At 72.0% G+C, this 52678-nt stretch carries 43 protein-coding genes and 4 tRNA genes; 26 read left to right on the top strand and 21 right to left on the bottom strand.

From position 1 onward, the window contains the following. Positions 1 to 213: 213 nt before the first annotated feature. From ACIRST_RS31025 to rpmH, 9 genes are all read right to left on the bottom strand, one after another. The gene (locus tag ACIRST_RS31025; RefSeq protein WP_350526580.1) at positions 214 to 831 is read right to left on the bottom strand and encodes a GNAT family N-acetyltransferase; all 618 of its coding nucleotides are present in this window, start codon (positions 829 to 831) and stop codon (positions 214 to 216) included. Positions 832 to 963: 132 nt separating this feature from the next. After that, a complete protein-coding gene (locus ACIRST_RS31020; RefSeq protein ID WP_350526579.1) occupies positions 964 to 2037 on the bottom strand; it encodes a ParB/RepB/Spo0J family partition protein in 1074 nt (357 codons plus the stop codon). Beyond that, positions 2034 to 3005 (bottom strand): ParA family protein, encoded by a 972-nt coding sequence (locus ACIRST_RS31015; protein WP_402806199.1) that lies wholly within the window; start codon positions 3003 to 3005, stop codon positions 2034 to 2036. The genes ACIRST_RS31020 and ACIRST_RS31015 overlap by 4 nt, the downstream gene beginning before the upstream one ends. A gap of 245 nt (positions 3006 to 3250) precedes the next feature. Then, positions 3251 to 4069, bottom strand: coding sequence for a 16S rRNA (guanine(527)-N(7))-methyltransferase RsmG (rsmG, locus tag ACIRST_RS31010; RefSeq protein WP_402806197.1), 819 nt, complete (start codon positions 4067 to 4069; stop codon positions 3251 to 3253). Positions 4070 to 4247: 178 nt separating this feature from the next. After that, positions 4248 to 4778 (bottom strand): protein jag, encoded by a 531-nt coding sequence (locus tag ACIRST_RS31005; RefSeq protein ID WP_396549860.1) that lies wholly within the window; start codon positions 4776 to 4778, stop codon positions 4248 to 4250. 82 nt (positions 4779 to 4860) lie between these two features. Beyond that, a complete protein-coding gene (yidC, locus tag ACIRST_RS31000; protein ID WP_350526576.1) occupies positions 4861 to 6018 on the bottom strand; it encodes a membrane protein insertase YidC in 1158 nt (385 codons plus the stop codon). Positions 6019 to 6021: 3 nt separating this feature from the next. Continuing rightward, positions 6022 to 6336 carry a membrane protein insertion efficiency factor YidD gene (yidD, locus tag ACIRST_RS30995; RefSeq protein ID WP_350526575.1) on the bottom strand — a complete coding sequence of 105 codons (315 nt, stop codon included), beginning with the start codon at positions 6334 to 6336 and terminating at the stop codon, positions 6022 to 6024. After that, a complete protein-coding gene (gene rnpA / locus ACIRST_RS30990; RefSeq protein WP_350526574.1) occupies positions 6333 to 6761 on the bottom strand; it encodes a ribonuclease P protein component in 429 nt (142 codons plus the stop codon). Before rnpA ends, yidD begins: the two co-directional genes overlap by 4 nt. An 18-nt stretch (positions 6762 to 6779) precedes the next feature. Beyond that, positions 6780 to 6917, bottom strand: a complete 138-nt coding sequence (rpmH, locus tag ACIRST_RS30985; RefSeq protein ID WP_030059672.1) for a 50S ribosomal protein L34 — start codon at positions 6915 to 6917, stop codon at positions 6780 to 6782. Between the two features lie 353 nt (positions 6918 to 7270). Here rpmH and dnaA point away from each other — a divergent pair, with 353 nt between their 5' ends. The 13 genes from dnaA to ACIRST_RS30920 all read left to right on the top strand — a co-directional run bounded on the left by dnaA (position 7271) and on the right by ACIRST_RS30920 (position 22684). Next, complete coding sequence (gene dnaA, locus ACIRST_RS30980; protein ID WP_402806192.1) at positions 7271 to 9127, top strand: chromosomal replication initiator protein DnaA; 1857 nt, start codon at positions 7271 to 7273, stop codon at positions 9125 to 9127. Between the two features lie 933 nt (positions 9128 to 10060). Continuing rightward, entirely contained in the window at positions 10061 to 11191 is a 1131-nt protein-coding gene (dnaN, locus tag ACIRST_RS30975; RefSeq protein WP_350526572.1) for a DNA polymerase III subunit beta, read from the top strand. 184 nt (positions 11192 to 11375) lie between these two features. Next, positions 11376 to 12251, top strand: coding sequence for a phosphogluconate dehydrogenase (NAD(+)-dependent, decarboxylating) (gnd, locus tag ACIRST_RS30970; protein ID WP_350526571.1), 876 nt, complete (start codon positions 11376 to 11378; stop codon positions 12249 to 12251). Positions 12252 to 12323: 72 nt separating this feature from the next. Then, positions 12324 to 13457: a DNA replication/repair protein RecF gene (gene recF / locus ACIRST_RS30965; protein WP_350526570.1), complete on the top strand. Its 1134-nt coding sequence runs from the start codon at positions 12324 to 12326 to the stop codon at positions 13455 to 13457. A gap of 140 nt (positions 13458 to 13597) precedes the next feature. Then, a complete protein-coding gene (locus tag ACIRST_RS30960; protein WP_402806187.1) occupies positions 13598 to 14176 on the top strand; it encodes a DUF721 domain-containing protein in 579 nt (192 codons plus the stop codon). Positions 14177 to 14455: 279 nt separating this feature from the next. Further along, positions 14456 to 16483 carry a DNA topoisomerase (ATP-hydrolyzing) subunit B gene (gyrB, locus tag ACIRST_RS30955; protein WP_350526569.1) on the top strand — a complete coding sequence of 676 codons (2028 nt, stop codon included), beginning with the start codon at positions 14456 to 14458 and terminating at the stop codon, positions 16481 to 16483. Positions 16484 to 16614: 131 nt separating this feature from the next. Then, entirely contained in the window at positions 16615 to 19161 is a 2547-nt protein-coding gene (gyrA, locus tag ACIRST_RS30950; RefSeq protein WP_402806251.1) for a DNA gyrase subunit A, read from the top strand. 152 nt (positions 19162 to 19313) lie between these two features. After that, a complete protein-coding gene (locus ACIRST_RS30945) occupies positions 19314 to 20024 on the top strand; it encodes a DUF3566 domain-containing protein (RefSeq protein WP_350526567.1) in 711 nt (236 codons plus the stop codon). A gap of 259 nt (positions 20025 to 20283) precedes the next feature. Beyond that, a complete protein-coding gene (locus tag ACIRST_RS30940; protein WP_402806183.1) occupies positions 20284 to 21678 on the top strand; it encodes a class I SAM-dependent methyltransferase in 1395 nt (464 codons plus the stop codon). 16 nt (positions 21679 to 21694) lie between these two features. Continuing rightward, positions 21695 to 21771: transfer RNA gene (locus ACIRST_RS30935), tRNA-Ile, on the top strand. An 85-nt stretch (positions 21772 to 21856) separates the two neighbouring features. Continuing rightward, positions 21857 to 21930, top strand: a tRNA-Ile gene (locus ACIRST_RS30930). Positions 21931 to 22314: 384 nt separating this feature from the next. After that, the gene (locus ACIRST_RS30925) at positions 22315 to 22443 is read left to right on the top strand and encodes a DLW-39 family protein (RefSeq protein ID WP_014137031.1); all 129 of its coding nucleotides are present in this window, start codon (positions 22315 to 22317) and stop codon (positions 22441 to 22443) included. 168 nt (positions 22444 to 22611) lie between these two features. Next, positions 22612 to 22684: transfer RNA gene (locus tag ACIRST_RS30920), tRNA-Ala, on the top strand. A 90-nt stretch (positions 22685 to 22774) separates the two neighbouring features. Here the strand turns inward: ACIRST_RS30920 and ACIRST_RS30915 are convergent. After that, on the bottom strand, positions 22775 to 23488 hold the full coding sequence (locus ACIRST_RS30915; RefSeq protein WP_402806180.1) for a DUF5324 family protein: 714 nt from the start codon (positions 23486 to 23488) through the stop codon (positions 22775 to 22777). 215 nt (positions 23489 to 23703) lie between these two features. Here ACIRST_RS30915 and ACIRST_RS30910 point away from each other — a divergent pair, with 215 nt between their 5' ends. Further along, a complete protein-coding gene (locus tag ACIRST_RS30910; RefSeq protein WP_402806177.1) occupies positions 23704 to 24597 on the top strand; it encodes a rhomboid family intramembrane serine protease in 894 nt (297 codons plus the stop codon). Positions 24598 to 24957: 360 nt separating this feature from the next. On the opposite strand, the gene crgA is transcribed toward ACIRST_RS30910, so the two are convergent. After that, entirely contained in the window at positions 24958 to 25206 is a 249-nt protein-coding gene (crgA, locus tag ACIRST_RS30905) for a cell division protein CrgA (protein WP_189913287.1), read from the bottom strand. A 170-nt stretch (positions 25207 to 25376) separates the two neighbouring features. On the opposite strand from crgA, the gene ACIRST_RS30900 reads away from it, so the two are divergent. From ACIRST_RS30900 to ACIRST_RS30880, 5 genes are all read left to right on the top strand, one after another. Continuing rightward, complete coding sequence (locus tag ACIRST_RS30900) at positions 25377 to 26141, top strand: DUF881 domain-containing protein (RefSeq protein WP_396549880.1); 765 nt, start codon at positions 25377 to 25379, stop codon at positions 26139 to 26141. Positions 26142 to 26210: 69 nt separating this feature from the next. Then, entirely contained in the window at positions 26211 to 26390 is a 180-nt protein-coding gene (locus ACIRST_RS30895; protein WP_350526482.1) for a hypothetical protein, read from the top strand. A 54-nt stretch (positions 26391 to 26444) separates the two neighbouring features. Beyond that, on the top strand, positions 26445 to 27107 hold the full coding sequence (locus tag ACIRST_RS30890) for an aminodeoxychorismate/anthranilate synthase component II (protein WP_402806172.1): 663 nt from the start codon (positions 26445 to 26447) through the stop codon (positions 27105 to 27107). Between the two features lie 5 nt (positions 27108 to 27112). Continuing rightward, positions 27113 to 28216, top strand: coding sequence for a class E sortase (locus tag ACIRST_RS30885; protein WP_402806170.1), 1104 nt, complete (start codon positions 27113 to 27115; stop codon positions 28214 to 28216). A gap of 37 nt (positions 28217 to 28253) precedes the next feature. Beyond that, the gene (locus ACIRST_RS30880) at positions 28254 to 29102 is read left to right on the top strand and encodes a class E sortase (protein WP_402806168.1); all 849 of its coding nucleotides are present in this window, start codon (positions 28254 to 28256) and stop codon (positions 29100 to 29102) included. Between the two features lie 31 nt (positions 29103 to 29133). Here ACIRST_RS30880 and ACIRST_RS30875 read toward each other — a convergent pair whose 3' ends face one another. From ACIRST_RS30875 to ACIRST_RS30845, 7 genes are all read right to left on the bottom strand, one after another. Further along, positions 29134 to 29667 (bottom strand): RICIN domain-containing protein, encoded by a 534-nt coding sequence (locus ACIRST_RS30875; RefSeq protein ID WP_402806166.1) that lies wholly within the window; start codon positions 29665 to 29667, stop codon positions 29134 to 29136. Positions 29668 to 29925: 258 nt separating this feature from the next. Continuing rightward, a complete protein-coding gene (pknB, locus tag ACIRST_RS30870) occupies positions 29926 to 32037 on the bottom strand; it encodes a Stk1 family PASTA domain-containing Ser/Thr kinase (protein ID WP_402806163.1) in 2112 nt (703 codons plus the stop codon). Between the two features lie 259 nt (positions 32038 to 32296). Next, entirely contained in the window at positions 32297 to 33754 is a 1458-nt protein-coding gene (locus tag ACIRST_RS30865) for a peptidoglycan D,D-transpeptidase FtsI family protein (protein ID WP_402806160.1), read from the bottom strand. Then, on the bottom strand, positions 33751 to 35127 hold the full coding sequence (locus ACIRST_RS30860; RefSeq protein ID WP_402806248.1) for an FtsW/RodA/SpoVE family cell cycle protein: 1377 nt from the start codon (positions 35125 to 35127) through the stop codon (positions 33751 to 33753). The genes ACIRST_RS30865 and ACIRST_RS30860 overlap by 4 nt, the downstream gene beginning before the upstream one ends. 160 nt (positions 35128 to 35287) lie before the next feature. Beyond that, positions 35288 to 36913 (bottom strand): PP2C family protein-serine/threonine phosphatase, encoded by a 1626-nt coding sequence (locus ACIRST_RS30855; RefSeq protein ID WP_396549892.1) that lies wholly within the window; start codon positions 36911 to 36913, stop codon positions 35288 to 35290. A 53-nt stretch (positions 36914 to 36966) separates the two neighbouring features. Next, a complete protein-coding gene (locus ACIRST_RS30850) occupies positions 36967 to 37536 on the bottom strand; it encodes an FHA domain-containing protein (protein WP_350526475.1) in 570 nt (189 codons plus the stop codon). 46 nt (positions 37537 to 37582) lie between these two features. Next, positions 37583 to 38449, bottom strand: a complete 867-nt coding sequence (locus ACIRST_RS30845; protein WP_396549896.1) for an FhaA domain-containing protein — start codon at positions 38447 to 38449, stop codon at positions 37583 to 37585. Positions 38450 to 38869: 420 nt separating this feature from the next. Between ACIRST_RS30845 and ACIRST_RS30840 the strand changes: the two genes are divergently transcribed. Then, positions 38870 to 38953 (top strand) — tRNA-Leu (locus tag ACIRST_RS30840). An 89-nt stretch (positions 38954 to 39042) separates the two neighbouring features. On the opposite strand, the gene ACIRST_RS30835 is transcribed toward ACIRST_RS30840, so the two are convergent. Next, positions 39043 to 40188, bottom strand: coding sequence for a sensor histidine kinase (locus ACIRST_RS30835; protein ID WP_402806155.1), 1146 nt, complete (start codon positions 40186 to 40188; stop codon positions 39043 to 39045). After that, positions 40185 to 40835, bottom strand: a complete 651-nt coding sequence (locus tag ACIRST_RS30830; RefSeq protein ID WP_350526486.1) for a response regulator transcription factor — start codon at positions 40833 to 40835, stop codon at positions 40185 to 40187. Before ACIRST_RS30830 ends, ACIRST_RS30835 begins: the two co-directional genes overlap by 4 nt. Positions 40836 to 41178: 343 nt before the next feature. Between ACIRST_RS30830 and ACIRST_RS30825 the strand changes: the two genes are divergently transcribed. Continuing rightward, on the top strand, positions 41179 to 43008 hold the full coding sequence (locus ACIRST_RS30825; RefSeq protein ID WP_402806152.1) for a phosphatidylglycerol lysyltransferase domain-containing protein: 1830 nt from the start codon (positions 41179 to 41181) through the stop codon (positions 43006 to 43008). Positions 43009 to 43285: 277 nt separating this feature from the next. After that, positions 43286 to 43978: a hypothetical protein gene (locus ACIRST_RS30820; RefSeq protein WP_350526472.1), complete on the top strand. Its 693-nt coding sequence runs from the start codon at positions 43286 to 43288 to the stop codon at positions 43976 to 43978. A 51-nt stretch (positions 43979 to 44029) separates the two neighbouring features. Here the strand turns inward: ACIRST_RS30820 and ACIRST_RS30815 are convergent, their stop codons facing one another. Then, entirely contained in the window at positions 44030 to 46834 is a 2805-nt protein-coding gene (locus ACIRST_RS30815; protein WP_402806149.1) for a SpoIIE family protein phosphatase, read from the bottom strand. Between the two features lie 276 nt (positions 46835 to 47110). Here ACIRST_RS30815 and ACIRST_RS30810 point away from each other — a divergent pair, with 276 nt between their 5' ends. From ACIRST_RS30810 to ACIRST_RS30795, 4 genes are all read left to right on the top strand, one after another. Further along, a complete protein-coding gene (locus ACIRST_RS30810; protein WP_402806147.1) occupies positions 47111 to 48340 on the top strand; it encodes a rhodanese-like domain-containing protein in 1230 nt (409 codons plus the stop codon). 120 nt (positions 48341 to 48460) lie between these two features. Then, positions 48461 to 49123, top strand: a complete 663-nt coding sequence (locus ACIRST_RS30805; protein ID WP_402806144.1) for a DUF5819 family protein — start codon at positions 48461 to 48463, stop codon at positions 49121 to 49123. Next, a complete protein-coding gene (locus ACIRST_RS30800) occupies positions 49120 to 50415 on the top strand; it encodes an HTTM domain-containing protein (RefSeq protein WP_402806141.1) in 1296 nt (431 codons plus the stop codon). Before ACIRST_RS30805 ends, ACIRST_RS30800 begins: the two co-directional genes overlap by 4 nt. Positions 50416 to 50424: 9 nt before the next feature. Beyond that, positions 50425 to 52539: an FUSC family protein gene (locus ACIRST_RS30795; protein WP_402806139.1), complete on the top strand. Its 2115-nt coding sequence runs from the start codon at positions 50425 to 50427 to the stop codon at positions 52537 to 52539. Positions 52540 to 52678 lie beyond the last annotated feature (139 nt).

Below are 52678 nucleotides of genomic sequence, written 5' to 3'. Positions count from 1 at the left end.
ACAACCCGGGGGCCCGGCGGGGGGGCGGGGGGGTGGGGTGGGGGGGGGGGGTGTTGGGGGTGGGGGGGGGGGGGGCCCCGGCGGGGGGGGGGGGCCCCCCCGCGGGGCCCCCCGCCGCCGTTTTCCGTCCCGTTTCCGGCCTGCTTCCGGCCTGCTTCCGGCCTGCTTCCGGCCTGCTTCCGGCCTGCTTCCGGCCGTCGCCTCCCGCGCGGCTCAGAAGGGTCGCAGTGCCGGCTCCTTGCGCCCGCCGCCGAGCAGCCGCTCCAGCGCCCCCTCCACGTCCCCCCGCCAGGAGAGCGTCGTCCGCGCCTCCAGCCGCAGCCGCGGGTAGCGGGCGTGCGGCCGGACGGTCTTGAAGCCGACCGCCAGCAGGTGATCGGCCGGCAGCACGCAGCTGGTCGGCGACCGTCCGGCCGAGCCGAAGGCCTCGATCGCCCGGACCCCCCGCCCGATCAGGTCCTTGGCCACCGTCTGCACCAGCACCCGGCCCAGCCCCTGGCGCTGGTAGCCCGGCAGCACCCGGCTGACCATCAGCTGAACGGCGTCCGGTGAGACCGGGCTGGTCGGGAAGGACTGCGAGCGGGGGACGTAGGCGGGCGGCGCGTAGAGCACGAACCCCGCGGGCCGGTCGTCCACGTAGACGATCCGACCGCAGGAGCCCCACTCCAGCAGCACCGTGGAGATCCACCCCTCCTTCTCCGACTCCGTCTTCCCGGACTCCACCGCCGCCTTGGCGCTGACCGGGTCCAGCTCCCAGAACACACAGGAGCGGCAGCCGTCCGGCAGGTCCCCGAGGTTGTCCAGCGTCAGCGGAGCGATCCGGCGTCCCATGCCCGCACCTCCTCCTCCACTTCACGGTCGAGCATTCCCCCACGAACACCGATGGGTGCATGTTTCACGTGAAACAGCGCTCACGTGAAGCATGCACCCATCGGGTCGGTGCACCCGGGCCCGGAGCCCGGCTCAGCCCTGCGACAGCCGCAGACCGTCCTCACCGGGGGCCATGCTGTCCAGGATCCGGTTGAGGTCCTCGACCGAACCGAACTCCAGCACCACCTTGCCCTTGCCCAGCTTGCCTCCGCGCTGCGAGACCTCGACCTTCACCCGGGTGTCGAAGCGGTCCGACAGCCGGCTCGCCAGGTCGCTGAAGGCCGGGGAGAGCAGCTTGCCCGCCTTGGGCGTCTGGCGCCTGGGCTTGTCCGCCTCCTCCTCGGCGCGCATCAGGACGACGATCTCCTCCACGTTGCGCACGGTGAGGCCCTCGGCGATGATCCGCGCGGCCAGCCGCTCCTGCTGCTCGGGGTCCGGCACCGCGAGCAGCGCGCGGGCGTGCCCCGCCATCAGCGTCCCGGCCACCAGCCGGACCTGGACGGACGGCGCGAGCTTCATCAGCCGCAGGGTGTTGGAGACGTGCGCGCGCGAGCGGCCGATCCGGTCGGCCAGCTCCTCGTGGGTGCAGGAGAAGTCCCGCAGCAGCTGGTCGTAGGCGGCGGCCTCCTCCAGCGGGTTCAGCTCGGCCCGGTGCAGGTTCTCCAGGAGGGCGTCCAGCAGCAGCTTGTCGTCCTCGGTGGCCCGGACGATCGCCGGGATCCGGTCCAGCCCGGCCTCCCGGGAGGCCCGCCAGCGGCGCTCGCCCATGATCAGCTCGAAGCTGTCGGCCCCGGCCTGGCGCACCACGATCGGCTGGAGCAGACCGACCTCCTTGATGGAGGTGACCAGCTCGGCCAGCTTGTCGGGATCGAAGACGTCACGCGGCTGGCGCGGGTTGGGGGTGATCGCGTCCAGCGGCAGCTCGGCGAAGTAGGCACCCGCCGGCTGCGCCTGCTCGGCCTGCTTCTCCGCGGCCGCCCGGGCCGCCACCGTGCCGCGGCCACCCGGCAGCGGCGGCGCCGTGGCCGGCGTCGGCGCGCCGTTCGCCACCACCGAGGCCGGTGCGGGCGTGGCAGTCGCAGGCTTCGCCGCCACCCCGCCGTCCACCGGCGCGGCGGGGCGGATCAGCGCCTCCAGCCCTCGACCCAGACCCCTGCGACCACTCACTGATGACCCTCCGTCGTGCCGTGCTGTGCCACCGGGGCGTCGTGCCCCTGCTGGCCGTCCCGCTGCTGACCCACCAGCGAGCCGCCCTGGCCCACCGCACGCAGCGCGAGCTCGCGGGCGGCCTCCAGGTAGGAGAGCGCCCCGGTCGAACCCGGGTCGTAGGTGAGCACCGTCTGCCCGTAGCTGGGCGCCTCCGAGATGCGTACCGAGCGCGGGATCGCCGTGCTCAACACCTCTTGCTGGAAGTGGGTCCGGACCTCCTCGGCGACCTGGGCGGCCAGCCGGGTCCGGGCGTCGTACATGGTGAGCAGGATGGTCGACACGTGCAGCGCGGGGTTGAGGTGCGCGCGCACCAGCTCGACGTTCCGCAGCAGCTGGCCGAGGCCCTCCAGCGCGTAGTACTCGCACTGGATCGGGATCAGCACCTCCTGGCCGGCGACCAGGGCGTTGACCGTCAGCAGGCCCAGCGAGGGGGGACAGTCGATCAGGATGTAGTCCAACGGCTGCTCGTAAGCCGCGATGGCGCGCTGGAGCCGGCTCTCCCGGGCCACCAGGGACACCAGCTCGATCTCGGCGCCGGCCAGGTCGATGGTGGCGGGGACGCAGAACAGCCCCTCGACGTCGTGCACCGGCTGCACCACGTCGGCCAGGGGCTTGCCCTCCACCAGGACGTCGTAGATGGACGGCACCTCGGCGTGGTGGTCGATGCCCAGTGCCGTGGAGGCGTTGCCCTGCGGGTCGAGGTCGACGACCAGGACGCGCAGGCCGTGCATGGCCAGCGAGGCGGCCATGTTCACGGTGGTGGTGGTCTTGCCCACCCCACCCTTCTGGTTCGCGACCACGATCACCCGGGTCGCGGCGGGCCGGGGAAGCCCCTCACCCGCTCGGCCGATCGCCTGAACCGCAGCCTGGGCAGCCCGCGCGATGGGCGTGTCATCGATCTGGTCGATGGTCTCCGAGTCCTGCATGGGGGTCAGTGTTTCACGTGAAACCGGAGCGGCAACAGTCGCCGCCCGGTCACGGCGGAGGATGCCCGAGAGCAAGGAGCGACGTTTCACGTGAAACACCATGCCCGGTTTGCCGGAAATCTGACGTTGCGACACTCCGGTGTCCCGGAGTCGTCCCGCTGGTCACCCGGACGACGACGGGCGGACGCGCCTCCCGTCCAGGAGGCCCGTCCGCCCGTCTCCGTACGTCTTCCGCGCCACCCGGCTCAGCGGGCGCGGCGCCGCCCGCCCCGGCCGCGCTCGCCGTTGCGGGCGCTCGCGGTGCGGCCCGCCCGGGCCGCCTTGGCCCGTCGGGTCGCGGCCTTCACGCCGCCGGGGCTCTCACCCGCCTTGACCTGGACCACCCGGGTGGAGGTCTCCAGGGTGCCGGCACCGACCTCGATCACGCTCCACTCGACCGCGCCCAGCTTGGCCAGCCCGGCGCGCGAGTCGGCCAGCTCCTGCTCGGCGCTGTCCCCCTTGAGCGCCAGCATCTGACCGTGCGGACGCAGCAGCGGCAGGCCCCAGCCGGCCAGCCGCTCCATCGGCGCCACCGCCCGGGCGGTCACCACGTCCACCGCGAGCTTGCCGACCATCTCCTCGGCGCGGCCGCGCAGCACCGTGACGTTCTCCAGCCCCAGCTCCCGGACGACCTCCTCCAGGAAGGTGGTCCGGCGCAGCAGCGGCTCCAGCAGCGTCACCGAGACGTCCGGACGGGCCAGCGCCACCGGGATGCCGGGCAGGCCGGCGCCGGAGCCGACGTCGCACAGGGTGGTGCCGCCGGGCAGCAGCTCGGCCAGCACCGCGCAGTTGAGGACGTGGCGGTCCCAGAGCCGCGGCACCTCACGCGGACCGATCAGCCCGCGCTGGACACCGGCGGTCGCCAGCAGCTCGGTGTACCGGACGGCGGCGTCGTAACGGTCGCCGAAGACCTCCCGGGCGACGGCCGGGGCCTCCGGCGGCGCCACCACCTCGGCGGCCCGCCCCTCGGGGGCCGGATCCACGTCCGCCCCCGGCCGGCCGGCAGCCGCGTTCTCCGTGTCCATCTCGACCTCTCCGATCCCCGGATCCACCGACCCGCTCAACGCACTGTTTCACGTGAAACGTCTCCCGCCGGGCCGCTGCCCGCGGAAGGGACGACGACCCCGCCCGCACGAGGCGGACGGGGTCGCGTCCGGTGAAGCTCTCCGGCCGCCACCGCGGCCGGTCATCGATCCGCCGGCCTCAGGCCGGCAGCACGACCACGCACCGCTGGGGCTCTTCGCCCTCGGACTCGCTGCGCAGACCGGCCGCGGCCACCGCGTCGTGGACGACCTTGCGCTCGAACGGCGTCATCGGACGCAGCTTGACCTGCTCGCCGCTGCTCTTCGCCTGCTCGGCCGCTTGGGCACCGAGCGTGGCCAGCTCCGAACGCTTGCGGGCCCGGAAGCCGGCAATGTCCAGCATGAGGCGGCTGCGCTCGCCGGTCTCCCGGTGGACAGCCAACCGGGTCAGCTCCTGCAGCGCCTCCAACACCTCGCCGTCCTGGCCGACCAGGCGCTGCAGCGCGCGGTCGTTGCCGTCGCTGACGATGGAGACCAGGGCGCGGTCGCCCTCGACGTCCATGTCGATGTCACCGTCGAGGTCCGCGATGTCGAGCAGACCCTCCAGGTAGTCCGCCGCGATGTCCCCCTCCTGCTCCAGGCGGGTGATGAGGCTCTCGTCGGCGCTGGCGGCGGCCTCGGCCTCGATGGCGGAGGTGGTGCCTTCCGTCACTGATGGACTCCTTCGGAGATGGGCCCGTCTGGCGGGCCGGGAACGAAGCTCTTCGCGGCTGTCACAACAGGCCCGGGGCCGGTCAGGACTTCTTCTTCGGCCGCTGGCCGCCACCGCGCTTCGGCTGCTGCCGGGTGCCCTGCTTGGTGCCGGTCGGCTTGGCCGCGGCCTGCTTGGCAGCCGTCGGCTTGGTCTCCGGCTCGGCCGGGACGGCGTCGGCGGGTTCCTCGGCCGGGGTGTCCTTGCTCAGCTCGGCCGTCGCGTGACCGGCGCCACCGTGCTGGCGCTGCGACTTGCTCTGCCGACGGGGCTGCTGGCGGCGCGCCTGCACCGACTCCTCGACCACCGCGGACGCACTCGACGCGGCGCTGAGGGCCTCCTTGGACGGGGGCAGGATGCCCCAGAGCGCGCCCTTGATCTCCGTGCCGTCCGGACGCAGCCGGCCGGCCTTCTTCAGCCGCGCCTGGCGCTCCTGGAAGGCCTTGCTGCCCGGGGTCGGGTTGTTGTGGATGACGATCAGCTGCTGGCCCATCGACCAGACGTTGGTGGTCAGCCAGTAGACCAGGACACCGACGGGGAAGTTGATGCCCATCACGGCGAACATCACCGGGAAGACGTACATCAGCATCTTCTGCTGCTGCATGAACGGCGTCTTGACCGTGAGGTCGACGTTCTTGGTCATCAGCTGGCGCTGGGTGACGAACTGCGACAGCGACATCAGGATGATCATCACCGCGGTGACGATCTTGACGCTGGTCTCGCTGCTGCCGAGGAAGGTCGCGGAGAGCGGGGCGCCGAAGATGTGCGCCTTGCCGGCGCTCACCAGCAGGTCACCGTGGATGACGCCGATGTCCTGGCCCTTGGCCACCTTGGCCAGCACGCCGTAGAGCGCGGTGAAGAACGGCGCCTGCACGATGATGGGAAGGCAGCTGGAGAACGGGTTGGTACCCGCCTCCTTGTACAGCTTCATCATCTCTTCGGACTGGCGCTGGCGGTCGTTCTTGTAGCGCTCCTGGATGGCCTTCATCTTCGGCTGGATCGCCTGCATGGCCCGGGTCGCCTTGATCTGCTTCACGAAGAGCGGGATCAGGCAGATCCGGATGACGACCACCATCGAGGCGATGGACAGACCCCAGGCCCAGCCACCGTCCGGGTCGAAGATGTGGCTGTACAGCGAGTGGAACTGGACGATGATCCAGGACACTGCTGTGTAGAGGGGACTCAGAAAACCGAAGGTCACCGGTCAGACTCCTTGGGCATCGGGCTTCGCCACCGGCTCCGGCTCGGCGGTCCCGCTCTGGGGGCTCAGAAGATCACGCAGCCGGCGGTGCCACACCGGATGCTTGCGCGGCGGGACGTGATCGACCCCGCCGGGCGTCCATGGATTGCAGCGCAGGATGCGCCACACGGTCAGACCGCCGCCCTTGACCGCCCCGTGTACCTTCACGGCCTCGTAGCCGTAGTGCGAGCAGGAGGGGTAGTAACGGCACACCGGACCCAGCAGTGGGCTGATCGTCCACTGGTAGACCCTGATCAGACCCATCAGCAGGTACTTCATCGCCCTGCTCCCGTCGGCGCCGTGGCGGCGGGCTCGGCCCTCAGCAACCGCTTCAGCGCCGCGTCCAGGTCCCGTTCGAGGTCCTGGTACGAGGCGGACGCGGCCTGGGGCAGCGCACGCACCACTATCAGGCTACCGGCGGGCAGCCTGGACAGACGATCACGAACGAGATGACGCAACCTGCGCTTCACCAGATTGCGGACGACCGCCGGACCAACGGCCTTGCTCACGACGAAACCCGCACGCGCCGAAGGAGTCCCCTCGGCGACGTGCGGGCGGGAGTCGCTGGTCCGGTCGGTCTGCCCCTGGGGGTCACCCTCTCTGCTGAGATGGACGACCAGAAGGGGCCGGCCGGCCCGGCGACCGCGTTTCACTGCGGTCGCGAAGTCCTGGCGCCGCCGCAGCCGATTCTCGGAGGGCAGCACGACAGACTCTGGCGCGGATCAGGCGGACAGGCTGGCGCGGCCCTTGCCACGGCGGGCAGCCAGGATGGCGCGGCCGGCGCGGGTACGCATACGCAGCCGGAAGCCGTGGGTCTTCGCGCGACGACGGTTGTTCGGCTGGAAGGTGCGCTTGCTCACTCGGGGGCTCCTGAGGTGAATCGTAGGATGACGGGGAGTCGCTTGGCCGTCACCGTGCGTCCGCGTGATCTCCCCTGAATTCGGAAATCCGGCCCATCGCCCCAGTTCGGCTGGGGTCTGAGGCAATCCACGGCGCCCGTGCTGCGCGCCTTATGGAGCGGGCGGACCCGCGGACATGCGGCAGCGGCCATCGACAACTCGACCTGGTTACGGTACGCGGGACGGGGCACGAGGGTCAAACCGGCCTCTCCGGCCCGCTTTACCCACAGCCTGTGGACAACGACTTGATCCCGCCCTGTTCGCTGACTACCGTTGCAGAACTTGTCTGGTTTGTTCTTGGAAAGCGTGCACCAGTGGCTGATGTCAACAGCGACCTCGTCCCGGTCTGGGCCAGGGTCGTCGAGCGGCTGGTCAGCGACCCCGATGTCGGGGAGATGGACAAGCAGTGGGTGCAGCGCACCCAGCCGATGTGGATGATGCACGACACCGCCCTGCTGGCGACCCCGAACGAGCGGGCCAAGCAGGTGCTGGAGGGCCGGCTGCTGCCGCAGCTGACCGAGGCCCTCAGCCGCGAGCTCAGCCGCCCGGTCCGGATCGCCGTGATGGTCGACGCCAACGCCGTGCCGACCACCCCCGCGCCCGCCCCCCAGACCCCCGCCGAGCCCTACCCCGGTCCCGCCGAGGACACCGGGGGCTACGGCGGCCAGGACTACCAGCAGCCGTACGAGCAGGACCAGCCCTACGAACAGCGGCAGCGGTACGAGCAGGACCAGCCGTACGAGCAGGACTACGAGCGCCCCCGCTACGACACCGGCGGCTACGAGCAGCGTCCGGCCCCCTACGGCGGCCCCTCCGCCGGCCCGCAGGGCTGGCCGGGCTACCAGGACCAGCCGCCCGCCTCCTACGAGCACGAGGAGCCCGCGCCCCGTACGGCGCCGCGGCCCCTGCCGGGCCCGCCCGCGACCACCCAGGGCGACCTCTTCGGCGGCGCCTACGGCCCCGGCCCGAACGAGCAGCCCCGCGGCGCCGCCGGCCGCCGTTCCGCCGGCTCCCGCCCCACCGGCGGCCGCCCGGCCGAGAAGGCGGCCCCGGAGCGGCCGGGCGAGCGCCCCGCCGTCCCCGGCGTGCCCGCCCCGCCCGGCGCTCCCCCGGCCGGCGGCTCCCGCAAGGACGAACCGGCCGCGCGGCTGAACCCCAAGTACCTGTTCGACACCTTCGTCATCGGTGCCAGCAACCGCTTCGCGCACGCGGCGGCGGTGGCGGTCGCCGAGGCCCCGGCCAAGGCGTACAACCCGCTCTTCATCTACGGCGAGTCCGGGCTGGGCAAGACCCACCTGCTGCACGCCATCGGGCACTACTCGCGCAGCCTCTTCCCGGGCACCCGGGTGCGCTACGTGTCCTCCGAGGAGTTCACCAACGAGTTCATCAACTCGATCCGGGACGGCAAGGCGGACACCTTCCGCCGCCGTTACCGGGACATGGACATCCTGCTCGTGGACGACGTCCAGTTCCTCGCGAGCAAGGAGTCCACGCAGGAGGAGTTCTTCCACACCTTCAACACCCTCCACAACGCGAACAAGCAGATCGTGCTCTCCTCGGACCGGCCGCCCAAGCTGCTGACCACGCTGGAGGACCGGCTGCGCAACCGCTTCGAGTGGGGTCTGATCACCGACGTCACCCCGCCGGAGCTGGAGACCCGGATCGCGATCCTGCGCAAGAAGGCGATCCAGGAGCAACTCAACGCTCCCGCCGACGTCCTGGAGTTCATCGCGTCCCGGATCACCCGCAACATCCGGGAGTTGGAGGGCGCCCTGATCCGGGTCACCGCCTTCGCCAACCTCAACCGGGCGCCGGTGGACCTGGAGCTGGCCGGGATCGTCCTCAAGGACCTGATCCCCGGCGGCGACGAGGACGCGGGGCCGGAGATCACCGCGCAGGTCATCATGCAGCAGACCGCCGCCTACTTCGGCCTGGGCGTGGACGACCTCTGCGGATCCTCGCGCAGCCGCGTCCTGGTGACGGCCCGCCAGATCGCGATGTACCTGTGCCGGGAGCTCACCGACCTGTCACTGCCGAAGATCGGCGCGCAGTTCGGCGGCCGGGACCACACCACGGTGATGCACGCCGACCGCAAGATCCGCTCGCTGATGGCCGAGCGCCGCTCGATCTACAACCAGGTCACCGAACTCACCAACCGCATCAAGAGCTAGCCACCGCCGCGCACCGCGGCCCGAGGGCGTCAGGAGCGATCCTGACGCCCTTTTCGCGCATCCACAGGTGTGCGACCGCCGCCGGCCGGGCAGGAATGCCGTCGACGGACGGTGTGCCAGTCCACAGCCCGCGCCGAACAACTGACCGGTGATTCGAACACCCGGGGCGCGCAAGGCCGTTGTCCACAGGTGGGGCACCCTCGCGGCCGTCCACAGGCCGGGGAGCCCGGAGTTATCCAGAATTCGTCCACAAGCCCGTCCCCGCTACGCTCTTCCGCGCAGGTCAGGTGCCTGTGGACTTGTGCACAACGGTTATCCACAGGCTGTGGACAATTGACGGCCCGCCAGTGGGCCGTCCGGGTTATCCACCGGTTGTCCCCAGGCCGGGGCGGGTTATCCCCAGGTTGTCCACAGCGGCGTCCACAGTTCGACAACCGTGTGCTGTCGTTCATACCCTGGTGTGAAAGGCGTCACGAAAAGTTGACCGGCGCCCGTGGATAACCGGGCCCGGATCTGGGGATAGCCCTGGGGATAACCTGTGGATACCCAGCGTGCCCTGTGGGTAACGCTCGGCTGTCCACAGCGCGGCCTGCCCGTCCACAGCCGCCGTCCACATGCGCTGTGGACAAAATCCGGGCCCTGACCTGCGGAAACGGGGTTATCCACGGTTTCCACAGGCCCTACTACTACCACTACACAGATAGACCGTGAACCTGCTTTCAAAGTGGGTGGGCCCGAAATCTGTGGACAACCGCGCCCCGACATCTGTTCGGCTTGCTTCCGCCCGTCTGCCCCGTCTGTCGGCGGAGTACGTCAGACTGTCCTTGCGACTGGAAGCGGAGCGGGCAGAGCTCGGCGGACAGCCCGACCGACGATCAAGATCAGACGAACCAGAGTGCGAGCGGGAGCGCTCGATCCAGGAGGCGGTTACCGGTGAAGTTCCGGGTGGAGCGTGACGTCCTCGCGGAGGCGGTGGCCTGGGCTGCCCGCAGCCTCCCGGCACGGCCGCCGGTGCCGGTGCTGGCCGGCCTGCTGCTGACGGCACAGGAGGGCAGCCTGGCGCTGTCCGGCTTCGACTACGAGGTGTCGGCCCGGGTCGAGCTGGAGGCGGACGTCGAGGAGGCCGGCACCGTCCTGGTCTCCGGTCGACTGCTGAACGACATCTCCCGCAACCTTCCCAACAGGCCTGTGGAGATCTCCACCGACGGCCAGCGGGTCAGCGTGGTGTGCGGCAGCTCCCGCTTCACCCTGCCCACCCTCCCGGTCGACGAGTACCCGGCCCTGCCCCAGATGCCGACCGCCACCGGCACCGTCTCCGGGGACGTCTTCGCCTCGGCCGTCAGCCAGGCCGCGGTCGCCGCCGGCCGGGACGACACCCTGCCGGTGCTCACCGGTGTCCGGGTCGAGATCGAGGGCGACCGGATCACCCTGGCCGCCACCGACCGCTACCGCTTCGCCGTCCGCGAGCTGCTGTGGAAGCCCGAGCAGTCGGACATCTCCGCGGTCGCCCTGGTGCCGGCCAAGACCCTGCAGGACATCGCCAAGTCCCTGGGCAGCGGCGACAACGTCTCCATCGCGCTCTCCTCGGGCGGCGCGGGCGAGGGCCTGATCGGCTTCGAGGGCGCCGGCCGCCGGACCACCACGCGGCTGCTGGAGGGCGAGTTCCCCAAGTTCCGCAGCCTCTTCCCGACCGAGTTCAACGCGATCGCCGCGATCCAGACCCAGCCCTTCCTGGAGGCGCTCAAGCGCGTCTCGCTGGTCGCCGAGCGCAACACCCCGGTCCGCCTCAACTTCGAGGAGGGCGTGCTGACGCTGGAGGCCGGCTCGGGCGACGACGCCCAGGCCACCGAGCGGATCGAGGCCTCCCTGGAGGGCGACGCCATCTCGATCGCCTTCAACCCGGGCTACCTGGAGGAGGGCCTCAAGGCCATCGACTCCGCCTACGCCCAGCTGAGCTTCACCACCCCGACCAAGCCCGCCCTGCTCAGCGGCAAGGTCTCGGTGGACGCCGAGGAGGACAAGGCGTACCAGTACCTGATCATGCCGGTCCGCCTCTCCGGCTGATCCGCCGATCCGCTCCGCTTCCGCGTGACCGTCCACAGGCTGTGCACACCCGCTGTGCACAGCCTGTGGACGTCTCCCCCGCTCGGCCCGACCACAGGCGGGAGCCGGTGGTTCAGCGCGTAGGCTCAGGGAGTGCGGCAACGGCGCCGCCGCCAGGCACGTCACCACAGGTAAGGACTTGGTCATGGAGCTCGGCCTCATCGGTCTCGGCAAGATGGGCGGCAACATGCGCGAGCGGATCCGCCGCGCCGGCCACACCGTCATCGGCTACGACCGCAATCCGGACATCTCCGACGTCGAGAGCCTGCAGGAACTCGTCACCAAGCTGCAGGGCCCGCGCGTGGTCTGGGTGATGGTCCCGGCCGGCGCCGCCACCCAGGCGACCGTCGACGAGCTCGCCGAGCTGCTCTCCCCCGGCGACGTGGTCGTCGACGGCGGCAACTCCCGCTGGACCGACGACGTCAAGCACGCCGAGGCGCTGGCCGCCAAGGGCATCGGCTTCGTCGACTGCGGCGTCTCCGGCGGCGTCTGGGGCCTGGAGAACGGCTACGCGCTGATGTACGGCGGCGACGCCGAGCACGTCGCGCGGGTCCAGCCGGTCTTCGACGCGCTCAAGCCCGAGGGCGACTTCGGCTCGGTGCACGCGGGCGCGGTGGGCGCCGGGCACTTCGCCAAGATGGTCCACAACGGCATCGAGTACGCGATGATGCAGGCCTTCGCCGAGGGCTGGGAGCTGCTGGAGGCCGCGCCCGAGGTCACCGACGTGCGCGAGGTCTTCCGCAGCTGGCAGGAGGGCACCGTCATCCGCTCCTGGCTGCTGGACCTGGCCGTCCGCGCCCTGGACGAGGACGAGCACCTGGCGAAGCTGCGCGGTTGGGCCGCCGACTCCGGCGAGGGCCGCTGGACCGTCGAGGCCGCGATCGACCACGCCGTGCCGCTGCCGGCGATCACCGCCTCGCTGTTCGCCCGCTTCGCGTCCCGCCAGGACGACTCGCCGCAGATGAAGATGATCGCCGCGCTGCGCAACCAGTTCGGCGGCCACGCGGTCGAGTCGAAGTAGTTCCCTCCGGGGACCGGCCCCACCGGGGCGCGGCCCCGGTTCATCCACAGAAGGCGGGCGCAGTCCACAGCCATGCACGTCGCGCACCTGTCGCTCGCCGACTTCCGGTCGTACGCCCGGGCCGAGGTTCCCCTCGACCCGGGCGTGACGGCCTTCGTGGGGCCCAACGGCCAGGGCAAGACCAACCTGGTCGAGGCGATCGGCTACGTCGCCACCCTGGGCAGCCACCGGGTCGCCACCGACGCCCCGCTGATCCGGCTGGGCGCCGAGCGGGCGGTGATCCGCACCTCGGTGGTGGACCGCGGCCGGTCCACCCTGGTCGAGCTGGAACTCACCCCCGGCAAGGCCAACCGCGCCCGGATCAACCGCTCCGACAACGTCCGCCCGCGCGACGTGCTGGGCCTGTTGCGCACCGTGCTGTTCGCCCCCGAGGACCTCAGCCTGGTCAAGGGCGACCCGGGCGAGCGCCGGCGCTTCCTGGACGAGCTGCTGACGGCCCGTGCGCCCCGGCTGGCCGGCGTGCGGCAGGACTACGAGCGGGTGCTCAAGCAGCGCAACGCCCTGCTGAAGACCGCCGCGATGGCCCGTCGGGCGGGCGGCGGCAAGGGCGCGGACCTCTCCACCCTGGAGGTCTGGGACGGCCACCTGGCCCGCGCCGGAGCCGAGTTGACGGCCTTCCGGATCCAGCTGGTGGCCGCCCTGCAGCCGCTGGTGACGGCCGCCTACGGGCAGCTGGCCCCCGGCGGCGGCGAGACCGCCCTGGAGTACCGCAGCTCCTTCGAGGGCGAGCTGCCGACCAGCCGCGAACAGGCCGAGGAGCAGCTGCTGGGCGCGCTGCAGGCGGTCCGCAAGCAGGAGGTCGACCGCGGCCTCACCCTGGTCGGCCCGCACCGCGACGAGCTGGGGCTCAAGCTCGGCCCGATGCCCGCCAAGGGCTACGCCAGCCACGGCGAGTCCTGGTCGTACGCGCTGGCGCTGCGGCTGGCCTCGTACGAGCTGCTGCGCGCCGACGGCGGTGAGCCGGTGCTGATCCTGGACGACGTGTTCGCCGAGCTGGACGCCGCCCGCCGGGACCGGCTGGCCGAGCTGGTGGCCGACGGCGAGCAGGTGCTGGTGACGGCGGCGGTCGCCGAGGACGTCCCGAAGGCGCTGGCCGGCGCCCGGTTCGCGGTGTCCGACGGCGCCGTGCGCCGCGTCGACGGCTGACCGCGCACCCGTTCCACGACCCCCGTCGCGCTCCCCCGGGCCCACCGCGATCCGCGGCGTCCGAGTACTCCCGTAGGCTGGACGGCTCGGCGGGCGCGTGACCGCGACCGTTGTCCACAGGCTGGGGAAAGGAGATCGCCGTGAGCGAGTCGGCGGAGCACTCCCCCAAGCCCGGCGCCCCGAAGCCCGGTGCCCCCGGCGCCCCGAAGCCCGGCGCCCCCGAGCCGACCGGTGCCGACCTCGCCCGCTCCGCGCTGCGGGCGGCCCGGGCCCAGGCCAAGCAGCGCGGCGAGCAGGTCCGGGAGAAGCGCGAGGCGAAGCGGCACGGTCTGCGCAGCGGTGCCCGTTCGGACGGCCGCGACCCGGTCCCGCTGGGCGCCGCGCTGAACCGGCTGCTGACCGAGCGCGGCTGGGAGTCCTCGGCCGCCGTCGGCGGGGTGATGGGCCGCTGGCCGCAGATCGTCGGCCCGGACATCGCCGCGCACTGCCACCCCTCCTCCTACGACGAGGCCGCCGCGGTGCTCACCGTGCAGTGCGACTCCACCGCCTGGGCCACCCAACTTCGCTGGCTGGCACGGCAGTTGGTGGCCCGTCTGAACCACGAGCTGGGCCACGGCACGGTGAAGACCATCAAGGTGCTGGGCCCCGCGGCGCCCGCCCGCGGCTACGGCCGGCTGCGCGCGCCGGGGAGCAAGGGGCCGGGCGACACCTGGGGCTGACGGGTGCCGGCGCGGTGTCGCCCCGGCGCCCGCCCCGTGCCGATCGGATGCCGATCTTCCGGAACCCCTGACAGCCCTCCCAGGCGCTCTGGGGCCCCCGGGCGAGTATCGGGACATGTGCAGAGGGGATTCAGGGCGGCGTATCTGCCTTCAAGGGCTGCCAAACGCCCATCTCTGTCAGTCGTACCGGTAGACTGAGAGCCAAACACTGTTGCTAGTGGCAACCGAGTCGAAACGCCGTGGTCGCACGCTCGCCCGCACGGGGCGGGAATGCGGCCCGTGCTGTGCCAGAGAGGGCGCTTCGTGGCCGATTCCGGCAACCCCAGCCAGACCCCAGACCAGTCCGACCAGGCTTCCTACACCGGTAGCAACATCCAGGTGCTGGAAGGCCTCGACGCCGTCCGCAAGCGCCCCGGCATGTACATCGGTTCCACCGGCGAGCGCGGCCTGCACCACCTGGTGCAGGAGGTCGTAGACAACTCCGTCGACGAGGCGATGGCCGGGTACGCCACGCACATCGACGTCACGATCCTGCCCGACGGCGCGGTCCGCTGCGTCGACAACGGCCGCGGCATCCCGGTGGACATCGTCCCCGGTCAGGAGAAGCCGGCCGTCGAGGTCGTCCTCACCGTCCTGCACGCCGGCGGCAAGTTCGGCGGCGGCGGCTACGCGGTCTCCGGCGGTCTGCACGGCGTCGGCGTCTCCGTGGTGAACGCGCTGTCCACCCGGCTCTCCGTCGAGATCCTCCGGGACGGCCGCCGCTGGACCCAGGACTACAAGATGGGCGCCCCGACCGCCGCCCTGGCGAGCACCGAGCTGGCCGCCGAGGAGGCCGACCGCACCGGCACCAGCGTCACCTTCTGGGCCGACGCCGACATCTTCGAGACCACCGTCTACTCCTTCGAGACGCTCTCCCGGCGCTTCCAGGAGATGGCCTTCCTCAACAAGGGCCTGTCGATCTCGCTGACCGACGAGCGTCCGGAGCACGTGGACGAGGAGGGCAAGCCGCTCACCGTCACGTACAAGTACGACGGCGGCATCGCCGACTTCGTCGCCCACCTCAACTCCCGCAAGGGCGAGGTCATCCACCCCTCGGTGATCGACTTCGAGGCGGAGGACAAGGACAAGGCGATCTCGGTGGAGATCGCGATGCAGTGGAACACCTCCTACACCGAGGGCGTCTACAGCTTCGCGAACACCATCCACACCCACGGCGGCGGCACCCACGAGGAGGGCTTCCGCGCGGCCCTGACCGGCCTGGTCAACCGCTACGCGCGCGACAAGAAGCTGCTCCGCGAGAAGGACGACAACCTCTCCGGCGAGGACATCCGCGAGGGCCTGACCGCGATCATCTCGGTCAAGCTCGGCGAGCCGCAGTTCGAGGGCCAGACCAAGGACAAGCTCGGCAACACCGAGGCCAAGACCTTCGTCCAGAAGGTCGTCCACGAGCACCTGAACGACTGGCTGGACCGCAACCCCAACGAGGCCGCGGACATCATCCGCAAGTCCATCCAGGCCGCCACCGCGCGCGTCGCCGCCCGCAAGGCCCGCGACCTCACCCGCCGCAAGGGCCTGCTGGAGTCCGCCTCGCTGCCGGGCAAGCTCTCGGACTGCCAGTCCAAGGACCCGTCCGAGTGCGAGATCTTCATCGTCGAGGGTGACTCCGCCGGCGGCTCGGCCAAGCAGGGCCGTGACCCGCGCACCCAGGCCATCCTGCCGATCCGCGGCAAGATCCTGAACGTCGAGAAGGCCCGGATCGACAAGGTGCTGCAGAACACCGAGGTCCAGGCGCTGATCTCGGCCTTCGGCTGCGGCATCCAGGAGGACTACGACGAGTCCAAGCTGCGGTACCACAAGATCGTGCTGATGGCCGACGCCGACGTCGACGGTCAGCACATCCGCACCCTGCTGCTGACGCTGCTGTTCCGCTTCATGCGGCCGCTGGTCGAGGCCGGGTACGTCTACCTGGCCATGCCCCCGCTGTACAAGATCAAGTGGGGCAAGGACGACTTCGAGTACGCCTACTCCGACCGCGAGCGCGACGCGCTGATCGCGGCCGGCGTGGAGGCCGGGCGCCGGCTCCCCAAGGACGACGCGATCCAGCGCTTCAAGGGTCTCGGCGAGATGAACGCCGAGGAGCTCCGCGTCACCACCATGGACGCCGAGCACCGGCTGCTGCTCCAGGTCACCCTGGAGGACGCCGCCCGCGCCGACGAGCTGTTCTCCGTGCTGATGGGCGAGGACGTCGAGGCCCGCCGCTCCTTCATCCAGCGCAACGCCAAGGACGTCCGCTTCCTGGACGTGTGACGCCTGCACCCCAGGCCCCGCACGTACCAGTCCGCGTGAAAGGAAACTGACCACCAGTGGTCGACGACAACCGTCCCGAAGGCGAACAGCCCGAGACGCCCGAGGCCGCCGAGGCCACCGCCCAGGCGACGATGCGGATCGAGCCGGTCGAGCTCGAAACCGAGATGCAGCGCTCGTACCTCGACTACGCGATGAGCGTGATCGTCAGCCGTGCGCTGCCCGAGGTCCGCGACGGCCTCAAGCCGGTGCACCGCCGCGTGCTGTACGCGATGTACGACGGCGGGTACCGCCCGGAGAAGGGCTACTACAAGTGCGCCCGCGTCGTCGGCGACGTGATGGGCAACTACCACCCGCACGGTGACACCTCGATCTACGACACCGTGGTCCGCCTGGCCCAGCCGTGGTCGCTGCGGATGCCGCTGGTGGACGGCAACGGCAACTTCGGCTCCCCGGGCAACGACCCGGCCGCGGCCATGCGCTACACCGAGTGCAAGATGATGCCGCTGGCCATGGAGATGATGCGCGACATCGACGAGGACACCGTCGACTTCGCGGCCAACTACGACGGCCGCTCGCAGGAGCCCACCGTCCTGCCGGCGCGCATCCCCAACCTGCTGATCAACGGTGCCACCGGCATCGCGGTCGGCATGGCCACCAACATCCCGCCGCACAACCTCCGCGAGGTCGCCTCCGGCGCGCTCTGGTACCTGGAGAACCCGGAGGCCTCCAACGAGGAGCTGCTGGAGGCCCTGATCGAGCGGATCAAGGGCCCCGACTTCCCCACCGGCGCGCTGATCGTCGGCCGCCGCGGCATCGACGACTACTACCGCACCGGCCGCGGCTCGGTCACCATGCGCGCCGTGGTCGAGGTCGAGGAGATCCAGGGCCGCCAGTGCCTGGTGATCACCGAGCTGCCGTACCAGGTCAACCCGGACAACCTCGCGCTGAAGATCGCCGACCTGGTCAAGGACGGCAAGATCGCCGGCATCGCGGACGTCCGCGACGAGTCCTCGTCCCGCACCGGCACCCGCCTGGTGGTCGTGCTCAAGCGCGACGCGGTCGCCAAGGTCGTGCTGAACAACCTGTACAAGCACACCGAGCTGCAGACCAACTTCGGCGCCAACATGCTGGCCCTGGTCGACGGCGTGCCGCGCACCCTGTCGCTGGACGCCTTCATCCGGCACTGGGTCAACCACCAGGTCGAGGTCATCGTCCGGCGCACCCGCTTCCGGCTGCGCAAGGCCGAGGAGCGCGCGCACATCCTGCGCGCCCTGCTCAAGGCCCTGGACGTGATCGACGAGGTCATCGCGCTGATCCGGGCCTCGGCGAGCGCCGACGCCGCCCGCACCGGCCTGATGGGCCTGCTCGACATCGACGAGCTCCAGGCCAACGCGATCCTGGAGATGCAGCTGCGCCGCCTGGCCGCCCTGGAGCGCCAGCGGATCACCGACGAGCACGACGAGCTGCAGCGCAAGATCGACGAGTACAACGCGATCCTGGCCTCGCCGGCCCGTCAGCGGGAGATCATCTCCGAGGAGCTCACCGCGATCGTCGAGAAGTACGGCGACGACCGGCGCTCCATGCTCATCCCCTCCGACGGCGACCTCTCCATCGAGGACCTCATCGCCGAGGAGGACATCGTCGTCACGATCACCCGTGGCGGCTACGTCAAGCGGACCCGCTCCGACCTCTACCGCTCGCAGAAGCGCGGCGGCAAGGGCGTGCGCGGTGCCCAGCTGAAGCAGGACGACATCGTCGACCACTTCTTCGTGACGACGACCCACAACTGGATCCTGTTCTTCACCAACAAGGGCCGGGTCTACCGCGCCAAGGGCTACGAGCTGCCGGACGCCGGCCGCGACGCCCGCGGCCAGCACGTCGCCAACCTGCTGGCCTTCCAGCCGGAGGAGCACATCGCCCAGGTGATGGCCGTCCGGACGTACGAGGACAAGCCGTACCTGGTCCTCGCCACCCGGGCCGGCCTGGTGAAGAAGTCCCCGCTGAAGGACTACGACTCCCCGCGCTCCGGCGGCCTGATCGCGATCAACCTGCGCCAGGACGAGGAGGGCCGGGACGACGAGCTGATCGGCGCCGAGCTGGTCTCCTCCGAGGACGACCTGCTGCTGGTCTCCAAGAAGGCCCAGTCGATCCGCTTCACCGCGACCGACGACGCTCTGCGGCCCACCGGCCGCGCCACCTCCGGCGTCAAGGGCATGGCCTTCCGGGAGGACGACGAGCTGCTCTCGATGAACGTCGTCCGTCCGGGCACCTACGTCTTCACCGCCACCGACGGCGGGTACGCCAAGCGCACCGGTGTGGACGAGTACCGTGTCCAGGGACGCGGCGGCTACGGCACCAAGGCGGCGAAGATCGTCGAGGGCCGGGGTTCGCTGGTCGGCGCGCTCGTGGTCGACGAGACCGACGAGATCATGGCGATCACCCTCTCGGGTGGGGTGATCCGCACGAGGGTTTCCGAGGTTCGTGAAACCGGACGTGACACGATGGGCGTCCAACTGATCAACCTCGGGAAGCGCGATGCGGTCGTGGGCATGGCCCGCAACGCGGAGGCCGAGGACGAGGACACGGTGGAGGACGAGGTCGCTGGCACCGAGTCCACCGAGGCCACCGAGACGGCCGAGGGTACGGAGACGGCGATCGGCGGAGACGCCGGGGCCTGACCCGAAACCGCAGACCGGTGTCGCCGCGTCCACACACAGAGGGCGTGGCGACACCGGACGCCGACCAGTTCCGGGCAATCCCGCCGGGCGCTGGATGACGAGTGACGAAGCAGGGCGGCGCCGCCGCTCTGGTGGAAGTGCGGGAGGACCAGGTGAGTGGAGCCACGGGTGCTGCGGGAGGGACCTCCGGCGGCCGTCCGGGCGCGCAGGGCGGGGGTTCGTACGGCGTGCCGCAGCCGCCGACCGAGCACTCGACCGCGTCCACCTCGCTGATGCCGCCGGTCGGCGGCCAGACGCCCCCGGCGCCGGGGACCCCGGCGCCCGGCTCGGGGGGCTTCTCCCAGCCGACCACCTACGCCAAGGGGCAGCCGACGCCGGCCCGGGGTACCCGGACCTCCGGCAACACCCCGGCCGGCGGCACCCCCGTCCCCGGGGCGGCGCGCCGTCCCGCCGCCGCGCCCGCGGCCGCGGCCGGCGGACCGGGCCTCGGCCGGACCCGCAAGGCCCGGCTGCGGGTGACCAAGGTCGACCCGTGGTCGGTGATGAAGGTCAGCTTCCTGCTGTCGCTGGCCGTCGGCATCATCATCATCGTGGCTTCGGCCGTGCTGTGGATGACGCTGGACTCGCTCGGCGTCTTCGACTCCCTGAGCAAGACCCTCAAGGACGTCACCGGCTCCGACAGCAGCGGCGGCGTGAACCTGATGGACTACGTCGGCTTCGGCAAGGTGATGACCTTCACCACGCTGATCGCCGTGGTCGACGTCGTCCTGCTGACCGCGCTGTCCACCCTCTCCGCGTTCATCTACAACGCGGCGGCCGGCTTCACCGGCGGCGTCGAGCTGACCCTGGCCGAGGAGGACTGACCCCGGCCGGGTCCTGACCCCCGCTCAGCTCCCCGTCCACGGACGGAATGCACGGGCCCCACCGACTGTTCAGGTCGGTGGGGCCCGTCGGCATTCGGGTGACAGCCGGCACCCCGCGGCGTGCCGTCCGGAAGCCGGTCGGCTGCCGTGGGATTAGCTGGGTGCCGCCCGTTCCGCGCCTGGGAGTGCCGCAGGCCGCCCCCGGTCCGCCCGACCGGGCCAGGTGAGGTTCAGCAGGACGACTGGACGGAGGCGCGCGGTGGCGAAGCTCGCAGGTCAACTGGTCGAGGCCCTGGACGGGCTGCTGGGGGTTCCGGTACCGCTGCGGGTGCAGGCCTGGGACGGCAGCCTCGCCGGGCCGCCGGGAGCGCCCACCCTGGTCCTGCGCAACCGCCGGGCACTGCGCCGCCTGCTCTGGCAGCCGGGCGAGCTGGGACTGGCCCGCGCCTACGTCGCGGGAGACCTGGAGATCGCCCCCGGCAGCGACCTCTACGAGGTGCTCTCGGTGGTCGGCCGGTTCGCCGAACTGCCGGAGATCCGCACCCTCGACCTCGGGCCGCGCGACGTGCTCGGCGCCAAGGGCCGGCGGGTCCTCGCGGCCGCCCTGCGGGCCGGGGCGCTCGGCCCCGAGCCCGCACCGCCCCGGGAGGAGGTCCGGAAGGCCGCAGGGCGGCTGCACAGCCGCAGCCGGGACCGCGCGGCCATCAGCCACCACTACGACGTCGGGAACGACTTCTACGGCCTCGTGCTCGGCCCGTCGATGGTCTACTCGTGCGCCTACTGGACGCCGGAGGCGAAGAGCCTGGAGGCGGCCCAGGAGGCCAAGCTCGACCTGATCTGCCGCAAGCTCGGACTGCGGCCCGGCCTGCGGCTGCTGGACGTCGGCTGCGGCTGGGGGTCACTGCTGCTGCACGCGGCCCGGCACTACGGCGTCACCGCGGTCGGCGTCTCCATCTCCGCCGAACAGGTCGCGCTGGCCCGCGCGCGGGTCGAGGAGGCCGGCCTGGCCGACCGGGTCGAGGTCCGGCTCCAGGACTACCGGGAGACCGCCGACGGGCCGTTCGACGCGATCTCCAGCGTCGGGATGGCCGAGCACGTCGGCTCCGAGCAGTACCGGGTCTACGCCGAGGTCCTGTACCGGCTGCTGGCGCCCGGCGGCCGGCTGCTCAACCACCAGATCGCCCGCCGCCCGAACCACCCCGGTGAGCAGCACCACGCCAGTCCCTTCATCGACCGCTACGTCTTCCCCGACGGCGAGCTCTCCCCCGTCGGTTCCACCGTGGCCCGGCTGGAGGAGGCCGGCTTCGAGGTCCGCGACGTCGAGTCGCTGCGCGAGCACTACGGGCTGACCCTGCGCGAGTGGGTGGCCAACCTCGAAGCGCACTGGACGGAGGCGGTCCGGCTGGTCGGCCGCGGCCGCGCCCGGGTCTGGCGGCTGTACATGGCGGCCTCCGCGCTGGCCTTCGAGCAGAACCGGATCGGGATCAACCAGGTCCTCGCCGTGCGCAGCACCGAGGAGGGCACGGCGGGCCTCCCGTCGACCCGCGAGGAGTGGCTGCTGCGTCCCGCCGCCGGTGCGTCGCAGCAGGCCGTCGGGGTCCCCGCCGCCGGTCCGGCCGAACCGGATTTGGGAGATCGGCCGTCGGTCCGCTAATCTTTCAGTGCGGCAAGGGCCTATAGCTCAGACGGTTAGAGCGCTTCCCTGATAAGGAAGAGGCCACAGGTTCAAGTCCTGTTAGGCCCACCACCGCGAAGGCCCCGGAGTGATCCACTCCGGGGCCTTCGACGTTTTCGCGGATCGGCCGGATTCGGGTACGCTCTCTGTTCGGCGAGGGCCTATAGCTCAGACGGTTAGAGCGCTTCCCTGATAAGGAAGAGGCCACAGGTTCAAGTCCTGTTAGGCCCACCTCCCCGAAGGCCCCGGAGTGATCAACTCCGGGGCCTTCGACGTTCCCGCCCGCGGACCCCGGACCGTCCGCCCGCCCAGGTGGCCGTGCTGCTGCGCCCGGAGGGCCCCGGCGGACCGGGCCTGACCGGGGATTCCGGGGCCGGCCGTGCGCGGTCGGAGCGCCCGGCAGGAGGTGCTGCGTCAATCCTCGGACCGGACCGCCGGGTTGGCCGCACCGGTGGCTGGTCACGATTGGGACACCGGTGTGTATCATCGGCCGCAAGGGCAGTCTGGCACCCGGCCGCCCGTTTGCGCTCGAAACACATCTGGACTCGTCGGCCCGGTCAGTCCGGCCGGATCCGGCTCTTGAGTCCACCAACGCAAGAAGGACGAGGTCCCGCGGTGAAGAAGCTTCTCCTGGTCGCCCTGGTCGCCCTCGGCGGCTTCTTTGTCTACCGTCAGGTCCAGGCGGACCGCGCCGAGCAGGACCTGTGGACCGAGGCCACCGACCCGGTCCCGGCCGGTCGCTGAGCTCCGGCGATCTGACGATCGACGATCTTCGGGGGCGCCCGTCGGCGCCTCCCGGGCCGGCCGGCCCGGTCGACCGACCGGACCGGCCGGTTCCCTTCGGGGGACGGCGCTGGGAAACGCGCCGGGACCCGGTACGCTAGTGCCCGTCGGCACGCGCGATGCCGTCGAGGGGCATTAGCTCAGTTGGTAGAGCGCTGCCTTTGCAAGGCAGATGTCAGGAGTTCGAGTCTCCTATGCTCCACAGTTCACAGCAGTAGCCGATCGGCCGCTGACCGGAATCCCGGTCAGCGGCCGATCGGCGTTCGCGGGCCTCTCCGCGCCTTCCGCACGGTCAGTCCGCCGTGGGGCCCGCGCCGTCGGCGGGCTCTCCGGGCTCGGCGGTCCCGCCCTCGGGGCCGGCCCCGTTCACCGGGGCGGTGGCGGCGTGCGCGCCGGCCGGCCGCGGCTCCTGCGCGGACGGGGGCTCGACCAGCCACTCCGGGTTGCTGTGCCGGCGCCACCACTGCCAGGCCACCAGGCCGGTGCCGATCGCCAGCAGGCCGGCCACGGTGAGGCCGGTGGTCCAGCCGCGGCACCGTTCCCTCCTGGCGTTGCGGGCGGCCAGTTCGCTGATCTCGGCCGAGCTGACGTGGCCCTGCAGGGCGGTCAGCGCGGCGGCGCCACGGTACTGGGCCTCCTGGGCGACCGGGACGACCGCGGCGCGGGCGTCGCCGACCGCCTGGGCCACCCTGGGGCCGACCGTGGTGCGGGCCTGGTCCGCGGCGCGGGCGGCGGAGAGGCGGGCCGCCAGAGCGGCCTCCTGGGCCCGGTGGAGGGCCTTCAGGGCGTTCTGCTGGGCCTCCGGCGGCAGGCTGGCGAAGACCTGGCCGAACTGTGGGGCGAGGTGCTTGTCGTACTGGACACGGAGATTGTGGGCGGCCTGGGTGGTCATCGGCCCGAGGGCGTCCAAGGCGGGGCCGATGCGCTGCTTGGCGCCGTCCGCGAAGTGCGCGGCGGTGTCCCGGGTCCTGGTGGCCGTCTCACGGGCTGAGTCCGAAAAGCTCACGAGTCTCTCCTCCTGGGTGGCGTCCTTTATGCACCTGTCCACCTGAATGCTGATCATGCATGCCGATTTGTCCGACGGCACGTCGGAGTGGGCCGTACGCGGGGCGGCGGGTGGGCGCGCGCGGGGCGGCGGGATGCGGGGGAGCGGGCCGCCGGGCGGGGGTGCGGCAGTAGGCTGGCTGTTTCGGAGGTCGCGTACGGGAAGGGGACCCGCTGATGCTTCCGGACGAGCCGCGGTCGTCGGCCGATCCGTCCCCGGAGGGCGGACCGCCCGGCTGCTTCCGCCATCCCGGGACGGCCACCGGGATCTCCTGCACCCGGTGCGAGCGGCCGATCTGCCCGGAGTGCATGGTGCCCGCCGCGGTGGGCTTCCAGTGCCCCGAGTGCGTCAGCCGGGGCCACGCCGGGAGCCGGCGGGCGACCACCCGCTTCGGCGGGGGGCTCGCGGGCGACGGCGGGCTGGTCACCCGGGTGCTGGTCGGCGTCAACGTGGTGGTCTGGCTGCTGGCGGCCTACGTGCTCACCCCGCAGCTGGGCCAGACCTGGTCGCTGTTCAGCGCGGGCCGGGACGTCCTCGGCGGCCCGGCCGGCATCGCGGACGGCCCGGACCAGTGGTACCGGCTGCTGACCGCCACCTTCCTGCACGTGGAGTGGTGGCACATCGGGCTGAACATGGTGGTGCTGCTCTGGCTCGGCCCGCCGCTGGAGGAGGCGCTCGGCCGGCTCCGCTTCCTGGCCCTCTACCTCGTCTCCGCCCTGGGCGGCAGCACCTTCGCCTTCCTGGTGGCCGGGAACCTGATGAACTCGGTGGGGGCCTCCGGGGCGATCTTCGGGCTGATCGGCGCCACGATCGTGCTCCAGCTGCACAACCGGGGCCCGCTGGCCCCGGTGATGGCGTTCCTGGTCTTCAACCTGGTCGTCACCTTCTCGCGCCCGGGCGTCGACTGGCGGGCGCATCTGGGCGGCCTGGTGCTCGGCACGCTGACCGCGGCCGGTCTGATGTACGCCCCGCGCGAGCACCGCGGCCCGGTCCAGGTGCTGGTGGTGGCGGGGGCCCTGGCGGTGGAGGCGGCGCTGCTGCTGATCGGGATGTCCCTCTACGGCGCCTGAGGGCCGGGCGTCACGGCGCCCTGGTGTCCGGGCCTTTGTCCACAGCGGGTGCGGGGTTGTGCACAGGCTGTGCGGCGCCCGGGCTGTGGACTGTTGTTCTACGCGTGTCCTGCTGTGCGGTTCTCCCGCTTCCGGGAGGTTGTGCACAGCTGTGGACGGCCTCGGCCGGGAAAGTTATCCACAGGCTGGGGAGACTTTTCCCCAGTGTGGATAACCATGTGGATAAGCCTGACAGTCGGATGGTCGGGATAGCCGACCGGGTTCCCGCCGGTGTCCGGGCACGCCTGACCGCCGCCCCGGGACGAGCGATCCGGAGCAGCGGGGAGCGGCCCGGTACCGGGCCTCAGGACGAGCGGGTCGTCACTTCCACTGGGTGGAGACGCCGAACCCCGCGGCGATGAAGCCGAAGCCCACCAGGATGTTCCAGTTCCGCCAGCTCTCGACCGGGTAGGTGCCGCTGGTCACGTAGTAGGTGACGATCCACACCAGGCCGATCAGGAACAGTGCCAGCATCAGCGGCGCGACCCAGCCGCGGCCCGAGCTGATCTTCACCACGGCCGTCGTCGGCGGGGTGTAGTCGGACTTCTTGCGGAGTCGAGACTTCGGCACGAGGGGATCTCCTGTCGATGCGCTGTGAGACCGCGCAGAGGTGCAGCGGGTGGGTCGGGTGACGGCGGTCGGCCGTGAGAACGCTCTGAGGACCGCTCCGCACATGCCACCGGCGTCCGTTAGCGTAGTGGCTCGGCGGGTCTTGAGGAGATAAGGGTACGGTGACTAATTTGTCGATTCCCCCTGAGCCGGTCCGTACCCGCCGCTCCGGCACCCGAATTGTCGGACGTGCCCTGACCTGCGCCGTCTTCGCGCTCGCCGGATTGCTCTTCTACATCAGCGCGCAGACCGCCCGCGGCACCGACCTGCGGACCGACAACTCGCTGCTGAGCCTCGGCGACGTGATCCGCCAGCGCAGCGCGCAGAACCAGCAGGCACAGTCCCAGCTCGCGGACCTCCAGGCCCGTGCCCAGGACCTCACCGAGCAGCAGGGCCACAGCCCCGCCGACGCGGCCCGGCTGGACGGCCTGCGGCTCGGCGCCGCCCTGGAGCCGCTGCAGGGCGGCGGCCTGACCGTCACCCTCAACGACGCCCCGCCGAACGCCACCGCGCGCATCCCCGGCGTCCCCGAGCCCGGCGTCAACGACCTGGTCATCCACCAGCAGGACATCCAGGCCGTGGTCAACGCGCTGTGGCGGGGCGGCGCGGAGGGCGTGCAGGTGATGGACCAGCGGCTGATCTCCACCAGCGCCGTCCGCTGCGTCGGGAACACCCTGCTGCTCCAGGGGCGGGTCTACTCCCCGCCGTACGTGGTCAAGGCGGTGGGGAAGACCGACGCGCTGCGCTCGGCCGTCGACGCGGACCCGACGATCCGCAACTACCTGCAGTACGTCCAGGCGTACGGGCTGGGCTGGAAGGTCCAGGAGAGCGGGGACCTCACCCTGCCGGGGTACTCCGGCACCACCGAGCTGCGCTCGGCGGGCGGGCAGCAGTAGCCGGACCGGCCTCGCGGCCGTGGGAGGCGGGTCTACTCTTGACCCAGTCTGCTACGACGAGGGAGCACCATGTACGGCTTCATCTGGCGTCACCTCCCGGGGAACACCCTGGTGAAGGCCGTCATTTCGGTGCTCCTCATCCTGGGGATCGTCTACCTGCTCTTCACCTACGTCTTCCCGTGGGCGGAACCGTTGCTCCCCTTCGGTGACGTCACAGTGGACGGCGGCGACGGCGCCGCGGCCGGCTGAGCCGCCGGCCCGGCACTTCCATCCAGCACCGCATCCCACGGAGACCACGCGCGCATGACCACCCAGTCGAACCCGCCCCGCATCCTGGTGGTGGACAACTACGACAGCTTCGTCTTCAACCTGGTGCAGTACCTGTACCAGTTGGGCGCCACCTGCGAGGTGGTGCGCAACGACGAGGTGAGCGTCGAGCACGCCGTCCGCCGCTCGGGCGAGGAGGGCTTCGACGGGGTGCTGCTCTCCCCCGGGCCCGGCGCGCCGGAGGAGGCCGGGGTCTGCATCGAGATGGTGCACCACTGCGCGCGGATCGGGCTGCCGGTGTTCGGGGTCTGCCTGGGCCTGCAGTCGCTCGCGGTCGCGTACGGCGCGGTGGTCGGCCGGGCGCCGGAGCTGCTGCACGGCAAGACCTCGCTGGTCGAGCACGAGGACGGCGGGGTGTTCGAGGGCCTGCCCTCGCCGCTGACCGCGACCCGCTACCACTCGCTCGCGGTCGAACCGGCCACCGTGCCGGAGGAGTTGGTGGTCACCGCGCGGACCGGGAGCGGTGTGATCATGGGGCTGAGGCACCGTGAACTGCCGGTCGAGGGCGTGCAGTTCCACCCCGAGTCGGTGCTCACCGAGGGCGGGCACCGGATGCTCGCCAACTGGCTCGCGGAGTGCGGCTTCCCGCAGGCGGTGGACCGGTCGGCCGGGCTCGCCCCGGTGATCGGCCGGGGCTGAGCGGCGTGACCACGCTGCGTCCGGAGGGGCGATACCAGCCGGAGGCGGACCCGTACGGTGGTGGGCGGCAGTTCGACGGCGCCCAGGAGTACGCGAGCCCGCAGTACGACGGTGCCGGCGCCGCCCCGCACCACCAGGGGTCCCCGGGCCGGACCGTGGCCGAGGACGCCTGGGGCGTGTACGAGCAGGCCGAGGAGCCCCTCGCGGGCGGGCCCGAGTACCCCTGGCTGCCCGACCAGACCCTCCAGCTGCGGCTGCCCGCCGGGCTCGGGGCGTCGGCCGCCGAGCCGGCCCCGCCGACCGGCGGCCGGGCCGAGCGCCGCCGGGCCGCCCAGGGCCGTACGGCGATCCGGTCGGGCAACGGGCGGCGGCGGGCGCGGGGCGGGTCCGCGGGACGGGTGCGTCCCAAGGAATCCGCGCTCGTCGTGACCGCCCGGGCCGTCGGCGAGCTGTGCATAACGCTCGGCCTGGTGATGCTGCTCTTCGTCGCCTACCAGCTCTGGTGGACCAACGTGCAGGCCGACGCGGCCGCTTCCGGCGCCCGCGACCAGCTGGAGCAGCAGTTCGACGCCGCCCAGGCGCCCGCCCAGCCGGGGCAGCCCGCTCCGGACCCGAGCAAGCCCGAGGTGTTCGAGCCGGGCAAGGGCTTCGCCATCGTCTACCTGCCCAAGCTGGGGCTGAAGTTCCCGATCGCCGAGGGCACCTCCAAGACCGCGGTGCTCGACAAGGGCCTGGTCGGCCACTACCCCGGCACCGCGATGCCGGGCGACAAGGCGGGCAACTTCGCGCTGGCCGCCCACCGCAACACCCACGGCGAGCCGTTCCGGTACATCAACCAGCTCTCCAAGGGCGACAAGGTCGTGGTGGAGACCGCCGCCGGCTACTACACCTACGAGATCACCGGGGGCATCCCGGAGACGTCCCCGAGCAACGTGAGCGTGATCAAGCCGGTGCCGAACGGCTCCGGGTACACCGGCCCCGGCCGCTACATCACGTTGACCACCTGCACCCCCGAGTTCACCTCCAAGTTCCGTCTCATCGTCTTTGGGAAGATGATCGAGGAACGGCCGCGCAGCCAAGGCAAGCCGGCCGCGATCACGGGCGGGTAGCCGCCCGGCCGCCCGGCCCGGAGGGGGACCATCGCACATGCAGGACGACGAGGCCGCACAGGCGGCCCGACCGGGGCAGGACGCCTTCCCCCCGCCCGCGCGGCCGACCGGGCGGGGGAGGAGCCGGGCGCTGGCCGCGCTCGGGGTGTTCGGCGAGCTGCTGATCACCCTGGGCCTGGTGCTCGGCCTGTTCGTGGCCTACTCGCTGTGGTGGACCAACGTGCAGGCCGACCAGGCGGCGTCGGAGGCCTCCGACCGGCTGCGCAGCTCCTGGGCCGCGGGCCCGAGCACCGGCGCCCCGGCCGCCCCGGGGGGCGCCCCCGCGCCGGGAGGCACGCCCGCCCCGGCTCCGGCCCCCGACGCCTCCGCCCCGCCCGGGTCGAAGCCGTTCGCGGCCGGGGAGGACGTCGGCTTCCTGCACGTCCCGGCGATGGGCCGGGACTTCCAGGTGCTGATCCGGATGGGCACCTCCACCGAGGTCCTGGACGAGGGCGTGGCGGGCGTCTACGAGCAGCCCTACAAGGCCGCGATGCCCTGGGACCAGGCCGGCAACTTCGCGCTGGCCGCCCACCGGGACGGCCACGGCGCCAAGTTCCACGACCTGGACGCCGTCCACAAGGGCGACGCGGTCGTCGTCGAGACCAAGGACAAGTGGTACGTCTACAAGGTCGACAACACCCTGCCGGAGACCTCCAAGTTCGACACCGGCATCGTGGCGCCCGTCCCGGCGAGTTCCGGGTACGCCGGCCCCGGCCGCTACATCACCCTGACCACCTGCACGCCGGTCTACACCTCGCGGTACCGGATGGCGGTCTGGGGGAGCCTGGTGCGGGTGGACGACGTGGACGCCAAGCGCACCCCGCCGCCGGAGCTGCGGCGCTCCTGAGCCGAGGATCAGTAGTAGCGCTCTTTGGGAATTAGTCGCCGGCGTACCAGGCCTGATTAGTGCCGCCGTTGGTGTCCCAGAGCTGCGCCGGTGCGCCATTTGCTCCGCTGAACCCGCCGATTTCGATGGCATAGCGGTTCCACTGGAAGCTGAACACCGGACCGGTGCTGCTGGCGGAGTACTTCCAGAATCTTTGGTTGGAGTTGTAGTTGCATTCCCACTGGACGAGCGTGGCGCCTGCGTAAGCGTTTCCGCCGGGAATGTCGATGCATTTGTGGGTGTACGCGTTTCCAAGTGTGAACTGATTGACACCGTAAACGTCCACGATGTACCACGACTGGTTTGCTCCGCCAGTGCAGTCCCACTGGCGGATCGCTGCCCCGTTGTCGATGCTCCAGTCGGCAACCTCGAGGCATTTCTTGGTTGCGATGTTAATTATTCTGGTTGGAGTCAGCGCGGCGGCCGGTTTGATCGGCACTGCGGATGCCGGTTGCGAGATCAGGAGCAGGGAGGTGGATGAGGCGACTATCGACATCCTTAGGAGGGATTTCTTAATGCTGCTCATTCGGCGCCCGTGCTCCGCTCTTGGTCTTGGCTGGCGATTTAATTTGATTGAATATTAAGGATTGCATGGCGAGTGGTTGGTGTCAAGACTCGATAGGGGATTGCTTATATTTGGCGGGTTTCTGCTATTATGTCAATAACGGCCTATTTGTGAGGCTTGTTGGATTTAATATTGGTATTGAAAAAAGTCGAGTGCCCGACCGGGGGAGTCAGTCGGGCACTCGAAGAGTCTCAGTTAAACCAGGGGAATATCGGAGGCCTAGTGGTCTCCTTTGGCGGGCGGGGTGGTGGGGTCGCCCCCTTTGGTCGGATCAGCCGGCTTCGTGAAGAGCTGGACCTGGGTGTTCGGGTCGACCTGGGTACCGGCTGGCGGGTTGGTCATCTGGACGATCGCGTTCGGGTCCTGAGGGCCCGCCACGGTGTAGCCGAGGCCTGCCTTCGCCAGCTGGGCGATGGCGTCCGACAGCTTCTGGTTCTGCAGCGGCGGCACCGTGGCCTTGTCCGGAGCCTTGAAGATCGTCAGCGCGATCTTGGTGTTGGCCGGGACCTTGGTGTTGGGCTGCACCGACTGCGAGGCGACGGTGTTGACCTTGGTGGGGTCGTTGGTCGGCGTGGTCTTCGAGGCGTCGACCTGGAAGCCCGCGGTCTGCAGCTGGTTCGTCGCGTCGTCCTTCTGGGCGCCGACCACGTTCGGGACGTTGACCTTGCTCTTGCCCTGCGAGACCGTCAGCTTGATCGGGGCGGTCGGGTCCGCGCTGCCGCCGGCCGGCGGGTCCTGGGCGGTGACGGTGTCCTGCGCGGCGGTGTCGTCGTCCTTGTACTCGGGGGCGCCGACGTTGGTGAAGCCGGCCGCGGCCAGGGCCTGCAGCGCCTGGTCCTTGGTCTTGCCGACCACGGGCGGCACGGTCGCCTTCGCCGGGCCGGAGGAGACCTGCACCGTGATGGTCGCGGTCTCGGCCACCTGGGTGCCGGGCGTCGGGGTCTGCGTGCAGACCTGGTCCTTCTTGACGGCGGCGTCCGGGCAGGCGATCTTGTCGCCCTCGGTCACCACCAGCTTGGCGCCGGCCGCCGCGGCGGCGGTCTTGGCATCGGCCAGGCTCTTGCCGACCAGGTTCGGCGCCGCGATCTTCGCGGCGTCCTTGGCGCCCTTGTCGCTGAACATCGCCTGGGCCACGAAGAAGGTGCCGACCAGGACCAGCACGGCGGCCACCGCCAGCACGATCCAGGAGGTGTTGCTCTTCTTCGGCTGGTCGCCGCGCCGCCCGCTGCGGCCCTGGCCGTCGTCGTAGCCGTCGTTGCCGCCCGCGCCGGCGTAGGTCTGGCCGTAGCCGTCGTCCGGGTAGCCGCCCTGCTGCCCGTAGCCGGGCTGCCCGGAGGCCTGCGGCAGGACGGTGGTCGGGCCGCCGCCGGGCTGCTGCGGCAGCACGTTGGTCTGGCCGTACGGGTCGTGCGGCTGCGGGTAGCCGTTCTGGTCGTAGCCGTAGCCGGCCGCGCCCATGCCGTAGGCGGCCTGCTGGGCGGCGGCCACCGGCAGGCCGTCGAGGAAGCGCTCGATGTCGTCGCGCATCTCGTCGGCGCTCTGGTAGCGGTAGTCCCGCTCCTTGGCGAGCGCCTTCAGCACGATCGCGTCGATCTCGGGCCGCACCTCGGGGTCGAAGACCGACGGCGGCTGCGGCTCCTCCCGGACGTGCTGGTAGGCCACCGCGACCGGCGAGTCGCCGACGAACGGCGGGCGGACGGTCAGCAGCTCGTAGAGCAGGCAGCCGGTCGAGTAGAGGTCGGAGCGGGCGTCGACCTGCTCGCCCTTGGCCTGCTCGGGGGAGAGGTACTGGGCGGTGCCGATGACGGCAGAGGTCTGCGTCATGGTCATCCCGGCGTCACCCATCGCACGGGCGATGCCGAAGTCCATCACCTTGACGTTGCCCTGCCGGGTCAGCATCACGTTGGCGGGCTTGATGTCGCGGTGCACGATGCCGGCCCGGTGCGAGTACTCCAGGGCCTGGAGGATGCCGATGGTCATCTCCAGCGCGCGCTCCGGCAGCAGCCGGCGGCCGGAGTGCAGCAGCTCGCGCAGCGTCGACCCCTCGACGTACTCCATCACGATGTACGGGATGGAGATGCCGTCGATGTAGTCCTCGCCGGTGTCGTACACGGCGACGATCGCGGGGTGGTTCAGGGACGCCGCCGACTGCGCCTCACGGCGGAAGCGGGCCTGGAACGACGGATCCCGGGCCATGTCGGCCCGGAGCGTCTTCACGGCGACGGAACGGCCGAGCCGGGTGTCATGGGCGAGGTAGACCTCGGCCATGCCGCCGCGTCCGAGGACGCCGCCCAGCTCGTACCTGCCGCCTAGGCGACGAGGCTCTTCCATAGTTCCGACCCTCTCCCTCACCCGCCGGTGAGGTTGTGACGTAGGTGTCCCCGCACGCTCTGGGTGACGCCGCGCGGTCCGCGACCGGTTCTCCGGCCGGGCCGTGCGGTGCCTCGCGGGCGGCAACGGGCACACCCGCTGCTGGCGGATACGCTACCGGTCGCACCCCATCGGACCGGAGTCAGCCGTCGGCCGATATCAGACCGGTATCCGCAGGGGGGTGTCGATCGTGACATTCCCCTCACTCCGGACCGGCCCCCTACTTGCCGAGTGCGGCCTGCATCACCGCCTTGGCGATCGGGGCCGCGAGCCGGCCGCCGCTGATGCCGTCGCGGTTCTGCGAGCCGTCCTCGACGACCACCGCGACCGCGACCGACCGGCCGTCCGAGGTCTTGGCCCAGGAGGTGAACCAGGCGAAGGGCAGTCCGGCGTTGTCCTCGCCGTGCTGCGCGGTGCCGGTCTTGCCGCCGACCTGGATCCCGGGGATCTTGGCGTTGGTGCCGGTGCCGTTCTCGACCACCGAGACCATCAGGTCCTGCATCTTCGCCGCGGTGGTCGGGCTCATCGCCTGGGAGAACTGCTTCTCGGTGTGCTTGGAGACGGTGGTCAGCGACGCCGAGCGCTCCTGGTCGACCAGGTACGGCTGCATCAGGCTGCCGTTGTTGGCGATCGCGGCGGAGACCATGGCCATCTGCAGCGGGGTGGCGCGGGTGTCGTGCTGGCCGATCGAGTCCTGCGCGGTGCCGTCCAGGCTGGGGCTGTCCGGGAAGATGCTCTTCTCGGAGCGGACCGGGGTGTCGACGGTGCTGTTGAAGCCGAACTTCTCGGCCTGCGCCCGCATCTTCTCCTTGCCGAGGTCCGCGCCCATCTTGGCGAACACCGTGTTGCAGGACTGGTCCATGCCGGACTTCACGGTGGCGTTCTCGCAGCGCTCGTACGGGCTCTCGTTCTTCAGCTGCGTGCTGGTGTTGGGCAGCGTGTACGGCTCCGGGGTCGACGTGGCGTCGTCGACGTTCTGGTAGAGGCCGTTCTCGAACGCCGCGGTCGCGGTGACCAGCTTGAAGGTCGAGCCGGGCGGATAGGTCTCCTTCAGCGCCCGGTTGAGCATCGGCTTGTTCGGGTCCGCGTTGAGGTCGGTCCAGGCCTTGGAGTCGGCCGAGTCGCTGCCGGAGAAGACGCCCGGGTCGTAGGACGGGGTGGAGACGAGCGCCAGGATCGCGCCGGTCTTCGGGTCGATCGCGACCGCCGCGCCCTTCTTGTTGCCCAGGCCGTCGAAGGCGGCCTTCTGGACCTTGGCGTCGATGGTGGTGACGACGTCGCCGCCGCGCTTCTGCTCGCCGGTCAGCATGTCCAGGGTGTTGCGGAAGAACAGCCGGTCGTCGGTGCCGGAGAGGATGCCGTCCTCCAGGTTCTCCAGCTGGCTGGAGCCGAAGACCTGGGAGGAGTAGCCGGTCACCGGGGCGTACATCGGGCCGTCGACCCAGGAGCGCTTGTACTTGTAGCGCAGGCCGTTGACGAAGTCGGACTTCGTGACCGGCTGGCCGCTGACGATGATGTTGCCGCGCGGGTGGGCGTAGCGGTCGTACAGCTGGCGCTTGTTGTTCTTGTTGTTCGCCCAGGAGTCGGCCTGGACGCCCTGCACCCAGTTGGTGCGCACCATCAGGGCCAGGATCAGCACGAGGCAGAAGATCGAGACCCGGCGGATCGGCTTGTTCATCGGGCGGGTCCTCCCTGGCCCTCGGTGGCCGGGGCCGGTTCGGCCCCGGGGCGGCGGGCGCTGTCGCTGATCTTCAGCAGGATCGCCACGAGTGCCCAGTTGGCGACGACGGACGAACCGCCCTGGGCGAGGAACGGCATGGTCATACCGGTCAGCGGGATCAGCCCGGTCACACCGCCGGCCACGACGAACACCTGGATCGCCATCGCCGAGGCCAGGCCGACGGCGAACAGCTTGCCGAAGGGGTCGCGGGCGGCTATCGCGGTGCGCAGGCCGCGCTGGACCAGCAGTGCGTACAGCAGGAAGATCGCCATCAGGCCGGTGAGCCCGAGCTCCTCGCCGAAGGAGCCCAGGATGAAGTCGCTCTTGGCGGCGAAGGCGATCAGCCACGAGCGGCCCTGGCCGAGGCCGGAGCCGGTGACCCCGCCGGAGCCGAGGGCCATCAGCGACTGGCCGATCTGCTCGGTGGCGCCCTTCGGCGGGTGCGGCGCGAAGGCGGCCATCGGGTCGAGCCAGGCGTTGATGCGGACCTTCACGTGGTCGGCGGTCGAGGCGACCGCGACCGCGCCGCCGATCGACATCAGCAGGCCGAACAGGATCCAGCTGGTCCGCTCGGTGGCGACGTAGAGCATCACCACGAACAGGCCGAAGAACAGGAACGACGTGCCCAGGTCGTTCTCGAAGATCAGGATCAGCAGGCTGACCAGCCAGATCACGACGATCGGGCCGAGGTCGCGGCCGCGCGGCAGGTACAGGCCCATGAACCGGCGGCTGGCCAGGGCCAGGGCGTCCCGCTTGACCATCAGGTAACCGGCGAAGAAGACGGTCAGGATGATCTTGGCGAACTCGCCGGGCTGGATGGAGAAGCTGCCCATCCGGATCCAGATCTTGGCGCCGAAGTCCTCCTCCCGGGACGGGAAGAAGGCCGGCGCGGCGAGCAGGACCAGGGCCACCACCATCGAGATGTAGGTGTAGCGCTGGAGCACCCGGTGGTCCTTGAGGAGGACCATCACCGCGATGAATCCGGCGATCCCGAGGCCCGACCACATCAGCTGGTTCTCGGCCGCGGGGTAGTTGCCCCTGAGCAGCTTGCCCGCCTTGTCCAGCCGCCAGATCATCACCACCCCGAGCCCGTTCAGCAGGGTGGCGATCGGCAGCATCAGCGGGTCCGCGTACGGCGCGAAGCGGCGCACCAGCAGGTGCGCGACCAGCGCCAGGGCGCCCATGCCGAGGCCGTAGCCGAGCATGCCCGCGGGCAGCTTGGAGTCCATCGCGAGGCCGACGTTGGCGTACGCGAGGACCGGCACCAGCACCGCGAAGAGCAGCAGGGCCAGCTCGGTGTTGCGCCGGTTCGGGGCCTCCTGCGGGGAGATGGTGGTGTTGGCCCGTCGGCGCGGGACGGCCCGTTCGGCCGTTGCCCTGCGTCGGCCGGACCGGCCGGTGTCTTCGCTCAGGTCGTAGCTGCTCACGTGGTGACCGCTCCCTGACGGCCGGCAAGCCCGCGCGGGGCGGTCCTATGTCGGATCACGGACGTCACTGCTTCGGGCAGGCGTTGGCCCGGCTGAGTTCGTCTTCGGTCAACTGGTTCGGGTCGCCCTGGGCGCCGGCCGCCGGTGTGGTGGCGTTCGGTGTCGGGGCGGTCGTGCTCGGTGCGGTCGGTGCCGGTGCGGTCGGGGTGGGCGTGGTCGACGGGGCGGCGCTCGGGGCCGCCGCGGCGGGGCCGCGGTTCTTCTCGGTCGGGGTGGGCGTGGTCGTCAGGAACGCGGCCTGGGTGGCCTGCGTCGCCGGGGCCGCCGCCTTGGCGGCCTTCTGGCAGAGCTGGACCCAGCCGTCGAGCTCCTGGACGGTCGACTGGGCGTCCTTCAGGCTGCTCACCGAGATCGTCTTGTTCAGGTGGGCGCGCTGGTCCTGCGGCAGCCACTTGAGCTGGATGCCGCTGTACGAGTCGCGCACCGAGGACAGGCTCAGGCCGGCCAGGTTCTGGTTGATGCCCTGGTAGACGGCGACGTGGTCGCCGTCCTCGCCGACGTAGTACTGGTCCTGCGTCCACTGGTAGCCGAAGTAGCCGGCGCCGCCGAGCAGGCCGAGCGTGACCAGGACGGCCACCGAGATCGTCAGGCCCTTGCGCTTGCGCTTGCGGGGCGGCTCCTCGTCGAAGTCCTCGGTGCCGTACACCGAGGGCTCGGCGGAGCCGTAGCCGTAACCGCCCTCGTAGCCCTCGGCGGGGCCGAAGCCGCCCGTGGCGGGGTCGTAGCCGGCCTCGTAGCCCTCGGCGGGGCCGAAGGCGCCCTGCGGGCCGCGGCCGAGGCCCGCCGCGCGGCCGGCCGGGGTGTCCGCGATCGAGCGGTCGGCGGCGGCCGAGGACGGCGGGGCGTCGGCGACCGCGCCGACCACCACCGGGACGTCGTTGAACTGGCCGCTCATGGTGTCCGTGGCGCCGACGTCGATGACGTCCGCCACGATGCAGGTGATGTTGTCCGGACCGCCGCCGCGCAGCGCGAGCTGGATCAGCTCCTGCACGGTCTGCTCGGGCGAGTAGTAGCTGCCGAGGGTGTCCTGGAGGGTCTGGTGGCTGACCGGGCCGGAGAGGCCGTCGGAGCAGATCAGGTAGCGGTCGCCGGCCCGGACCTCGCGGATCGACAGGTCGGGCTCGACCTGGCCGCGGCCGTCCAGCGCCCGCATCAGCAGCGAGCGCTGCGGGTGGGTCTCGGCCTCCTCGGGCGTGATCCGGCCCTCGTCGACCAGGCGCTGCACCCAGGTGTGGTCCTGGGTGATCTGCACCAGCGAACCGTCGCGCAGCAGGTAGGCGCGGGAGTCGCCGACGTGCACCAGGCCCATCCGCTGGCCCGTCCAGAGCATGGCGGTCAGCGTGCAGCCCATGCCTTCGAGCTGCGGGTCCTCCTCGACCATCTGCCGGAGCCGGTCGTTGGCGCCCTGGACGGCGTCGCCCAGCAGGGTCAGCAGGTCGGCGCCCGGCACGTCCTCGTCCAGCCGGACGATCGAGCCGAGCACCTCGGAGGAAGCGACCTCGCCGGCCGCGGCGCCGCCCATGCCGTCGGCCACGGCCAGCAGCCGCGGCCCGGCGTAGCCGGAGTCCTCGTTCCCCTCCCGGATCAGTCCCTTGTGGGAGCCGGCGGCGAAGCGCAGCACCAGGGTCATGCGACCTGTGCCCCCCTCTGGGTCATGGACGGGATGCTGTCCCTCATGCGCTACTACTTCCGCAGTTCGATGACGGTCCTGCCGATACGGATCGGCATGCCCGGCTGGAGCGGGGTGGGCGCGGTCAGGCGCTGCCGGTCCAGATAGGTGCCGTTGGTGGAGCCTAGATCCTCGACCGTCCACTGCCCAGTCTGATCCGGATAGATCCTGGCATGCCGGGAGGACGCGTAGTCGTCGTCCAGCACGATGGTGGAGTCGTGCGCGCGGCCGAGCGTGATGGTCTGGCCCTGCAGCGCGACGGTGGTGCCGGCCAGCGAGCCCTGGACCACGACCAGCTGGGTCGGGGCGCCGCGACGGCGTCCGCCGCCGGGCTGGGTCTGGGCCGCCGCAGCGGGCGCCGCGGTGGCCGTGGCGGCCGCTCCGGCCGGGGGAGGCGTGGGACGACCCGCGGCCTGGGTGGTCGCGGCGCCGCCCGCCGTGGCGGACGCACCGCGACGGGAGGAGCGCGGGTTCACCTTGGTGCCGAAGAGGTCGCTGCGGATCACCTGGATCGCGACGATGACGAACAGCCACAGCACGGCCAGGAAGCCCAGCCGCATGACCGTGAGGGTCAGTTCTGACATGACCGTCCCGCCAGTCGGTGAGCGAGGCGAGCGAACAATTCGGACACTACCCTTCGACCTGCCGGTAGACGATGGTGGTGGAGCCCACGACGATTCGGGATCCGTCGCGGAGCGTAGCGCGCTGGGTGTGCTGTCCGTCCACCACGATGCCGTTGGTGGACCCCAGGTCGAGCACCATCGAAGGGCTGCCGGGCCGGATCTCGGCGTGCTTGCGGGAGACCCCGGGGTCGTCGATCCGCACGTCGGCCTCGGTCGAGCGGCCGAGCACGCAGGCGGAGCCGGTGATCTGGTGGCGGGAGCCGTTCACCTCGATCCAGCGGCGGACCGAGGCACCGCCGTGGCCGGCGCCGGGGAGGTTGCGGACGTTGCCGCCGGCGGGCGCGGGGGGGCCCGGGGGCATCGCGGGGGGCGCCGCCGGCGGCGGGGGCGCGCCGTACTGCCCGGCGCCGGGCTGCTGCCACGGAGCGCCGGGGGCTGGGGCGGCCGGCGGGCGCTCGTAGCCGGGCTGCTGCGGCTGCGGGGCGTACTGCTGGGGCTCCTCGGCGGCGAGGGTGCGGCTGCGGACCCGGTACAGGCCGGTGTCGAGGTCGTCGGCCTTCTCCAGGTTCACCTGGAGCGGGCCCATGAAGGTGTACCGCTGGGCCTCCGCGTACTCGCGGACCATGCCGGCCAGCTCGGTGCCGAGCTGTCCGGAGTAGGGGCTGAGGCGCTCGTGGTCGTGCGGGCTCAGCTCGACGATGAAGTCGTTCGGCACGACGGTGCGGTCGCGGTTCCAGATGCTCGCGTTGTTGTCGCACTCGCGCTGCAGCGCTCCGGCGATCTCCACGGGCTGGACCTCGGACTTGAACACCTTGGCGAAGGTGCCGTTGACGAGACCCTCAAGTCGCTGCTCGAACTTCTTCAGCACTCCCATGGGGCACCCCCTTCCAGGGTTCGTTCGCCTGCCTGCCGGCCGGATCCCGCCGGGGAACCGGTCATGCCTACTTGCGGTACTTCCGTACTGATCGTATCCACGCCGGGCCCATCCGTACGGTTCCCGGACCGTGTGGTGCCCGGGGGTGGGCTCGGACACACAGGGTGACGCATTCCGGGTACGGCACGCCAGGTGTGCCGGTCGGAGGCGCCGTCCGTCCCTCGGGCACGCGTTCGTCGGGCACCCGTTCGGATGCGGTCGGTCTCGCCGGAGAACCGATTCGGAGCAGCCCTCCGGGTCGTGCTAATGTTTTCCACGTCGGAAGGGCCGCCCCGAAAGGGAGGCCGGAACGAAGAAGCGCGAAGTCCTCATGGTACCGAGCGGTTCGGAAGATCGGTCGGCAACGAGGACAACACCCATGCGCGGGTGGCGGAATAGGCAGACGCGCTGGATTCAGGTTCCAGTGCCCGAAAGGGCGTGGGGGTTCAACTCCCCCCTCGCGCACAGCGAAGCCCCGCAGATCTACGGATCTGCGGGGCTTTCTCGTTTCCCCGGCTCCGCCGGATCGTTCCGGCCCGGCCGGGCGCTTCGGTTCAGGAGCGGGTGGCGGGCAGCTCGGCGCGGACCTCGAAGCCGCCGTCGTGGGTGGGGCCGGCGGTGAGGGTGCCGCCCAGCAGCTGGGCGCGCTCGCGCAGGCCGACCAGGCCGTGGCCGCCGCCGGGGAGGGTCTCGGCCGGGTGCACCGGCGGGGCGTCGTTGCGGACCTCGACCCGCAGCCGACGGCCCTTCGCCCGGACCTTCACGTGCACCGCCGCCTCCGGGGCGTACTTGGTGATGTTGGTGAGCGCCTCCTGCACGGTGCGGTAGGCGGCCCGCTGCACCGCCTCCGGCCAGGGGCGGTCGCCGGGGTTGAGCTCGGCGTCGGCGGCCAGGCCGCTCTCCTCGATCAGCCGGGGCAGGTCGGCCAGCCGGGGCTGCGGGGCCAGCGGGGCGTCCGGCACGCCGCCGGTGCCGCGCAGCACCCCGACCATCTGGCGCAGCTCGTCCAGGGTCCGGACGGACAGCTCGCGGATGGTGCGGGCGGTGGTCACGGCGGCCGGATCGGTGGTGCTGACCTGGAGCGCGCCGGCCTGGATGCTGATCAGGCTGACCTGGTGCGAGACCACGTCGTGCATCTCCCGGGCGAGCCGGCCGCGTTCGGTGATCAGCACCCGCTCGGCCAGCAGCCGGCTCTCCCGCTCCTGGCCGCGGGTCAGCTCGTCCAGCCGGGCGGCCAGCTCGCGGCGGGTGCGGGCGAGCAGCCCGGTGGCGGCCGGGCCGGCGGCCAGCATCACGGCCTGGATGGCGTCGAGGGCGGTGGCCCGGCTCAGGTCGAAGACGTCGGCGGGCAGCGGCCAGTGGAAGAACTCGACCAGGGCGAAGAGGACGCCGCAGGCGACCACGATCCGCGGGCGGGGGCGCTCGGCGGCCACCGTGTAGACGGCGGTGATCGGGGCCAGCCAGATCTCCTCCACCCAACTGCCGGGCATGGTGAGCAGCAGCACCGTGACCGGGAAGCGGCGGCGCCAGAACAGTGCGAGGGCGGCCACGGTGGAGAGGGTCAGCTGCCACCAGGTGGTGTCGCGGGCCACCAGGGCCGCGTCCAGCAGGGAGTACAGGACGGGCAGCAGCAGCATCAGCCAGGGCGCGGTGCACCAGGCCGGGAGCCGTCGGGACGGCAGCGGGTCGGCGGTCGTCATGCCCCGTCGCCGGGCTTGGGCCGGACCAGGCCGGCCCGGTGGGCGAGGACGGCGGCCTGCACCCGGTTCGCGGCGCCGAGCTTGCCGAGGATCGCGCTGATGTGGTCCTTGACGGTGCCGGTGCCGAGGAAGAGGCGGTCGGCGATCTCGGCGTTGGACAGGCCCTCGCCGAGCAGCGCGAGGACGTCGAGCTCCCGGCTGGTGAGGGTGCGGGCGAGCGCGGTCGCCTCGGCGTCCGGGCCGCCGCCGTCCACGTAGCCGCCGATCACGGTGCGGGTGACGGTCGGGGAGAGGATGTTGCCGCCGGCCGCGAGCACCCGGACCGCGTGCACCAGCTGCTCGGGGGCGGTGTCCTTGAGGAGGAAGCCGGCGGCGCCGCCCCGCAGCGCGGTGCCGATGAACTCGTCGGTGTCGAAGGTGGTGAGCATCGCCACGGCGGGCGGGTCGGGCTGGGCGCGCAGGCGGCGCAGCACCGAGATGCCGTCGAGGTCGGGCATCCGGATGTCGAGCAGCACCACGTGCGGGCGCAGCCGCTGGACGTGCTCCTCGGCCTGGCCCCCGGAGCAGTCGCCGACCACCTCAAGGTCGGGGGCGGAGCCGACGATCAGGCCGAGGCCGGAACGGACCAGGATCTCGTCGTCGACGATCAGCACGCGGGTGGTGGTGATGGTGCCTCCTCGGTTCGGGCGGCCGGGTGGGGGCGGTCCGCGTGGGTCGTTTCCGAGGGTAGGGGTAGCGGGGTCGGGGCGCCGAACGTGTGGGGGATGGCGACCCCCGCCGTTCGGCGGGGGTGGGAATCCGCTACCCGGTTCACGTAATTCTCAGGCTTCGTGGGGAACCATGGAGTTGGCTGACCCTTTCCGGCCCGCTCCCCCCACCTGGGCGGACGGTCGGACGGGTGTCGCCGGTCAGTCCGTCGGGCCCGTGCGGGCGCCCGGCGCCGGGCCGTACGCGGATGCGCCCCACCATCTGATCGTTTGGAATTGAGCTGTGTCGTCCACTGTGAAGTCGGAGCCGTCCGCCACCTCTCCCGGGCCCCGGCCCGTCGGTGTGCTCGACCGCTGGCGCCCGAGGGCCGCCGTCGCCTCCGTCTGGTACCTGCGCCTGATCGCGCTGCTGAACGTGGCGACGGTGCTGCTGGTGCCCTTCCGCAACCAGGTCAGCGAGCACAACGAGGGTGAGTACTTCACCCCGTACCTGATGACCTCGGGCCTGGCCAGCGCGGTGCTGTCGGTGTTCCTCGCCATCGCGATGCGGCGGCGGAAGCGGGCCGCGTGGATCTTCAACGCGGCGCTCGGCGGGCTCTTCGCGCTGCTCTACCTGGCGCTCATGGCACTTCCGGACGAGCGTTTCCACGCGCATCCGCTCAACTACTTCTCCACGATCCTGACCTGCCTGTTCGTGCTGGCACTGCTGGTCGGGCGCAAGGAGTTCACGTCCAAGGGGGACAGCTCCAACCCGAAGACCGCAGCGGCCACCTTCGTCGGCGGGCTGCTGTTCGGCGGCCTGGCCGGTTCGCTGTTGGTCTGGGCGACCAACGAGCTGTCCGGCGCGGGTTTCTGGGACCTCTTCCGGTACTCGGTCGGCCGGATGATCACCATCACGCCGTCCGAGCACCTGCGCTCGGTGATCGCCGCGCCGACCTGGGTGAACGCCGCGATCAACGCGATGGGCGGGGTGCTCTTCCTGCTGGTGCTGTACGTGGCCTTCCGCAGCCCGCGGGGCACCGAGCTGCTGACCGCGGAGGACGAGGCGAAGCTGCGCGGGCTGCTGGAGAAGCAGGGCGAGCGGGACTCGCTCGGCTACTTCGCGCTGCGCCGGGACAAGGCGGTGATCTTCTCCCCCAGCGGCAAGGCGGCGGTCACCTACCGCGTGGTCGGCGGCGTCTCGCTCGCCTCGGGCGACCCGATCGGCGACCCGGAGGCCTGGCCCGGTGCGATCGACGCCTGGCTGGCCGAGGCCCGCGAGCACGCCTGGGCGCCGGCCGTGATGGGCGCCTCCGAGGAGGCCGGGGTGATCTACGCCCGGCACGGGCTGGACGCGCTGGAGCTGGGTGACGAGGCGATCGTCGAGCTGGACGAGTTCTCGCTGGACGGCCGCGCGATGCGGGTGGTCCGGCAGGCGTACAACCGGGTCAAGCGGGCCGGGTACACGGTGCGGATCCGCCGCCACGAGGACATCGCGGAGGCGGAGATGGCCGCGCTGGTGGCCAAGGCCGACGAGTGGCGCGACGGGGCGACCGAGCGCGGCTTCTCGATGGCGCTCGGCCGGCTCGGCGACCCGGGCGACGGCCGCTGCGTGATGCTGGAGTGCAGCGACGGCGAGGGCGAGCTCAAGGCGCTGCTGAGCTTCGTCCCGTGGGGACCGGACGGGCTCTCGCTGGACCTGATGCGCCGGGCCCGGGACACCGAGAACGGCCTGATGGAGTTCATGGTGATCGAGCTGCTGCAGCGCGCCGACGAGGTCGGGCTGAAGCGGGTGTCGCTGAACTTCGCGATGTTCCGCTCGGTTTTCGAGCGCGGTTCGCGGCTGGGGGCCGGACCGGTGCTGCGGCTGTGGCGTTCCGTCCTGGGTTTCTTCTCGCGCTGGTGGCAGATCGAGTCGCTGTACCGGGCGAATGCCAAGTACCGGCCGATCTGGGAGCCGCGCTACCTGCTGTTCGAGAAGAGCAGCGAGATTCCGCGGATCGGCATCGCCAGCGCGCGCGCCGAGGGCTTCATCGTCGCGCCGAGCCTGCCCGCCCTGTTCCGACGCCGGCACGCCGGAACCGCCGTGGTGGCGCCCCGGGAGCCGGTGGCGGCCCGGGACGGGAAGGGGTAGCCCTCCGTCGGGGGGCGGAGGGGGCCGGTCGGTCGAATGGGGGTCCGGAGGGGGGACGAGTCTCCCCCCTGAGGATGACCCTTATCCCCATCCGTGCCGATGTGCCTTTGTTAAGAGGCTTCTAATGTTGGACTAGACGAGAGTTCGGGGATTCGGAGAAACGGCTGTGATTTTCAGGACCCACGCGGGGGGCGTGCGAAAGGGGCCGCTGGCGCTAGCCGGAACGGCCGCTGTCGCCGAGTGGGGAACGTTGTTCGTGACGGTGCGGAACACGGTGGTGCGAAAGAAGTTCGCAGCGGTTCCGTTGGCCACGCTGGCGACGTTTCTGATCCTGCTGTTCAGCATCGTCCAGCACCTGCCGGGCGGTGAGCACTTCGTCAATCGGATCGGGGTGGTGCGGGCGGCGCTGCCGCTGGACGTCTCGCTGCTGCGGACTCCGCTGTCGCTGTACGTCCCGGCGCTGGACCTGCCGGTCTGGGGGGCGCTGGCCCAGGTGTTCGTGGTCTTCGCGATCGCCGAGATCGTGCTCGGCCGGCGGATGACCCTGGTGGTCGCCTACACCTGCACGCTGGCGGGCACGCTCTTCGCCCGGGTGGGCGTCGCGATCGGGCCGCACCACCTGTTCGGCTTCCCGAAGTGGGTCGCCTACGTGCGGGACACCGGGCCGTCGGCCGCGGTGGTGGCGCTGGCGATCTGCATCGCGTTCCGGTGCCGGGCCTGGTTCACCGCCTGCCTGGTGGTGGCCGTGATGGTCGGCGAGGCGGTCGTGCTGCCGAACCTCGCGGGCCTGGAGCACGTGGTCGCGGTGATCACCGCGCTGCTGATCGCCGTCTCCGTCGAGGTCTTCGGGGACTTCTGGCCGCGGGTGCTGGCCGGGGTCGGCGCCGCCACCTCGGTGGCCACGGCCGCCTCGCGGGAGGTCGCGGTGGAGGCCCGGCGGCGCCGGCCGGCCGGGGCGCTCATCCCCTGACGGACAACCGTCCACGCCTGACGGCCGCGTACGGACACCCGTACGCGGCCGTCAGGCGTGCGGGAGGGGCAGTTCGAACCAGACGACCTTGCCGACGGCCTTGCGGGCGGTGCCCCAGCGTTCGGCGAGCTTGGTGACCAGGGTGAGGCCGCGGCCGGTCTCGCCGAGCTGCTCGGCCGGCTCCAGCGAGGGCAGGTTGTGGTTGTCGTCGCTGACCTCGACCAGCAGCTTGTCCACCCGGATCAGCTGCAGCTGGACGCGGTCCCGGGCGACCCGCACGGCGTTCGTCACCAGCTCGCTGACCAGCAGCTCGGTGGTGTCGCTGAGGGCCTCCAGGTGCCATCCGGCCAGCTGCTCGCGGACCAGCGAGCGGGCGCGGCGGACCTCGCGCTGGTCCACCGTGAGGTCCCAGGTGGCCACCTCGGACGGGGCGACCCCGTCGAAGCGGGCCACCAGCAGGGCCACGTCGTCCTTGCGGTCGTCCGTGTGCAGGCGGCGCAGCACCTCGTCGCAGGCCTGCTCGGGGCTCTGCTGCGGGTCGATCAGGTTGCCGCAGAGCGCGGCGAGGCCCGCTCCTATGTCCCCGCCCCGGACCTCGACCAGGCCGTCGGTGCACAGCACCAGCATCGAGCCGTCCGAGACGTCGATGGTCTTGGCGACGAACGGCACCCCGCCGACGCCGATCGGCGCGCCGGCCGGGATCTCCAGCAGCTCGCCGGTGCCGTCCGGGTGCACCAGGACGGGCGGGACGTGGCCGGCGCTGGCGAGCTCGCAGGTCCGGTTGATCGGGTCGTAGACCGCGTACAGGCAGGTCGCGAGGTGGTCGTCGCCGAGCTTGTGGGCCAGGTTGTCCAGGTGGCGCAGCAGCTGGCCGGGCGGCAGGTCCAGGGCGGCGAGGGTCTGCATGGCGGTGCGGAAGCGGCCCATCGCGGCGGCCGAGTGGATGCCGTGGCCCATCACGTCGCCGACCACCAGGGCGACCCGGCTGCCGGGCAGCTGGATCGCGTCGAACCAGTCGCCGCCGACCTCGGCCTTGGGGTCGCCGGGCAGGTAGCGGTGGGCGATCTGCACCCCGGGGATCTGCGGCGGGCGGGTCGGGATCATCGAGCGCTGCAGGGTGGTGGCGACCCTCGCCTCGGCGCGGTGCAGCCGGGCGTTGTCCAGCGACAGCGCGGCGCGGACGGCCAGTTCCTTGAGGGTCGCGGCGTCGCTCTCGTCGAAGGGGGCGCGGTCGGGCAGCCGGAGCAGCTTGAGGATGCCCAGCACGGTGCCCCGGGCGGAGAGCGGGACGACCAGCATCGAGCGGCCGGAGACCACCGGGGCCAGCCGGGCGCCGCCGAGCGCGATCGCGTAGTCGACCGCGACGTCGGCGCTGACCACCGGGACCAGCACCGGCTGGTTCAGCTGCAGGGCCATCCCGGGCGGGGTGCGGCGGGGCATGCTGACCAGCGAGCCCTCGGTGAGCACGTGGTCCCAGGCACCGCCGGTCTGGTTGTAGACCAGGGCGACCCGGCGCAGCATGGTGTCGTCGTCCGGGCGGGCGACCGGCAGCTCGGAGTCCGAGATCAGCCCGTCCACCAGGTCCACGCAGGCGAAGTCGGCGACCCGGGGGACCAGCACCTGGCACAGCTCGTGCGCGGTGAAGCCGAGGTCCAGGGTGGTGCCGACCTTGCCGCCGACCTCGTTCAGCAGCGCCAGCTGCTCGCCGGCCTGGCCGTTGGTGAGGAACGGGCCGAGCCGTCCGGACGGCGGGCCCTCGGCGCTCGCGGGCGCGGGGACCGGGACGGGCACGGCGGCGGGCGGGGCCTGGTCGGCGCGGAGCGTCGGGTGGTCCGTGGCGGACGACTCGACGGCGGCTCGGTCGATGGTGGCTCCTCCTCCCGTGGGTGTGGGCACCTCCCGGCCGGAGGCCGGGGGAGGCACGGACGGGCCGCCGCCCGCGGCGGCGCCGCTGACGGCGGCGACGGGCTGGGCGACGGGCTGGGGGACGGACAGGTCGGCGGTGTCGCGCGGGGCGGTGTCGCGTTGGGCCGTGTCGCGCTGGGCCGGGAGCTGAGCGGTCGGACAGCGGCCGGGCGCGATCTGCTCGGGCTGCGGCGGCGGGCCGACCCGGGCGGCGCGCTGCTGCGGCGTCGGGTAGCGGCGGCCCAGGCCGGCGGCCGCGTGCGCCGTCCCGGTCTGCGCGTCGGCGGGCAGCACCGGGAGCACGGTGACCGCGTCCAGCCGCAGGGCGGGCAGCCCACCGAGCCCGATCGCGGTCAGCATCGCCGGGCGGTGGGCGGCGGGCAGCAGCCGGGCCAGCGGCTCGGGCACCCGGTCGCTGGGCGCGGTGAGGGTGGCAGCCAGCCCGTGGAAGCCGCCCCGGGCGGCGGGGGCGGCGGCGAACGGCAGCAGCCGCTCGCCGAGCGCCAGCCGGGGGCCGGCGGTGCGCAGCGGGCGGGCGTCGGCGGCCAGGGCGAGCAGCCCGCCGGACGGGCCGGGCAGTGGGTAGGCCCACCAGAGCACGTCGCGCTGGTGCTCCTCGCGGTCGGTGACGGTCAGCCGGCCGGCCCAGGGGCGGCCGGCCGCGGTCAGCTCGGCGAGGGTGTCGAAGGCGTCGCAGGCGCGGCGGACGGAGCACCGGCCGAGCGCCCGCGACTCCACCGCGGGCAGCAGGCCGGAGGCCGGGCGGTCGTGGGCGACGTCGGCGCGGTGCCCGAACAGCTCCTCGGCGGCCCGGCCCCACTGCGCGATCCGGCCGGACCGGTCGACCTGGACGAGGGCGAGCCGCAGCAGGGCGGCCACGCCCGTCGGGTGGTCGCCCGGTTCGGTTCCGTCGGCCGCCGGACGCGGTGTGGAGTTGGACTCGGCCACCATGGATTCGGTCTGCTCCCGCCTGGCCGCCACGCCTGGAGGCGGCCGTCTCTCCGGAGGAAGGCACGCTGCGGATACCAGCGAAGCACGGACCGGGCCGGGCTTGATACCGAAACGGGGAGATTCCTCAGTATCGGTTGCGTGTCGCGCGTCGCGCGCCGGTCCGTACCCCCGGTTCACCCGGACGGGGCTTTCGCGCGCGGCGGTAGGGTGGCAGGCCGGACCGCCCGCGCGGCGGCCCCGCAGGACGCAGCCGCCCGGACGAGACAGAGGCGAGAAGTGAGCGCGCAGAGCCCCGCCCGCTGGACGGACCCGGAGCAGCAGGAGCTGGAGGAGCGGGTCGCCGCCGCCGAGCTCGCCTGGCTCAGCATGGACGTGGACGTGCAGACGCTGCGGGTCGAGATCGACAACTTCGCCCTGATCCACCACCAGCTGCTCGGCCCGCTCTACGCCCGGCTGGACGAGCTGGACGCACTGGTCGCCGAGGCGGTCGCGGCCCGCACCGGCCGGCCCGAGGACCTGCGCCGGGCCGCCGAGGCACGGCAGCAGGTCGAGGAACTGCCCGACCTGGACGCGCTGTTCGACTCCGTCCAGGAGCAGCGGGAGCAGTCCGGCCGGGGGGAGGAGGCGGCCCCGCCGCCGCCCGCCGCGCCGACCCGGGTGCGGCCCGGCAGGGAGGCCCAGCGGATCTACCGCGAGCTGGTCCGCCGCGCCCACCCCGACCTGACCACCGACCCGGCCGAGCAGCAGCGCCGGGCCGCCTTCCTGGTCAGGGTCAACGAGGCCTACGCGTTCGGCGACGCCGCCGCACTGGAGGGCCTGGCCGCCGAGTGGTCCACCGCGCCCGAGGCCGCCCCCGCCGTCGACGCCCCCGACCGGTCGGACTGGCTGCGCCGCCGGCTGGACTGGCTGACCGCCAAGATCGCCGAGACCGCCACCGAGCAGGTCCGGCTGGAGCTGACCCCGATGGGCCAGCTGCTCGCCCTCGCCCCGCAGGACCCGGACCGGCTGCTGGAGCAGCTCGCCGAGGAGCTGCTGGCCAAGGCCGCCGACCGGCAGGCCGAGCTGGAACGGCTGCTCGGCGGCCCCGGCCCGGTGGACGGCGACGGTTCCCAGCCGGTGGGCGACAATGGCACGGACCCGATCCACCCCCAGCCTTCCCACGCCCAGGAGAGCCACACGATGTTCGCGCAGATCCCCACCGCCGACGCCGCCGCCGTGCCCGCCGACGCCGCCCTGCTGGACGTGCGCGAGCAGGACGAGTGGGACGCCGGGCACGTGGACGGCGCGCTGCACATCCCGCTGGGCCAGGTGATCGCCCGGCTCGGCGAGCTGCCCGACGAGAAGCTGTACGTGCTCTGCCGGGTCGGCGGCCGCTCCGCGCAGGTCGTCCAGTACCTGGTCCAGCAGGGCCGGGACGCGGTGAACGTGGACGGCGGGATGCACGCCTGGCAGGGCGCAGGCCGTCCGATGGTGAGCAGCACCGGCCAGGACGCCTTCGTCCTCTAGGGACCCGTCTTCAAGGGGCCCGTCGGCAAACCCCCGCCCGGCACCCGGTAGGGCAGGATGGGCGCGCGCGAGCGCGCCGGTACCGGGCCGGGGGTGCCCGCCGACCGGGCTGGGGAGGCCATGACGGAGACGACGGACCGGCCGGCCGCGGGGAGGGCCTGGTCGAAGCCCGCGCAGCTCGTCCTCGGCCTCGCCGGGGCGGCCCTGATCGGCGGCACCGGCCTGTTCCTCGCCGCGGTGTTCCTGCACGTCGCGCCCGCCAACGCGCTGTCCCGGCAGTACCGGACCGTGGTCGACGGCGTGGTGTACCCGGAGTTCGAGCAGAACTGGAAGCTGTTCGCCCCCAACCCGCTGCAGCAGAACGTCGGCCTGGACGCCCAGGTGCGGACCGTCGCGCCCGGCGGTGCGACCACCACCCGCGACTGGACCGGGCTGACCGCGCAGGACATCGCCGCGATACGGGGCAACCCGGCGCCCAGCCACGTCGACCAGAACCTGCTGCGCCGGGCCTGGGACTTCTACGACGGCTCGCACAACCCGCAGGACGAGACGCCGGCCAACGCGCGCGGCAAGCTCGCCGAGCAGTACCTGAAGCGGATCGCGCTGCAGCGGATCGGCCGGGAGGCGGGCGGCGAACGGATCCTGGAGATCAGGTTCCGGGTGACCACGGTGACCGTGCCGCCGCCGTCCTGGAGCGGCGAGGCCGCGCCGCCGGAGCCCAAGGTGCGGGAGCTTCCGTGGTGGCCGGTCGCGGACGAGGACTACCGGGGACTGCTCGGATGAACGCGGTGTCGGCGCGGGACCCCCGGCCGGACGGCGCTGCGGTGCCGGACGCCGCGGCGCCGGCGGACGGCGTTCCGCGGCAGGCCGTCGCCGGGCAGCCGCCCGTCCCCGGGCCGGACGCGCCGGCGCCGCGCGGGCCGAGAGCGACCGAACTGATCGGACGGGCCGTCGGGGCCTTCACCGGGCGGGTGCTCGGACGCCACCAGGCCGCGGCGGTGCGGATCGGGTTCGGGCTGGTCTGGCTCGCCTATCTGCTGCGCGAGTGGCCCAACCGGCGGGTGCTGTACGGCGACCGCTCCCCCTGGTCGATGGAGCTGGCAGACCGGCTGCTGGGGGACGACGGGGCGTTCACCGTGCTGCCCTGGTTCGGAGGCCGGCCCTGGTTCGAACTGGTCTACCACCTGGCGGTGCTGGCGGCCCTCGGCGTGCTGCTGGGCTGGCGGACCAGGGCGAGCACCGTGCTGTTCCTGGTGACGGTGCTGTCGCTGCAGAACCGCGACGTCTTCCTCGGCGACGGCGGCGACAACGTCGTCCACCTGATGGCGGTCTACCTGGTCTTCACCCGTTGCGCCGAGGTCTGGTCGCTGGACGTCCGGCGGGCTCGGCGCACCGGGCGGGGCGGCCCCGGCGGGGTGGCGCTCTGGGCCGTCCTCGGGGCCGTCCTGGCGGTCTGCCAGTTCGGCGGCTTCGCCGGCGGGAACCTGACCTGGACCAGCCCGGACTTCCCCCACCTCGGCTGGTCGCCGCTGTTCTGGGGACTCTGGGCGGTCGCCGGGGTCTGGTGGACCGTCGGGCGGCTGCGGCCGGACGGCGAGCTCCGGGCGGTGCTCGACGCGCTGGCCACCATGGTGCACAACTGCGCGATGCTGGTGATCGCCGTCGAGGTGGTGCTGATCTACGCCACGGCCGGCTGGTACAAGGTGCAGGGCTCGCGCTGGCAGGACGGCACCGCGCTCTACTACCCGGTGCACCTGGACTACTTCACCCCCTGGCCCGGGCTGTCCGCGCTGGTCGGCTCGGCGCTGCTGCCGGTCTTCCTGATCTCCTACGGCACCGTGGTCCTGCAGGTGGCCTTCCCGTTCACGCTGCTCGACCGGCGGGTCAAGAACGTTCTGCTGGCCGTCATGATGCTGGAGCACATCGGGATCGCGGTGGTGCTCGGGCTGCCGGTGTTCTCGCTGGCGATGATCGCCGCGGACGCGGTGTTCCTGCCGACCGGGGCACTGCTGTGGGCGGCGTCGCGCGTGCGTCGGATCCGTACCCGCCTGATCCGGCGGGAGCCCGGGCCCTAGGATGTCGGTATGTCCTGGTTCGCCGCACTTCGTGACACCGCGCGGACCGGACTCACCCTGGACCGGGCGCTCACCGACCCCAAGCGGGCCGTGCGCGGGGCGGTCGCCGTCGCGCTGGTGCTCTTCCCGACGCTCGCGCTCGGCGGCGTCCCGCTCGCCACCTCGGCCGCGATGGGGGCGTTCATCGCCGGCTCGGCCACCTTCCAGCGCAGCTTCCGGCCCCGCGCCAGCCTCGCCGTCGCGGCCGGCCTCGGACTCGGCATCAGCACCTTCCTCGGCTACCTGGCTGCAGGGGTGTACGGGCTGTTCCCGGTGCTGCTCGCGGTGTGGGCCTTCGGCGCCGGGCTGTCCTGGGCGCTCGGGCCCACCGCCGGGGTGGTCGCGACCAACACGGTCTCGGTGATGCTGATCGTCGTCCAACTGCCGGTCAGCACCGTCACCGCGCTCGGCCACGGCCTGGTCGCCGCCCTCGGCGGGGTCGTCCAGGCCGTCGTCATCACCGTCTGGCCGATCGGGAGTTGGACCGCCCAACGCGCCGCCCTCGCCGACACCTACGCCGAACTCGCCGACTACGCGCGTCGGTTGCGGCAGGACCCGACCGCGCACGTCGACCCGGAACCGTTCATGACCGCCCGGCACGCCTCCGCCGTGACGCCCTGGCAGGACCGCCACCGGCCGCCCGAACTGCGCGGCCTGCGCGGCCTCGCCGAACGCGTCCGGCCCACCCTCGCCGCGCTCGCCGACCCCAAGGTCGGCGCCCCCGGCGAAGGGCCCGAACGCGACCGGGCCCGGGAGGTGCTGGCCGCCGCCGCCGAAGTCATGGACGCCCTCGCCCGGGCGATCCGCACCGGCGACCCCGTCCGGCTCCCCCGGTCCGCGCCCGCGCTCACCCTGATCCGGCCGGACGACGAGGGACCACGGCTGCGGGGCGCCGCCCGGCGGTCCGCCCGACGGCTCGGCGGACTGCTGCGGAAGGCCGCGGACACCCTGGACCGCAACGACGCGGACACCATCACCACCCCCGTGGTCGGCGCCGGCGGGGCGCTGCACAAGCCGACGATCGGCCGGATGCTGCCCGTCGCCGCGCGGACCGTCCGGCGGCAGCTGCACCCCCGTTCGGCGATCTTCCAGCACGCCGTACGGCTCGCCGGGGTGGTCACCGCCGCCTACCTGCTCGCCCGGCTGGCCGGGTTCCACCACGGGTACTGGGCGCCGATGACCGCCGCCATGGTGATGCGGCCGGACTTCGCGCAGACCTACAGCCGGGGCGTCGCGCGGCTGGCCGGGACGGTCGTCGGCGTCGCGGTCTCCACGCTGGTGGTGCAGCTGGCCCACCCCGGGGAGTGGGTGCTGGCCGCGCTCGCGGTGGTCTGCATCGGCGGGGCGTACCTCGCGTTCCGGACCGGGTACGCGCTGACCACCGTCGGAATCTCCACCTACGTGGTGTTCCTGCTCGGGCTGCAGGAAGGGAACCCGCTGGTCACGGCCGTCGAACGGGTCGGGCTCACGCTGCTCGGCGGATCGATCGCGCTGGTCACGTACGCGCTGTTCCCCACCTGGCAGACCGCGCGGCTCGGGGAACGGCTCGCCGAGTGGCTCGCCGCCGCCGGGCGGTACGCGGGAGCGGTGATCGCCTGCTACGAGACACCGGCGGCGCCGCGGGGGCGGGCCGTGCGGAGCGCGCTGCTGGACTCGCGGGAGGCGCGGTCCGAACTCATCCAGGCGATGCAGCGGGCCGACGCCGAACCGGGGCGGCACGAATCCGGACTGGAAGGGGTGAGCCGGCGCCAGATCGACCGGGCCGTGGCGGCGGTCGGAGCGCTCGGGCGGGCGGCGGTGCTGCTGGAGGCGCACCTGCCGGTGACGGACGCCGATCCGGTGCCGGGGACGGCGGCGTACGCGGAGGAGCTGCGGCTCGCCACGGCGCTCGCGGCGGCGGCGCTGCTGACCGGGCAGGCGGTGGAGTTCGGAGCGGTGCGGGCGGCGCAGGCCTGGCTGGAGGAGGGGCTGGCGGGGGCGCCGGCGGGGGTTCAGCGGGACGTGGTGCGGGCGGGGGTGCGGTTGGTGGGGCAGGCGTTGCGGGATCTGGAGCGGGCTTTGCGGGGCAGTGCGGAGGGGCGGTAGGGGGTGGGCTTTCGGGAGGGTGGGGGTGGAGGGCCGGGGGGGGGGGGGGGGGGGGGGGGGGCGGGGGCGGGGGGGGTGGGGGGGGGGGGGGGGGGGCGGTGGGGGGGGGGGGGGCGGGGGGGGGGGTGGGGAGCACGAC

It is taken from the genome of Kitasatospora sp. NPDC101447, from assembly GCF_044767225.1.
Lineage (GTDB): Bacteria > Actinomycetota > Actinomycetes > Streptomycetales > Streptomycetaceae > Kitasatospora.
This window is presented reverse-complemented; position numbering and strand designations above follow the sequence as displayed.

What these genes read in the sequence shown, in the direction of transcription:
- ACIRST_RS30795 (WP_402806139.1), top strand. Translation starts at nt 50,425, where the DNA reads ATGTCCTGGTTCGCCGCACTTCGTGACACCGCGCGGACCGGACTCACC.
- ACIRST_RS30880 (WP_402806168.1), top strand. Translation starts at nt 28,254, where the DNA reads ATGCAGGACGACGAGGCCGCACAGGCGGCCCGACCGGGGCAGGACGCC.
- ACIRST_RS30850 (WP_350526475.1), bottom strand. Translation starts at nt 37,536, where the DNA reads ATGTCAGAACTGACCCTCACGGTCATGCGGCTGGGCTTCCTGGCCGTG.
- ACIRST_RS30895 (WP_350526482.1), top strand. Translation starts at nt 26,211, where the DNA reads ATGTACGGCTTCATCTGGCGTCACCTCCCGGGGAACACCCTGGTGAAG.
- gyrA (WP_402806251.1), top strand. Translation starts at nt 16,615, where the DNA reads ATGCGGATCGAGCCGGTCGAGCTCGAAACCGAGATGCAGCGCTCGTAC.
- ACIRST_RS30855 (WP_396549892.1), bottom strand. Translation starts at nt 36,913, where the DNA reads ATGACCCTGGTGCTGCGCTTCGCCGCCGGCTCCCACAAGGGACTGATC.
- ACIRST_RS30805 (WP_402806144.1), top strand. Translation starts at nt 48,461, where the DNA reads ATGACGGAGACGACGGACCGGCCGGCCGCGGGGAGGGCCTGGTCGAAG.
- ACIRST_RS31015 (WP_402806199.1), bottom strand. Translation starts at nt 3,005, where the DNA reads ATGCAGGACTCGGAGACCATCGACCAGATCGATGACACGCCCATCGCG.
- ACIRST_RS30800 (WP_402806141.1), top strand. Translation starts at nt 49,120, where the DNA reads ATGAACGCGGTGTCGGCGCGGGACCCCCGGCCGGACGGCGCTGCGGTG.
- ACIRST_RS30835 (WP_402806155.1), bottom strand. Translation starts at nt 40,188, where the DNA reads ATGACGACCGCCGACCCGCTGCCGTCCCGACGGCTCCCGGCCTGGTGC.
- rsmG (WP_402806197.1), bottom strand. Translation starts at nt 4,069, where the DNA reads ATGGACACGGAGAACGCGGCTGCCGGCCGGCCGGGGGCGGACGTGGAT.
- ACIRST_RS30875 (WP_402806166.1), bottom strand. Translation starts at nt 29,667, where the DNA reads ATGAGCAGCATTAAGAAATCCCTCCTAAGGATGTCGATAGTCGCCTCA.
- ACIRST_RS30890 (WP_402806172.1), top strand. Translation starts at nt 26,445, where the DNA reads ATGACCACCCAGTCGAACCCGCCCCGCATCCTGGTGGTGGACAACTAC.
- ACIRST_RS30815 (WP_402806149.1), bottom strand. Translation starts at nt 46,834, where the DNA reads ATGGTGGCCGAGTCCAACTCCACACCGCGTCCGGCGGCCGACGGAACC.
- yidD (WP_350526575.1), bottom strand. Translation starts at nt 6,336, where the DNA reads ATGAAGTACCTGCTGATGGGTCTGATCAGGGTCTACCAGTGGACGATC.
- recF (WP_350526570.1), top strand. Translation starts at nt 12,324, where the DNA reads ATGCACGTCGCGCACCTGTCGCTCGCCGACTTCCGGTCGTACGCCCGG.
- ACIRST_RS30845 (WP_396549896.1), bottom strand. Translation starts at nt 38,449, where the DNA reads ATGGGAGTGCTGAAGAAGTTCGAGCAGCGACTTGAGGGTCTCGTCAAC.
- ACIRST_RS30865 (WP_402806160.1), bottom strand. Translation starts at nt 33,754, where the DNA reads ATGAACAAGCCGATCCGCCGGGTCTCGATCTTCTGCCTCGTGCTGATC.
- pknB (WP_402806163.1), bottom strand. Translation starts at nt 32,037, where the DNA reads ATGGAAGAGCCTCGTCGCCTAGGCGGCAGGTACGAGCTGGGCGGCGTC.
- gnd (WP_350526571.1), top strand. Translation starts at nt 11,376, where the DNA reads ATGGAGCTCGGCCTCATCGGTCTCGGCAAGATGGGCGGCAACATGCGC.
- ACIRST_RS30910 (WP_402806177.1), top strand. Translation starts at nt 23,704, where the DNA reads ATGCTTCCGGACGAGCCGCGGTCGTCGGCCGATCCGTCCCCGGAGGGC.
- ACIRST_RS31025 (WP_350526580.1), bottom strand. Translation starts at nt 831, where the DNA reads ATGGGACGCCGGATCGCTCCGCTGACGCTGGACAACCTCGGGGACCTG.